42 protein-coding genes and 1 pseudogene are annotated in these 52,034 nt (G+C 72.7%); 15 read left to right on the top strand and 28 right to left on the bottom strand.

Annotated elements, in window-relative coordinates:
• Nucleotides 1–97: 97 nt before the first annotated feature.
• The gene (gene addA, locus ACFE86_RS03060; protein WP_375453860.1) at nt 98–3,532 is read right to left on the bottom strand and encodes a double-strand break repair helicase AddA; all 3,435 of its coding nucleotides are present in this window, start codon (nt 3,530–3,532) and stop codon (nt 98–100) included.
• 122 nt (nt 3,533–3,654) lie between these two features.
• On the opposite strand from addA, the gene dmeF reads away from it, so the two are divergent.
• Entirely contained in the window at nt 3,655–4,656 is a 1,002-nt protein-coding gene (gene dmeF / locus ACFE86_RS03055; RefSeq protein WP_375453859.1) for a CDF family Co(II)/Ni(II) efflux transporter DmeF, read from the top strand.
• Between the two features lie 17 nt (nt 4,657–4,673).
• On the opposite strand, the gene addB is transcribed toward dmeF, so the two are convergent.
• The 7 genes and pseudogenes from addB to ACFE86_RS03020 form a co-directional block, all read right to left on the bottom strand.
• Entirely contained in the window at nt 4,674–7,832 is a 3,159-nt protein-coding gene (addB, locus tag ACFE86_RS03050) for a double-strand break repair protein AddB (RefSeq protein ID WP_375453858.1), read from the bottom strand.
• 17 nt (nt 7,833–7,849) lie between these two features.
• Nucleotides 7,850–8,317, bottom strand: coding sequence for a hypothetical protein (locus tag ACFE86_RS03045; protein ID WP_375453857.1), 468 nt, complete (start codon nt 8,315–8,317; stop codon nt 7,850–7,852).
• Complete coding sequence (locus ACFE86_RS03040; RefSeq protein ID WP_375453856.1) at nt 8,314–8,592, bottom strand: hypothetical protein; 279 nt, start codon at nt 8,590–8,592, stop codon at nt 8,314–8,316. Before ACFE86_RS03040 ends, ACFE86_RS03045 begins: the two co-directional genes overlap by 4 nt.
• Nucleotides 8,593–8,661: 69 nt before the next feature.
• Nucleotides 8,662–9,411 carry a nucleotidyltransferase family protein gene (locus ACFE86_RS03035; protein ID WP_375453855.1) on the bottom strand — a complete coding sequence of 250 codons (750 nt, stop codon included), beginning with the start codon at nt 9,409–9,411 and terminating at the stop codon, nt 8,662–8,664.
• A 42-nt stretch (nt 9,412–9,453) separates the two neighbouring features.
• Entirely contained in the window at nt 9,454–11,064 is a 1,611-nt protein-coding gene (tsaE, locus tag ACFE86_RS03030; protein ID WP_375453854.1) for a tRNA (adenosine(37)-N6)-threonylcarbamoyltransferase complex ATPase subunit type 1 TsaE, read from the bottom strand.
• Between the two features lie 103 nt (nt 11,065–11,167).
• Nucleotides 11,168–11,830 carry a methyltransferase gene (locus ACFE86_RS03025; protein WP_375453853.1) on the bottom strand — a complete coding sequence of 221 codons (663 nt, stop codon included), beginning with the start codon at nt 11,828–11,830 and terminating at the stop codon, nt 11,168–11,170.
• A 50-nt stretch (nt 11,831–11,880) separates the two neighbouring features.
• Nucleotides 11,881–12,435, bottom strand: a pseudogene (locus ACFE86_RS03020) (glycosyltransferase); the annotation flags it as partial.
• A gap of 109 nt (nt 12,436–12,544) precedes the next feature.
• Between ACFE86_RS03020 and ACFE86_RS03015 the strand changes: the two are divergent.
• A complete protein-coding gene (locus tag ACFE86_RS03015) occupies nt 12,545–13,765 on the top strand; it encodes a DNA topoisomerase IB (RefSeq protein ID WP_375453852.1) in 1,221 nt (406 codons plus the stop codon).
• 41 nt (nt 13,766–13,806) lie between these two features.
• Here the strand turns inward: ACFE86_RS03015 and ACFE86_RS03010 are convergent, their stop codons facing one another.
• Together ACFE86_RS03010 and ACFE86_RS03005 are read right to left on the bottom strand one after the other, a co-directional pair.
• The gene (locus ACFE86_RS03010) at nt 13,807–14,505 is read right to left on the bottom strand and encodes a LuxR C-terminal-related transcriptional regulator (RefSeq protein ID WP_375453851.1); all 699 of its coding nucleotides are present in this window, start codon (nt 14,503–14,505) and stop codon (nt 13,807–13,809) included.
• 304 nt (nt 14,506–14,809) lie between these two features.
• On the bottom strand, nt 14,810–15,706 hold the full coding sequence (locus ACFE86_RS03005) for a diguanylate cyclase (RefSeq protein ID WP_375453850.1): 897 nt from the start codon (nt 15,704–15,706) through the stop codon (nt 14,810–14,812).
• 258 nt (nt 15,707–15,964) lie between these two features.
• On the opposite strand from ACFE86_RS03005, the gene ACFE86_RS03000 reads away from it, so the two are divergent.
• Nucleotides 15,965–16,408, top strand: a complete 444-nt coding sequence (locus ACFE86_RS03000; protein WP_375453849.1) for a hypothetical protein — start codon at nt 15,965–15,967, stop codon at nt 16,406–16,408.
• Here the strand turns inward: ACFE86_RS03000 and ACFE86_RS02995 are convergent.
• The 3 genes from ACFE86_RS02995 to ACFE86_RS02985 form a co-directional block, all read right to left on the bottom strand.
• Nucleotides 16,380–16,817, bottom strand: coding sequence for a hypothetical protein (locus ACFE86_RS02995; protein WP_375453848.1), 438 nt, complete (start codon nt 16,815–16,817; stop codon nt 16,380–16,382). The genes ACFE86_RS03000 and ACFE86_RS02995 overlap by 29 nt on opposite strands.
• Nucleotides 16,818–16,994: 177 nt before the next feature.
• On the bottom strand, nt 16,995–17,240 hold the full coding sequence (locus ACFE86_RS02990) for a hypothetical protein (RefSeq protein ID WP_375453847.1): 246 nt from the start codon (nt 17,238–17,240) through the stop codon (nt 16,995–16,997).
• A gap of 180 nt (nt 17,241–17,420) precedes the next feature.
• Nucleotides 17,421–19,991, bottom strand: a complete 2,571-nt coding sequence (locus ACFE86_RS02985; protein ID WP_375453846.1) for a heavy metal translocating P-type ATPase — start codon at nt 19,989–19,991, stop codon at nt 17,421–17,423.
• Between the two features lie 212 nt (nt 19,992–20,203).
• Between ACFE86_RS02985 and ACFE86_RS02980 the strand changes: the two genes are divergently transcribed.
• A complete protein-coding gene (locus tag ACFE86_RS02980; RefSeq protein ID WP_375453845.1) occupies nt 20,204–21,625 on the top strand; it encodes an FAD-binding oxidoreductase in 1,422 nt (473 codons plus the stop codon).
• A gap of 658 nt (nt 21,626–22,283) precedes the next feature.
• The gene (locus ACFE86_RS02975; protein ID WP_375453844.1) at nt 22,284–23,366 is read left to right on the top strand and encodes a diguanylate cyclase domain-containing protein; all 1,083 of its coding nucleotides are present in this window, start codon (nt 22,284–22,286) and stop codon (nt 23,364–23,366) included.
• 241 nt (nt 23,367–23,607) lie between these two features.
• On the opposite strand, the gene ACFE86_RS02970 is transcribed toward ACFE86_RS02975, so the two are convergent.
• Genes ACFE86_RS02970 through ACFE86_RS02925 form a run of 10 tightly spaced genes read right to left on the bottom strand, consistent with a single transcriptional unit; the run spans nt 23,608 to nt 33,855 of the window.
• A complete protein-coding gene (locus tag ACFE86_RS02970; protein ID WP_375453843.1) occupies nt 23,608–24,543 on the bottom strand; it encodes a phosphotransferase in 936 nt (311 codons plus the stop codon).
• Between the two features lie 28 nt (nt 24,544–24,571).
• On the bottom strand, nt 24,572–25,540 hold the full coding sequence (locus ACFE86_RS02965; RefSeq protein WP_375453842.1) for a phosphotransferase family protein: 969 nt from the start codon (nt 25,538–25,540) through the stop codon (nt 24,572–24,574).
• Complete coding sequence (locus tag ACFE86_RS02960) at nt 25,537–26,820, bottom strand: Zn-dependent hydrolase (RefSeq protein WP_375453841.1); 1,284 nt, start codon at nt 26,818–26,820, stop codon at nt 25,537–25,539. Before ACFE86_RS02960 ends, ACFE86_RS02965 begins: the two co-directional genes overlap by 4 nt.
• Nucleotides 26,795–27,547: a DeoR/GlpR family DNA-binding transcription regulator gene (locus ACFE86_RS02955; RefSeq protein ID WP_375453840.1), complete on the bottom strand. Its 753-nt coding sequence runs from the start codon at nt 27,545–27,547 to the stop codon at nt 26,795–26,797. Before ACFE86_RS02955 ends, ACFE86_RS02960 begins: the two co-directional genes overlap by 26 nt.
• 33 nt (nt 27,548–27,580) lie before the next feature.
• On the bottom strand, nt 27,581–29,128 hold the full coding sequence (locus tag ACFE86_RS02950; RefSeq protein WP_375453839.1) for an amidase: 1,548 nt from the start codon (nt 29,126–29,128) through the stop codon (nt 27,581–27,583).
• Nucleotides 29,129–29,167: 39 nt separating this feature from the next.
• Nucleotides 29,168–29,902 carry an ABC transporter ATP-binding protein gene (locus ACFE86_RS02945; RefSeq protein WP_375453838.1) on the bottom strand — a complete coding sequence of 245 codons (735 nt, stop codon included), beginning with the start codon at nt 29,900–29,902 and terminating at the stop codon, nt 29,168–29,170.
• Nucleotides 29,903–29,906: 4 nt separating this feature from the next.
• Nucleotides 29,907–30,647: an ATP-binding cassette domain-containing protein gene (locus ACFE86_RS02940; protein WP_375453837.1), complete on the bottom strand. Its 741-nt coding sequence runs from the start codon at nt 30,645–30,647 to the stop codon at nt 29,907–29,909.
• On the bottom strand, nt 30,644–31,720 hold the full coding sequence (locus ACFE86_RS02935; RefSeq protein ID WP_375453836.1) for a branched-chain amino acid ABC transporter permease: 1,077 nt from the start codon (nt 31,718–31,720) through the stop codon (nt 30,644–30,646). The genes ACFE86_RS02940 and ACFE86_RS02935 overlap by 4 nt, the downstream gene beginning before the upstream one ends.
• A complete protein-coding gene (locus ACFE86_RS02930; RefSeq protein WP_375453835.1) occupies nt 31,717–32,583 on the bottom strand; it encodes a branched-chain amino acid ABC transporter permease in 867 nt (288 codons plus the stop codon). The genes ACFE86_RS02935 and ACFE86_RS02930 overlap by 4 nt, the downstream gene beginning before the upstream one ends.
• 9 nt (nt 32,584–32,592) lie before the next feature.
• A complete protein-coding gene (locus ACFE86_RS02925) occupies nt 32,593–33,855 on the bottom strand; it encodes an ABC transporter substrate-binding protein (RefSeq protein WP_375453834.1) in 1,263 nt (420 codons plus the stop codon).
• Between the two features lie 280 nt (nt 33,856–34,135).
• Here ACFE86_RS02925 and ACFE86_RS02920 point away from each other — a divergent pair, with 280 nt between their 5' ends.
• The gene (locus ACFE86_RS02920; protein WP_375453833.1) at nt 34,136–34,318 is read left to right on the top strand and encodes a DUF3606 domain-containing protein; all 183 of its coding nucleotides are present in this window, start codon (nt 34,136–34,138) and stop codon (nt 34,316–34,318) included.
• 153 nt (nt 34,319–34,471) lie between these two features.
• Here ACFE86_RS02920 and ACFE86_RS02915 read toward each other — a convergent pair whose 3' ends face one another.
• A complete protein-coding gene (locus ACFE86_RS02915; RefSeq protein WP_375453832.1) occupies nt 34,472–35,686 on the bottom strand; it encodes an O-antigen ligase family protein in 1,215 nt (404 codons plus the stop codon).
• A gap of 527 nt (nt 35,687–36,213) precedes the next feature.
• Here ACFE86_RS02915 and ACFE86_RS02910 point away from each other — a divergent pair.
• Nucleotides 36,214–37,731, top strand: a complete 1,518-nt coding sequence (locus ACFE86_RS02910) for an ATPase domain-containing protein (RefSeq protein ID WP_375453831.1) — start codon at nt 36,214–36,216, stop codon at nt 37,729–37,731.
• A complete protein-coding gene (locus tag ACFE86_RS02905; protein WP_375453830.1) occupies nt 37,728–39,782 on the top strand; it encodes an ATP-binding protein in 2,055 nt (684 codons plus the stop codon). Before ACFE86_RS02910 ends, ACFE86_RS02905 begins: the two co-directional genes overlap by 4 nt.
• Before the next feature lie 73 nt (nt 39,783–39,855).
• On the opposite strand, the gene ACFE86_RS02900 is transcribed toward ACFE86_RS02905, so the two are convergent.
• Nucleotides 39,856–40,281 (bottom strand): nuclear transport factor 2 family protein, encoded by a 426-nt coding sequence (locus ACFE86_RS02900; protein ID WP_375453829.1) that lies wholly within the window; start codon nt 40,279–40,281, stop codon nt 39,856–39,858.
• Nucleotides 40,282–40,467: 186 nt separating this feature from the next.
• Between ACFE86_RS02900 and ACFE86_RS02895 the strand changes: the two genes are divergently transcribed.
• From ACFE86_RS02895 to ACFE86_RS02880, 4 genes are read left to right on the top strand one after another with little or no spacing between them, the layout of a single operon-like run.
• Complete coding sequence (locus tag ACFE86_RS02895) at nt 40,468–41,649, top strand: ABC transporter substrate-binding protein (RefSeq protein WP_375453828.1); 1,182 nt, start codon at nt 40,468–40,470, stop codon at nt 41,647–41,649.
• 10 nt (nt 41,650–41,659) lie between these two features.
• A complete protein-coding gene (locus ACFE86_RS02890) occupies nt 41,660–42,529 on the top strand; it encodes a branched-chain amino acid ABC transporter permease (protein WP_375453827.1) in 870 nt (289 codons plus the stop codon).
• 1 nt (nt 42,530) lies between these two features.
• Nucleotides 42,531–45,023 (top strand): ATP-binding cassette domain-containing protein, encoded by a 2,493-nt coding sequence (locus tag ACFE86_RS02885; RefSeq protein ID WP_375453826.1) that lies wholly within the window; start codon nt 42,531–42,533, stop codon nt 45,021–45,023.
• 30 nt (nt 45,024–45,053) lie between these two features.
• Nucleotides 45,054–45,935, top strand: coding sequence for a polysaccharide deacetylase family protein (locus ACFE86_RS02880; RefSeq protein WP_375453825.1), 882 nt, complete (start codon nt 45,054–45,056; stop codon nt 45,933–45,935).
• A 42-nt stretch (nt 45,936–45,977) separates the two neighbouring features.
• Here ACFE86_RS02880 and ACFE86_RS02875 read toward each other — a convergent pair whose 3' ends face one another.
• Both ACFE86_RS02875 and ACFE86_RS02870 read right to left on the bottom strand, forming a co-directional pair.
• Nucleotides 45,978–46,916, bottom strand: a complete 939-nt coding sequence (locus tag ACFE86_RS02875) for a dihydrodipicolinate synthase family protein (protein WP_375453824.1) — start codon at nt 46,914–46,916, stop codon at nt 45,978–45,980.
• Between the two features lie 100 nt (nt 46,917–47,016).
• A complete protein-coding gene (locus ACFE86_RS02870) occupies nt 47,017–48,057 on the bottom strand; it encodes a YeiH family protein (RefSeq protein ID WP_375453861.1) in 1,041 nt (346 codons plus the stop codon).
• A gap of 202 nt (nt 48,058–48,259) precedes the next feature.
• Here ACFE86_RS02870 and ACFE86_RS02865 point away from each other — a divergent pair, with 202 nt between their 5' ends.
• Complete coding sequence (locus tag ACFE86_RS02865) at nt 48,260–48,505, top strand: hypothetical protein (protein ID WP_375453823.1); 246 nt, start codon at nt 48,260–48,262, stop codon at nt 48,503–48,505.
• A 196-nt stretch (nt 48,506–48,701) separates the two neighbouring features.
• On the opposite strand, the gene ACFE86_RS02860 is transcribed toward ACFE86_RS02865, so the two are convergent.
• Nucleotides 48,702–49,211, bottom strand: a complete 510-nt coding sequence (locus ACFE86_RS02860) for a MarR family winged helix-turn-helix transcriptional regulator (RefSeq protein ID WP_375453822.1) — start codon at nt 49,209–49,211, stop codon at nt 48,702–48,704.
• 120 nt (nt 49,212–49,331) lie between these two features.
• Between ACFE86_RS02860 and ACFE86_RS02855 the strand changes: the two genes are divergently transcribed.
• Nucleotides 49,332–50,606: an amidohydrolase/deacetylase family metallohydrolase gene (locus tag ACFE86_RS02855; protein WP_375453821.1), complete on the top strand. Its 1,275-nt coding sequence runs from the start codon at nt 49,332–49,334 to the stop codon at nt 50,604–50,606.
• Nucleotides 50,603–52,034 (top strand): xanthine dehydrogenase family protein molybdopterin-binding subunit (locus tag ACFE86_RS02850; RefSeq protein ID WP_375453820.1); only part of this gene is annotated, 1,432 nt, incomplete at its 3' end. The genes ACFE86_RS02855 and ACFE86_RS02850, both read left to right, overlap by 4 nt.

Raw genomic sequence — 52,034 nt, 5'->3', positions numbered from 1 at the left:
CAAATCGGTTAGGACCTATCCTATTCCGATCGGAGAGGGTTCGCTCCCGGGTGCGATCCCTCCGTCGGCGTCCTGCGGGCGGACCCGCGAGCGCCCGTCACGACAGTCCGAGTCCTTCGAGCGCCTCGGCCGTATCCGCCTCGGTAAAGGTCCGGATCACCGGCCCGGAGGTCCAGACCAGCATCGGCCGGATGCGGTGGTGCGGATAGATCCGCGCGAGCAGGCGCGCGTAGAGGGCGACCTGCGCCGCGTCGGCGCGTGGTAGCGGGGCGCCGTCGGCCGGCGGGCGGCCAGTCTTGAAGTCGGCGAGCCAGACCATGTCGCCGGCGACCGCGAGGCGGTCGACGCGGCCGAAGACCGGCCGCTCGATGCCGGCCACCGTCACCCGTCCCGACAGGCTGACCTCGGCGCGCGCGTCGCGGGCAAAGAGCGGCGCCAGCTCCGGCGTTTCGATCAGGTGGAGCGCGCCCTGCACGATCGCCCGGCGCTTCGCCGCGGGGAAGGCCGGCGCCCGGGCGCGCACGAAGGCGGCCGCCGCCTGCGCGCGCGTCTCGGGATCGCGCTGCGGCAGGTGCTCCAGCAGGGCGTGGATCAGCTTCCCGCGCCGCCGCGCGTCGGCATCGGCCTGCCGCGGTGGGATCTGCCGTGGGCCGTCCGCCGCGCGCATCGCCCCGGACGGACTGAGCGGCGGGGCGGCCTCCGCCTCGGCGGGCACGGCCGCGCGCAGCCAGGCCGGAAGCGCGCCCAGCTCGGGATCGGGTGCCGGCGCGGCGGCTCCCGTCTCCGGTCCCGATCCGTCCCGCCACAGCGTCGCCGGCCCGTAGGCGGTCTCCACGGCCTCGCCCGCGCCGAAGGCTCGAAGCATCCCGGTGCGGATCATCTCGCACCACGCGGAGGGGGCCGCCTGCGTATGGCCGCGATAGGGCGCCACCACCAGGCGGTCGGCGGCGCGCGTCATCGCGACGTAGAGCAGCCGGTTGTGCTCCTCGCGGCCCCGGGCGTGAAGGGTCTCGCGGGCCTGCCCGATGACGGCGCAATCGTAGGGCTTGGCGCTCGACCAGACCGGCGGGAGCCCGCGCTCGGCCATCGCGAGCAGCGGCGGGTCGTTGCCGCCGAGCGGCTCGCAGCCGTCGATCACCACGACGACCGGGGCCTCCAGGCCCTTGGCGCCGTGCACGGTCATCACCCGCACCTCGTCGCGCCCCGATTCCATGTCGCGCTTGACCGTGTGGGCGCCCTCGCCGCGCCCGCCCCCGGCATAGCGGGCGAGGAAGCCGCCGAGCGAGGGCGCGTCCGCCCCCGCTTCGGCCTGGGCGGCGCCCTGCAGGAACACGTCGATGGCGTCGCCCGCCTCGCCGCCGAGGCGCGCGACGAGGCGCGCCCGCCCCTCCCCGGGCCCGAGCAGGGCCGCGTAGAACCCGAACGGCCCGTGCGCGCCCGCGAGCCCGATCCAACCGCGGAGCGCATCGCTGCCGCGGATCGCGGCGGCATCGCCCGCCGCCGCGTGCCGGACGAGCGCGTCCTCCAGGGTCTCGGCGCGATCGCGGCGGCTCGCGATGCGCACGAGGTCGTCGTCGGTGAGCCCGACCAGCGGAGTCTTCAGGGCGCAGGCCAGCGTCAGGTCGTCGGCGGGCAGCAGGCCCGCCCGGCCGATCGCGACGAGGTCGGCGACCGCGATGTGGGCGGCGACGTCGAGCCGGTCCTGGCCGGCGACGGGGACGCCCGCCCCTTTGAGCGCCCGGATCACCTCCTCGAAGGCGGGCCCGCGCTTGCGCACCAGCACCAGCACCTCGCCCGGCCGCCACACCCGGCCGCTCGAATCCCCCGTCGTGACCCAGGCCCGCACCGCGCGTGCGATCCGCCGGGCGGTGACGATGGCCGGCGCGTTCGCCTCCGGCGCATCGACCGGCGCGGTCCAGGCGTCGGGCTCGGCCTCCTCGGCGGGCTCGGCGATCGGCCACAGCTCGACGGCGCCGGGCGCGCCCGCCCGCGCCGGGGTGTGGACGGTGCCGACGGCCGCGTCGTCGAAGGACAGGCCCTCGTAATGCTCGGGAACCCCGAAGGTGGCGTCGACCGCCCGCAGGACGCCGTGCGTCGAGCGGAAGGACAGCTTGAGCTCGACGTCCTCGAACGCGAGGCCGGCCGCAGCGGCCTCGCCCCGCCAGCGCCGGTGCATCGCCGCGAACTCCCGCGGCTCGGCGCCCTGGAAGCTGTAGATCGACTGCTTGGGGTCGCCGACCGCAAAGCGCGTGCGCAGGCCCTCGCGGGCGCCGGCGCCGGCCGCGAACTCGGCGGTGATCCGGTCGAGGATCTGCCATTGCTGCGGGTTGGTGTCCTGCGCCTCGTCGATCAGCACGTGGTCGACGCCGCGGTCGAGCTTGTACAGCACCCAGGCGGCGCCGACCCGCGAGAGCAGGTCGAGGGTCTTGTGGATCAGGTCGTCGAAATCGAGCGCGCCGAGCCGCGCCTTCTGGGCCTCGACGCGGCGGTGGATCTCGGCGGCCAGGGTGAACAGCGCCTCGGTGCGGGCCAGGGCGCGCGCGCCGCGCAGGCCGTCGAACAGCGGCGCCAGGCGGTCGCGCTCGGTGATCAGCGCGGCGCGCACGTCCTCCGGCACGGCCTTGGTGCCGAGGCTCCGGTCGGATTTCGGCTCGTCCTTGGCGGTGAAGAACACGCCGCGATAGTGGTCGAGGGCCTCGTCGGCCTCCGCGGCGTCGGCCGCGAGCAGGCCGTCGGCGAGGGTCTCGTCGGTCGCCTTGCCCGTGCGCAGGCGCGCGGCCAGGGCCTGCCGGTCGCCCGGCCCGTCCTCCAGGATCGCGCGCACGAGAGTCTCGCGGCTCTCCCCCGGGCCGAGCCCGAGGGCGGCCCCGAGCCTGCGGAACTGAGGCGCCAGCCCGGCGCGGTCGGCGAGCACGGGCCGGGCGGCCATCGCCTGCCGGATCGCCTTGCGCAGGGCGTCGCCCGTCGCCTCGGGCGCGACCAGCGCCAGGGCCGCGCTCAACGCCGCATCGCCGCCGGCCGCGTCGGCGAGGACGTTGTCGGTCTCGAGCGCGAACATGTCGCGCGACTGGTTCTCGTCGAGCACGGCGAAGCGGGCCGGCACGTTGGCCTCGAACGGGAACATGTGCAGTAGCCGCTCGCACAGCGCGTGCAGCGTCTCGATCTTCAGGCCGCCCGGCGTCTCCACCGAGCGGGCGAACAGGCGCCGCGCCGCATCGAGATCCCGTCGCGATGCCGGCGTGCCGGTCAGGCGCGCGAGTTCGCCCGACAGCGCGGCATCGTCCAGCGTCACCCAGCGTCCCAGCGTCCGGAAGACCCGGATCGACATGTTGGCGGCCGCCGCCTTCGTGAAGGTGAGGCAGAGGATGCGCCCGGGCGCCGCGCCGTCGAGGAGCAGGCGCACCACCCGGTCGGTGAGCACCTTGGTCTTGCCCGCCCCCGCATTTGCCGAGACCCAGGCCGAGGCGCGCGGGTCGGCTGCGCGGCGCTGGTCGGCCTGGGTCTGCGGATCGACGACGAAGGCTTCGCTCATGGTCGGCTCCGGGCTTCGTTCGTCCGCGCATCGACGCGTCGCCGCGCACGGCCGCCGCTGGCCGACACGGATCGAAGCGGCGTATGCTCGACCCCCGAACCGCGACATCCAGGAGGTCTGCGATGCACAGCCATACGATCGAAGCCTGGGAGCACCGGCACGATTTCCTCGGGGCCGATCATGCCCGCAACGAGGGGCGCACGTGGCTCGTCGTCGGCGTCACCCTGGCGACGATGGTGGCCGAGATCGTCGGCGGGACGGTGTTCGGCTCGATGGCGCTGACCGCCGATGGCTGGCACATGTCGACCCACGCGGCGGCGCTCGGCATCGCGGCCCTGGCCTACCGCTTCGCGCGCCGGCACGCGGACGACGCGCGCTTCGCCTTCGGCACCGCCAAGCTCGGGGACCTCGCCGGCTTCGCCAGCGCGCTGATCCTCGCCGTGGTGGCGCTGGCGATCGGCGCCGAGAGCGTTCGCAGGCTGGCCGACCCGCAGGCGGTCGCTTTCGGCGAGGCGCTGCCGATCGCCGTGCTCGGCCTGCTCGTCAACCTCGCCAGCGCGTGGCTGCTCGGCGGCCACGACCACCACGGCCACGACCACCACGGCCACGACCACCACGGCCATGACGACCGCGACCACGGGCATCACGGGCACGACCATCGCCGGCATGCCCGCGGCCACGACACCAACCTGCGCGCCGCCTACGTCCACGTGCTGGCCGACGCGCTGACCTCGGTGCTCGCCATCGCCGCCCTGCTCGCCGGCCGCGTCTACGGGATCGCGTGGCTCGACCCGGCGATGGGGCTCGTCGGGGCCGTGGTGATCGTGTCGTGGTCCTGGACCCTGGTGCGCACGGCCGGCGCCGCCCTGCTCGACGTGGTGCCGGATCGCGGGCTGTCCGCGGCGGTCCGCGCGCGGCTGGAGACCGACGGGGACCGCGTCGCCGACCTGCACCTGTGGCGCCTCGGACCCGGGCATTCCGGCCTGATCGTCTCGCTGGTCACCGACCGGCCGCAGCCGCCCGCCGCCTACAAGGCGCGGATCGGCGGGCTGCCGGGCCTGTCGCACGTCACGGTCGAGGTGAACCCCTGCCCCGGACCTGCGCCCGGACGCGCCGCGGCCTGAGCGGGCTCCGCGCGGGCTCACGAATCCCCCTCTCCGGCGAGCGACCATTCGCGCACGCGGGCGAGGTGGTCGTAGGCGCCGTAGGCGCTGGCGAACTTCGGATAGGGCCGCGCGGTGTAGGCCGCCTCGCCCGCCAGGAAGCGGGCGATCAGCCCCTTCAGACGCGCCGCGTGGTCAGACACGATCGCCTCGACGGTGCGGGGGTCGCCCCGGGGCGGCCTGACCGGCAGCGGCACGAACGGCTTCCGGCCGCCGGACGCGTGGACGTAGAGCAGGTCCGGCATCGCGTCCGTGGCGGGGAAGCCCTCGAACGCGCCGGCCATCAGCATCGCCGCCTCCAGGGTGAGCTGCGGCGAGAACCCGGCGAAGACCTCCCTGGCCGAGGGCGGCGCGCCGGTCTTGAAGTCGACGATGCAGGCGCCGTCGATGCCGCGCTCGATCCGGTCGGCGCGGGCCCGCAGGGTGAAGCTCTCGCCGCCGATCGGGATCACCCAGCGCCCGGAGATCTCCGGATGGACGCGGGCGAGACCCGCGCGGCGCTCCATCTCCCAGGGCAGGTAGGCGGCGGCCATGCGCTCGTAGCGCGGCCACCACTCGGCGTGAAGCTCGGGATAGGTGTCCTGGATCGGGCCGAACGCGTCCAGCGCGTGCGCGTAGAGGCGCTGCCGCGCCAGCCCGAGGTCGGGCAGGTGCTCGGGATGGTCGGTGGCGAACGCCCCGAAGATCCGGTGGACGAGGGAACCGCGGTCGCCGGCGCCCGGCCGCGCCGCCACCGGCTCGAGCGGGTCGAGGCCGAGCACGTGGCGGGCGAAGATCGCGTAGGGGTCGCGCACCAGCGTCTCGATCTCGGTGACGCTCAAGCTGCGCGGGAACAGCGCCGGATCGGGCTTCGGCTTCGGCTGGGTCAGGCGGGGCTGCGGCGGGGCGGTGTCGAGGGCGCGGGCATAGCCGGCCAAGCGCCGGCCGGCATCGAGCACCGCGCGCCAGGCGGGCTCGCCGGCGAAGGCGCGGATGCGCTGGAGGAAGCGCGAGGGCACGGTGGGCGCGCCCTCGCGCTTGGCCGCCCGGGTGATCACCGCGTCGCGGCAGCCCAGCGCCTGCACGAAGTCGTGCGCCGCCTGGCCGAGGCGGCGCTCGGGCGGGTTGAGGCCGACGCGCTCGCGCATCGGCCGGTTGAGGAAGGCGTCGGTGGTGGCCTTGCCCGGCCACACGCCCTCGTCGAGCCCCGCGAGCACGATCCGGTCGGCGTCCGTGAGCCGGGCTTCGAGCAGGCCGAGGATGCGCAGGCGCGGATGCGGCGCGCCGCCGGCGCAGGGCACGACGCGCTCGGCGGCGAGCGTCGTGAAGAAGGCGGGATAGTCGGCAAACGCGCCGGGCAGCAGGCCGGGCTCGGCCATCTCCAGGTCGTCGAACAGCAGGTCGAGGCACGGCAGGGACGCCTCCGCGACCGGCTCGACCGCCTCCGCGGTTTGCAGCAGCGCCTCGCAGACCGCGCGATGGTGGGCGGCCGCCGCCACGAGGTCGCAGGCCGGCAGGCCGGGCCCGGCCGGGCCGGCGAAGGCGGCGAGCGGTGCGAAGGCCGCCTCCAGGCGATCGAGGAGCGTGGCCGCGAGGTCCCAGTCGATCGCGCCGAGGCGCTGCCTGGCGCGGGGCCGGTGCCGGATGTCGGTCGCGCGCTCGATGGCGAGCGCATCCCTCAGCCCCGGGAATCCGGCCTGTGGCGCGGGCCCGCGCAGGCTCCCGATCTCCAGGGCGGCGGCACCGCGCACGACGTCGGCGCGCGCCAGGCCGAGGGTGACCATCGGATGGGCGAGCAGCGCGATGAGCCGGCCCGGGATCGCCTCGGCCTGGGCCCGGTGGAGGTCGACCGCGAGTTCGGCCGTGAGCCGCGCCATGCGGCCCGCCGGGCTGCGGCCGAGAGCGATGCCGGCGCCGTCCTCGGCCAGGATGCCCCAGCGGGCGAGTTCGGCCGCGACCCGGCCCGCGAGCGCCCGGTCGGGGGTGACGAGCACCGCCTCGGCACCGGGCGTCTCCAGGGTCTCGCGCAGGGCGACGGCGGCGACCAGCGCCTCCTCGCGCTCGTCGGCGGCCTCGATCACGGCAAGCCCCGCGAGCCCGTGGCGCGCGAGGTCGTCGCGCGCTTTCGGCTCCAGCCGCGCCCACGCGTCGGTGGTCTCGGCCGGGCGCAGCGCCTGCGACAGCAGGACGGCGCGCGCGGCGGCGTCCGCATCGGGACGGCCGAGATCGACGACGGCGTCGCGCGACAGCGCGAGGCAGCCCGGGCCGAGGAGCCGGTGCAGAACCGCCTGCGGGTGGCCGTGGGCGATCTCGCGGCCGAAGCCCGCGCCGGTGTCGATCGCGTCCCAGCCCAGCGCGTCGAGGTCGCGGTCGAGGCCCGGCAGCACCACGGCGCCGCGCGGCAGGGCCGCCACCGCGGCGATGAGCCTAGCGGTGGCCGGCACCGAGCCCGTCGAGCCCGCGACGACCACCGGAGCGGTCGGCCGCTCGCGGGCAAGCCGCGCGCCCTCCGCGAGCACGAGGTTGCGCGCGCGCGAGACCGGGTCGCTCATCCCGCGCTCGGCGAGGATGCGCGGCCAGTTCTCGGCGGCGATCCGGACGAAGTCGATGGTGAGGCCGAAATAGCGCGAATACTCCGCCTCGACCGCGCCCGCGATCTCCGACCAGGGCAGGCCCTCGACGGTGAGCGCGTCCATCAGGCGTTCGAGGTCGGCGGCGAGCGCCACCGCGTCGGCGGGCGAGGACGGCACGAGGAAGGGCACCTCGGCGTCGATCGGTAACAGGGTGCGGTCGACGGCCTCGGCCCAGGACCGCACGAGGCGCGCGAGGATCAGGCGCCGCTCCAGGGGCGGCATCGGCGGGCCGAGGCCGTCCGGCCCGTTCTCCAAGAGCGGCAGGGCGGCGAGGTCGAGTTCCGCCTCGTCGGCCTCGCCGAGCGGGATCATCCGCGGCAGCAGCGCCGCCGCCCCGAGGCGCTCGGCCAGCAGCGCCGCGAGCGCCTTGGCCGCGCGCGGCGTCGGCAGGTAGATCGTCACCGAAGCCAGCGCCAGCGGATCGTCCCCGAGGCCGCCGACGAGGCGCCCGTCGATCAGCGCGTCGGCCAGCGTCGGCAGGAACCGCGCACCGCCGGTGATGGTGAAGACGTGGGATGCGGGCATCGTCGCACCAACCGGCTTCAACCGCGCACCCGCTCGCGTTCGTGGGTGAAATTGAGCACCTTCCTGCCCGCCGTGGCGCTGGTCAGGTACAGGTTGAGGTCATCGGTGATCAGGGTCACGTCCGGCTCCTGCGCCTCCAGGATCGTCACGTCGTTCAGGCCAAGCCGCTCGAAATCCGCCGCCCCGACGCCTTGTGCGCTTCGCACATACGTCTCCGACGCGGCCGCTGCGAAGCTGCGGAAGACATCGAGGATCGGCGTGAGACGCGGCCGGTCGAACTGCCGGATCAGGTTCGATGTTTCGGCAAGAACGTTCGGTGTCGTGACGAAAACCGCCGCATCGGCGATCAGGAGCTTCAGGAGCACGAAGTCGTCGACGGTGTAAGCACGCGTCCGCCTGTGGGCCGCGATATACGCTTCCGAGGCGGTGCCGACGAAGAGAAGCAGGAGCAGGTTCGTATCGATGAAGACGCGTCTCGCGCTCACGGCTCGATCTTCCGATCGGTGACGGAAACGACCCGGCCGTCGTCGTCCTTGATGTGCACGACCTTGTAGGTTCGTTTCAGGTCGAGATCGCGCCCGAGCGCGGTCACGAGCGCCTTGGGGGAATCCCAGGGCCTGGAGAAGCCGACCGTGATGAGCCAAATATCGCGGAGATCGTCGAAACGAATCTCTTCAAGACCGATATTCCTGGGGCTCTCGGCGTCGAACACCTCGGCGACGTACGTCTTCGCCTTGGTGATCGCGTCCTTCACGTCCATCGAAGCCTCCGCCGACGTCACTGGATCGGAGTGTAAACGTTCCGCTTCCGTTCCTCAAACGGATTCGCCTCACCCCTCCCGCGCGTGTCGGCGCACGCGCTCCTCGGCCGCGCGGATCGCGTCCGGCGTGCCGACGTGGAGCCATTGGCCGTCCAGGCGCAGGCCCGAGAGGCGCCCGCGCGCGATCGCGCGGTCGAACAGCAGGTTGAGGGAGAAGGCGCCCTCGGGCGTGTCGGCGAACAGCTCGGGCTTCAGGATGGCGACGCCGGCATAGATCAGGGGCGCTGCCGGGCGATCGCCGCGGCGCTCCAGGCGTCCGTCCGGGTCAATCGTGAAATCGCCGGCGCCGTCGTAGCCGAGGCTCGTTTCGGTGGGCGCCACGAGGAGCAGGATGTCCATGGCGTCCCGGTCCCAGGCGGCGATCAGGCGGGCGAGGTTCGGGGCCGGCCCCTCCAGCCAGAACGAATCCGCGTTGAACACCACGAACGGCGCGTCGCCGACGAGGGCGAGCGCCTTCCTCACGCCGCCGCCGGTCTCCAGCAGCGCCGCGCGCTCGTCCGAGACCAGGATCTTCGGCAAGCCCTCGCGCCTGGCGAGGTGGGCCTCGATCAGGTCCGGCAGGTGGTGGACGTTGACCACCGCGGTCTCGATCCCGACCTCGGCCGCGCGGTCGAGGGCGTGGTCGATCAGCGCCTTGCCGGCGACCGCGACCAGGGGCTTCGGCACCGTCGCGGTGACCGGGCGCATGCGCGTGCCGAGCCCGGCGGCGAGCACGAAGGCGCGGGTGACGGCGGGCGGGACGGCGGCTTCGTCGCTCATGCGCGGGGCTCGCGGAGATCGGGGTGGACGGGAACCGGCGCGTCAGCCCTCAGTGGCGGCGGCCGGGTCGGCGGGTCCGAACGGGCCCGGCAGGTGCCGTGCGTGCCAGGCGCGCAACGGGGCGAGCGCCGGGTGGGCGAGGTTGCGCGCGAGGTAGCCTTCGATGCGCGGGATGTGGGCGAGATAACCTGGTTTTCCGTCCCGTCTGTCCAGGCGTGCGAAGATGCCCAGGATCTTGGTGGCGCGCTGCGCGGCCAGCAGCGCGTAGGCGGTGGCGAAGGCGCCGACGTCGAAGGCCGGGTCCCGGGCGCGGCGCTCGCGGGCGTAGAGGCCGAGCAGCCTCAGCTCGAACTCGGCGGTGGCGTCGACGCGGGCGTCCTGGAGCAGGGAGGCGACGTCGTAGGCCGGATGGCCGAGCACCGCGTCCTGGAAGTCGATCAGGCCGATGCGCTCCAGCCCCTCGCGCTCGGGCAGCCAGATCAGGTTGGGCGAGTGGTAGTCGCGCAGCGTCCAGGTCGGGCGGGCGGGCACCGCGCCCTCCAGCGCCTCGGCCCAGAGCGCACCGAACGCGGCCCGCGCTTCCGGGGAGAGCGTGACGCCGCGGATCGCGGGCGCGTACCAGTCCGGCAGCAACTCGGTCTCGAACAGCAGCGCCTCGGCGTCGTAGGGCGGCAGCACGTGGTCGATGCCGTCGGCCACCGGCAGGATACCCGGCAGTTCGGTGGCGTGGAGCTTGGCGAGCAGGCGCGTGGCCTCGGCGTAGCGTTCGGGCCGGGGTCCGGCGGCATCGACCACCGGCTCGGTGCCGAGGTCTTCCAGGATCAGCAGGCCCGCGTCGAGGTCCTCGCCGTAGATCCGTGGCGCCGAGAAGCCGAGTGCCCGCAAGGCCCGGTCGACGGCGACGAAGGCGTGCACGCTCTCGGCGAGCTTGACGATGGCGCTGTAGGGCCTGCCGTCGCGCACCGGCGGCCCGTCGGGACGCGGCGGCGCGATCATCAGCACGGCCGAGCGCCCGTCCGGCTCGGTCAGGCGCTCGTAGGCGCGGGACGACGCGTCGCCCTGCATCAGGGTGCGCGCCGCCGCGTCCCAGCCGCTGCGGGCGAGCAGCGCGCGGACCGCGCGCGCCCGGTCGAGGCGCAGGCGCATGCCCGCGGTGCCGGAGATCCGCGCAAAGCGCGAGCCCGCGCCGAATTCGGGGCTCAGCGACAGGTCGATCGACAGCACGGGCCCCTCGCGGGGCGGCAGGCTCTCGGGCCACTCGACCAGGGTGATCGCCCCCTCGGTCATCTCGTCGAAGCCGAGCTCGATCAGTTCGTCGGCCCCGCGCAGGCGGTAGAGGTCGGCATGGACGATAGGGCCGAGCCGGCCCGCGTAGGGCTGGATCAGGGTGAAGGTCGGGCTCGGGACCTCCAGCGCGGGGTCGCCCGCCAGCTCCCGGATCAGCGCGCGCGCGAGGGTGGTCTTGCCGCCGCCGAGCCCGCCCGAGAGCGCCACGAGGTCGCCCGGCATCAGGAACTCGGAGAGGAACAGCCCGAGATCCTCCGTCGCGCCTTCCTCGGGCAGGACGATCTCCCACGGCGCCGGCTCCGCATCGCGGGACGGCGGGGCCGGCGCGGCGTCCTGCCGGTCGAGATCCGGATCGTCCTCCCCCAAAACCGTCAGCCTCCGTGCGCCGGCCAAGGGCGCGATGCCGCCGCACCGCCGCGGGCGCACGCCTGTCTAGCGGAGGAGTCTTAACCGAACTTCGCGGGATGTCTCAGCCCGCGCGGAACCGCCAGACATGGCTGTGCTTGACCTCCGCGTCCTCCAGCGCCCGCGACACCGGCACGGCGTAGCACGCCAAGCTCTCCAGCCGGTCGCGCGGCAGGTAGGCGCGGCCGGGATCGCCGAGCAGCACCGTGACGCCGGCGGCGTGCAGCCGCCCGAGCCAGTCGCTTACGGCGCCGGCGAGGTCGCGCTCGTAGAAGATGTCGGCGGCGAGCACCACGTCCGCCTCCGGCGGCAAACCGATGAGGTCGCGTCGCGACGGCGTGATCCGATCTTCGACGCCGTTCGCCGCGGCGTTGAGGGCGATCGCCGCGACGGCGAAGGGGTCGAGGTCGCTGGCCAGGACCGAGGCCGCCCCGGCCTTCGCGGCCGCGATCGCCACGAGGCCGGAGCCGGAGGCGAAGTCGAGCACCCGGCGCCCGGCGACCATCCCCGGATCGTCGAGGAGATGGCGGGCCAGCGCCTGGCCCCCGGCCCAGGCGAAGGCCCAGAACGGCGGCGGCAGGCCGATCTCCGCGCGTTCGTCCTCGGTCCTCTGCCAGAGCGCCGTCGCCTCGTCGGCGACGTGCAGCACGATCTCGGGTGCGCAGGGCACCGGCAGCAGGCGGGTGTTGTCGCGGATGAAGCGCGTCGCGTCCTCGAGACCGATCATGGCGCGAGCAGGTCGCGGTAGAGGCCGCAGACCGCCTCGGCCGCCGCGACGTCCGAGAACCCGCCTGCGACGACTGTCGCCGCCGTGTCGGCCGGGTCGAGGCCCAGCGCCGCCGCGTCCTCCGGGTTCTCGAACAGGAAGCGGGTGCGCGTCGAGGCGAGCGGCCCGCGGACGAGGCGGCGCAGGGCCGTGCGCCCGAGCCGGCCGGCGGTGCCGCCGCGCGCGCCGAGCCCGGTCGGCGCGTAGACGCGGGCCGGAATGCCGGCCATCGCGGCGGCGGTGCCGCCGAGGAGGATGCCGCGCGGCGCGATGCCGTGGACGATGTCGGCTTTCAGGGCCTTCAGGATCGCCGCGAGCCGCCCCGCCGCGTAACCCGCCGCCATCGGGTTGAGGCTGGAGCGCGCCGCCTCCAGCGCCACGACCCGCGCGCCCGTCGCCGCGATGGCCGCGCGGTGGTCGCGCACCCGGGTCACCACCGCGACCGACAGGCCCATCGCCACCGCGGCCCGCGCCAGGGGCAGGTGGCGCTCGGCGAAGAGCCCGTCCTCGGCGATCACGAAGGCGAGGCACTGCGTCGGCGCGGCGGGCGGTCGGGCGGCGTCCATCGCAGTCGATCTTAGCACGGCGGGACGGCGCTTGTGCGGCCGATGCGCGGGGGGCGGAACACGGCCGTGCCGCCCCGGTTGACGGCAGACCCGAGGCGGAGGAGCAGGCATGGCGTCGGACGAGACAGCGGGCACCGTCGTCGATCCCCGCGACGCGGCGGCGGAAGCCGGGCTCTCCTACGTCGACGATGCGATGCCGGGCCTGACCCGGACGCGGAGCGGCCGCGGCTTCCGCTACCTCGACGCGAAGGGCGCGGTCCTGCGCGACGCGGCGCAGATCGCCCGCATCCGGTCGCTCGCGATCCCGCCGGCCTATACCGACGTCTGGATCTGCCCGCGCGGGAACGGCCACATCCAGGCGACCGGGCGCGACGCCAAGGGGCGCAAGCAGTACCGCTACCACCCCGATTTCCGGGCGGCGCGGGACGCGACCAAGTTCAGCCACATCATGGCCTTCGCCGACGCGCTGCCGGGCATCCGCACGCGCATCGACGCGGACATGCGGCGCAAGGGCCTTCCGCGCGAGAAGGTGCTGGCCACCGTCGTCCACCTCCTGGAGACCACGCTGATCCGGGTCGGCAACGACGACTACGCCAAGGCCAACAGGAGCTACGGCCTGACGACGCTGCGCGATCCGCACGTGAGGGTCGACGGGGCCGAGCTCACGTTCCGCTTCAGGGGCAAGAGCGGCAAGGCGTGGAACCTGTCGCTGAAGGACCGGCGGGTGGCCAAGATCGTCAAGGCTTGCCAGGACCTGCCGGGGCAGGAGCTGTTCCAGTACCTCGACGCGGACGGCACGCGCCGCGACGTCACCTCCTCGGACGTCAACGACTACCTGCGCGCGATCTCGGGCCAGGACATCACCGCCAAGGACTTTCGCACGTGGGCCGGCACCGTGCTCGCCGCGCTGGCGCTGCGGGCGTTCGAGGCCTTCGACGGCGAGGCCGGGGCCAGGAAGAACGTCCGCACGGCGATCGAGAGCGTGGCGGCCCGGCTCGGCAACACGCCGACCATCTGCCGCAAGTGCTACATCCATCCGCAGATCATCGACTGCTACCTGGAGGGCGCGCTGCTGCTCCAGGTCAAGGACGCGGTCGAGACGGAACTGGTGGAGGACCTGAGCCGCCTGCGGCCGGAGGAGGCGGCGGTGCTGAGCCTACTCCAACGGCGGCTGGATTCCGCCCCGGCGCCGAAACCGGGCCGGCGCAAGGTCCCATCCCGGACGGCGTCCGGCGGAACGGGTGCCGGAACGACGAAGGGAAGGACGAAGCGCACGGCACCCGAGCCGGCGCCCCGCGCGGATGCGGGCGACCGGACCGCACGGGCCTGATCCGCCCTGCGCCTCCGCCGGACGGTGCGTCCGCCCGGCCTTCAGTGGCGCGCCGGGCCCTGGCCCGTGGCGGCGCGGGCGGTCTCGACGCCGCGCCGGGCCGGCTCGGTCTCGACCACGGGCGCGAGGCCGAGCTGGCGGGCCAGCGACACGAGGTCCTTCAGCCGTCCGGTCTGGGTCTTGCGCCGGAGGTTGAGGCGGTGGGTCTCGACCGTGCGGACGGAGAGCGTCAGGCGGCGCGCCACCTCCTTGTTGCTGAAGCCGGCGCTGAGGAAGCGCAGCACCTCCGCCTCCCGCGGCGTCAGGCCGAGGCCGAGGCCGTCGGCCGGCTCCGGCGCCTGGACGGGAATCTCCGTCTCATGGCGGGCCACGAGGCGCGCCGCCCCCTCCGCCAGCGCCAGGACCGCGGTGCAGAGCTCGCGCGGCGAGGCCGAGCGCGCCACGAAGGCGTCGGCGCCCGCCCGGAGCAGGGCGTTGAGGTCTGCGCCGGTCAGGGCCCGGAACGCCACCAGCGTCCGCAGCGCCGGCAGGCGCTGCTTGAGCGCGGCGAGCCGGGTGAGCCCGTCCTGCAGCCGCGCCTCGTCGAGGAAGACCAGCGCGACGGCGTTGGTCGGGTCGATACGGTCGAGATCGGCCTCGCCCACGGTGTGGAGGGCCGGCATATGCTCCAGCGTCGCGCGGAACGCCGGGTTCAGTTCCTGGGGCTCGTCGAAGACCAGCACGTCTACGGCCGTACTCATACCGCACACCCCTCCATTCCCGGCATGGCACAGGTCGGCCGGGCTCAGGCGAAGGGTTTCAAGACTCGTTCCAATCGAGATCCGGCCGAGACGCCGGCTTTTCCGTATCGAAATCTGATTACGGCAGGAGTTTATACTTAACGGACGTCTCGCAACGGCACAGCGCGATCAGCCGCGACGCGGGGGTTCGATGCGCCGACGCCCGGCATCGTGCCGATGGCCCGGCGTCTGGCCGGTTCCCGCGTCCGGTCGGGGCCCGGCGCGAACGCCGGCGCCGCTCGTGCGGCGGATCGCCCGCGCGGCGTCAGCCGGCCTGTGCCAGCACCATCTCGCTCGCAGCGGAGACGACGCGGTCGCGTCCCGTGGTCTTGGCCTCGTAGAGGGCGATGTCGGCCCGCTTGACCAGGGCGGTGACGCTGTCGCCCTCGCACCACGTGCTGACGCCGAAGCTGCAGGTGAGCCGCACGGGGCCGCGGCTGCCGCGAATGCGCAGGTCCTTCGCCTGGAGGCGCAGGCGCCCGGCGACGGCCGCCGCCGCATCGAGCCCGAGATCCGGCAGCACCACGGCGAACTCCTCTCCGCCGAGGCGCCCGACGATCCCCTGAGCGCCGAGGAGGTCGGCGACCGCCCGGATCGCGGCATCGCCGACGTCGTGGCCGTGCGTGTCGTTGATGCGCTTGAAGTGATCGATGTCGGCCAGCACCGCCGACATCGCCCCGTGGTTGCCCGCGCGCTCGGCGGCGGCCCCGACGCGGGCGAAGAAGGCGCGGCGGTTGAGGAGGCCCGTGAGCGGATCGGTCTCGGCGAGGCGGATCAGCTCGTTCTGCATGGTGGTGAGGCGCTCCGCCGCGCGCAGGCGCGCGTGCAGTTCCTCGGCGCCGGGCGGCTTCTCGATGAAGTCGTCGGCGCCGCTGTCCAGCGCCTCGGCGAGGTTGCGGGCGTTGCGCGCCGACGACATTGTCACGACGTAGAGGGGCCGGCGCGCCTCGGCGAGCAGCCGCGCCGACCAGCACAGCTCGAGCCCGCTCACCGGCCGCACCTCCAGGCTGGTGATCAGCACCCGGACGCTCGGCGTCCCGGTGAGGAAGTCGAGCGCGGCGGCCGAATCCGTGAAGGCGCTGACCGTGTGCCCGCGCGGCTCCAGGAACGCTGTGATGATCTTCAGGACGACGCGGCTCGAATCGACGATGACGATGTGCATGACGCGTTGTCCGGCTCTTGTCGGGCTAGGGCCGGAGCGTGACGGCGAAGCCTTAACATCGGGTCTCGGCGGTGCGGCCGTCAGGTTTCCGGGTGGCGTATCCCTCTCCCTCCTCGGGTCGTGGATGAGCGCGCGTGAAGGACCCCGGTCAGGAGCCGCTGCCGCACGGTGACGGATTTGATCGGCGACGCCGTCCGTGGGACCCCGTTCGGGGCGGACCTCGCGGGTGCCGTCCGGTTCGGGGTGGAGGTAAGCGCGTTGGCCGGTCCGGAGATACCGAAGGACGCTACGGCGCCTGCCTATCCGCGCACGCCGGACGGACGCTATTTCGTCGTCGGCGGACGCCTGTGGCGCTGCACCGATCCGCGCCTGCCCGAGGCGGCCAGACAACGCCATGTCGCCGACCTCATGGATGCGCGGCGTGCGGTCGCCGCGGCCAAGCGCGCGGAGCGGGCGGGCGACCCGCAAGCAGGTTCAAGCCTGGCTCGGGCGCGCGGTGCGGTGCAGGCCGCCAAGGAAGCGTTGGGCGAGCGTGGCCCGGTCTGGTGGACCGACGGGACGCCGGACCAGGGCGGCAGGCACCCGCGCAACACGCCCTACGCCGACTGGTACGCGGCGATCGCGGCGCAGAACCCGCCTCCCGCCGACCGGTGCCCCCCGGAGGACGACGGCGTCAGCGGCGCGGCACCGTCACCGCGATGATGCGGGCGCCGCGAGCAGCCTGCGCGTCCGGTTCGAGCCGCTCCCAGTCCCCGCCAGCGTCCCGCGACAGAATGCGCGCCCCCGCGGAGCGGCGGGACGGGACCCGCGCGCCGGGGTTGATCACCGTGAGGCTCGGGGCCGCCGCCGGCGCCTGCGCGATGCCCGACACCGTCGGGACCCCGTAGGTGCCGTAGCTCCAGGGGGCCGGCACGATCCGGGTGGGCGCGGGAAACGCGCCGAACGGCGCGCCGACATAGGCACCGCGCACCGCCTCGTCCGCGAAGCCGTAGCCGCCGCCGTATCCCCCGATCCCCTGCGCGCCCGCAGCCCCGCCTCCGAGCGAAACGGTGGCCGCGAGGGCGAGCAGCGAGACGGCCGATCGATGGAGACGGCGGCAAGGCAGGGCCATGGGTTCGGAGCTCCGATGCGGCATGCGATGGTCCGGGCAAAACCCGGCGCGGCCGATCTCGTTCCGGGCGCGGCCGGTGCGCCACGCGCGGAGACTGCTTAACCCGTGCCGAGACCTTCGTTACGCACAGGAATGCGCGCGGCGGCGCGCGGTAGGCGTCGGGCCGGCGCGGGCCGCTCAGCGGCAGGTGGTGACGCGGCGGACGATCCAGCCCTCGCCCTCGACCCAGAGCCGGCGGCGGATGCGGCTGCACGTGCCGGACTCGTCCTCGCCCTCCGTCGCGGCGACCGGACGGACCGGGGCGGCCGCCTCGGCGACCTCGGTGACGCCCCGGGTGGCGGGTGCCGCGGATGCATCGGTCGTGAAGCCCAGCGCGAGGACGGCCGCGAGTCCGAGCGCGGGGAAGGCGGATGTCGTCGACATGGATGGGTCTCGCCTGCGCTGCCTTGCCGGCGCGTGCACACCGGTCGGGACGGCGTCCTCGTGCCCGTCCGAACCATCAATCCCCGAGCGCCCGGTTCGGTTGCAGGGTGTCCGGCGAAACCGGCCGGTCCGTGCCGTTCGCGCGGCCGGGACGCCGGAAGTGCGCCGCGTCGCCGCCGTTCACGGCCGGTGTTCCAAGGCCCGGGCGGCGCCGTTCCCGGTGCCCGTGCGAAAGGCCGCGCCGCCGCTGGCGGCCCGGCCCGCCGCGCCGGGCCGCCAGCGGCGCAGCAGCAGCGCGTTGGTCACCACGCTGAGGCTGGAGAACGCCATCGCCGCGCCCGCGACGACCGGGCTGAGCAGGCCGAACGCCGCGAGCGGGATGCCGACGACGTTGTAGGCGAACGCCCAGAACAGGTTCTGCCGGATCTTGGCGTAGGTCCGCCGCGAGAGGTCGAGGGCGTCGGCCACGAGGCCCGGGTCGCCGCGCATCAGCGTGATGCCGGCCGCTTGCATGGCGACGTCCGTGCCCGTGCTCATGGCGATGCCGACGTCGGCGGCGGCCAGCGCCGGCGCGTCGTTGACCCCGTCGCCGACCATCGCGACCTTGTGCCCGCCCTGCTTCAGCCGGACGACCGCCGCGGCCTTGTCCTGCGGCAAGACCTCGGCCAGGACCGCGTCGATGCCGAGTGTCCGGGCGGCGGCCTCGGCGCTGCCGCTGTTGTCGCCGGTCAGCATCACGGTGCGGATGCCGATGCGGTGGAGCGCCGCCACGGCCGCGGCGGAGGACGGCTTCAGCGCGTCGCCGAAGGCGATCAACCCGATGAGCCGCGGCCGCGCCCCCACCTCGGCGATCCACGAGACGGTGCGGCCTTCGCCGGCCAGGACCTCGGCCCGATCGGAGAGGGCCCGGAGGTCGATCCCGAGCTCGTCCATCAGCCGGCGGCTGCCGAGCCGGAGCGGCCGGCCCTCGACCGTGGCGGCGACGCCGCGCCCGGGAAGCGCCGTCACGTCGGCGGCCGGCGGCGGCGACACCGCCTCGGCGCCCGCGCGGGCCGCCACCGCGCGGGCGAGTGGGTGCTCGCTGCCGGCCTGGACCGCGGCGGCGAGGCGCAGCATTTCGGCCCGGTCGAACCCGGCAGCCGGTTCGAGCGCCGTCACCGCGGGCCGGCCCTCGGTCAGGGTGCCGGTCTTGTCGAAGGCGACCGTGTCGACGGCGTGGGCGACCTCCAGGGCCTCGGCGTCCTTGATCAGGATGCCGTGCCGGGCGGCGACGCCGGTGCCGACCATGATCGCGGCCGGCGTGGCGAGGCCGAGGGCGCAGGGGCAGGCGATGACCAGCACGGCGACCGCGGCGATGATCGCGGCCTCCACCGTGTCGCCGGCGATGAGCCAGCCGAGGACCGTGAGCACGGACACGCCGAGCACCACGGGCACGAAGACGGCGCTGACCCGGTCGACGAGGTGCTGGATCGGCGCCTTGGCGGCCTGGGCGCCCTCGACCATCCCGATGATGCGCGCGAGCGTGGATTGCGCGCCGACGGCTGTGGTCTCGACCACGAGCAGGCCGTCGCCGTTGATCGCGCCGCCGACGACCGGATCGCCCGCGCGCTTGGCCACTGGCAGGCTCTCGCCGGTGATGAGCGATTCGTCGACCGCGCTCGCGCCGTCGCGGACGATCCCGTCCACGGGCAGCCGCTCGCCGGGGCGGACCACGACCCGGTCGCCGACCCGCAGGGCGGCGACGGCGACCTCCGCCTCGCCGCCGTCCGGGCAGCGCAGGCGCGCGCGTTCCGGGCGCAGCCGCGTCAGCGCCCGGATGGCCGAGGCGGTCCGGCGCTTGGCCCGGGTTTCGAGGAGCTTGCCGAGCAGGACCAGGGTGACGACGACGGCCGACGCCTCGAAATAGAGGTGCGGCATCGCCATGCCCACGCCCATGCCCTCCGGCCCTTGCTCCGCGTAGGCGCGCCCGAGCTGGTACAGGCTCAGGCCGTAGGCCGCCGAGGTGCCGAGCGCGACCAGCAGGTCCATGTTCCCGGTCCCGGCGCGGAGCGCCCGCCAACCGGTGCGGTAGAAGCGCCCGCCGAGCCAGAACTGGATCGGGGTCGCCAGCGCCCCTTGCAGCCAGCCGGGCGGTATCCACGCGATCCCGAACGGCATCAGCAGCATCGGCGCGACAAGGGGCGCGGCGAGCGCCGCCGCGATCACGACGCGGGCGCGGTCGCGGCGCGCGGCCGCATCCTTCTCCGCCTCGCCGGCTTCCGCGGACGCGCCCTCCCCGGCGACCGGTGCCGCGTCGTAGCCGGCTGCCGCGACGGCGGCGACGAGGTCGGCGGCGGAGACGGTGCCGGCCGGCATCGTGACGCGCGCCCGCTCGGTCGCGAGGTTGACCTCCGCGCCCGAGACGCCCGGAACGCCGCGCAGGGCACGCTCGACGCGCCCGGCGCAGGAGGCGCAGGTCATGCCCGCGACCGCGAGGTCGAGGGTCTCGGTGCCGACCGCGTAGCCGGCTCGGTCGACCGCCTCGGCCAGCGCCGAGATCCGCGCCTGCGGCGCGAGGGTGACGCTGGCGCGCTCGGTGGCGAGGTTCACCGACGCCGCGGACACGCCCGGCACGGCGCGGAGCGCCTTCTCGACCCGTCCGGCGCAGGCCGCGCAGGTCAGCCCCGCGACGGGCAGGGTGACGACGCGGGTCTCGCCGCCCGGCCCGCTCGGGTGGGTGGGCCGCGTCAGGGCCCTGGCTCTGCCTTCCATCACGGGTCTGCCTTCATCGTGCGAGCGCGGCATGCCGGGCGGGTTCGGCTTTCAAGAATGGGAAGGCCGGGGGTCGAAGAAAAGCGAGCGCGGGAGGATAGGCACCTGCGGGCCGTCGGCCGTCCGACGATGCGAACGACCGGCTTCCCATCGGCCGCGTCCCGCGACATGGTCCGGTTCGCGCCGAGACCGAACCGCACGAGCCTCGAACGATGCCGATCCCGGACTCCCTCGCGCCGTTCCACGCCCTCCTCGGCGACGGCGGCGTGCTCACCGCCCCCGACGCGACCGCGCGCTACACCCTCGACCACCGCGCGCTGATGCAGGGCGAGACGCAGGCCGTCCTGCGCCCGCGGACGGTCGAGGAGGTGCAGGCGGTGGTCCGCCTTGCCGCGGCGGAGGGCTTCGGCCTCGTGCCGCAGGGCGGCAACACCGGCTATGTCGGCGGGGCCACCCCGGAGGCGGGCCGGCGGCAACTGGTGGTCAGCCTGGAGCGGATGACCCGCATCCGCGCCGTCGACCCGCTCAACTTCTCGCTCGCCTGCGATGCGGGCACGATCCTCGCCGAGGCTCAGGCGGCCGCGGCCGCGCACGACCTGCTCCTGCCCCTTAGCCTCGGCTCGGAAGGAAGCTGCCGCCTCGGCGGCAATCTCGGCACCAACGCCGGGGGCCTGCAGGTCCTGCGCTACGGCATGACCCGCGATCTCGTGCTCGGGCTCGAAGCGGTGCTGCCGGACGGGTCGCTGTTCTCCGACATGGGGCACCTGCGCAAGAACAACATCGGCTACGACCTCAAGCAGATGTTCGTCGGGGCCGAGGGGACGCTGGGCATCGTCACCGGCGTGGTCCTGAAGCTGTGGCCGGCGCAAGGCTACCGCGCGACCGCGTGGCTGCACCTGACCGCGCACGCGCCGATTCCGGAGATCGCCGCCTTCCTGCGCCGGGAGACCTCGGACCTGATCTCGACCTTCGAGCTGATCTCGGGCGCGTCGCTCGCCCTCGTCGCCGAAATGCGCGGGGCCGCGACCGGCCTCGCGGCGGGCCCCGGCGGCGCCGTGCTGATCGAGCTCTCCGCCTCGTCCCGGCACATCCCCCTCGACGACGTGCTCATGGCGGCGCTCGAAGCCCTGATGGCGCGGGGCTGGCTCGCGGACGCGGTGCTGGCGCAATCGGAGGCGCAGCGGCGGGCGATGTGGACGGTGCGCGAGACCATCCCCGAGGGCGAGAAGCGCGCCGGCGGCTCGGTGAAGCACGACATCTCCGTGCCGGTCTCCGCGCTCGGCGCGTTCCTGGCGCGGGGCGGCGCCATCGTCGCGCGGGCGATGCCCGGCGTGCGCCTGTCCTTCTACGGTCATGTCGGCGACGGCAACATCCACTACAACCTCGTGGTGCCGGAAGGCCGCGACCGCCTCGCCTTCACCCGCGAGGTCGAGGCCGGCATCGCCCACGAGCTTTACGCCGCAGCGATCGAACTCGGCGGCAGCTTCAGCGCCGAATACGGCATCGGCCGCTTCAAGCGCGACCTGCTGCGCCGCTACGCCGACCCCGCGCGGCTCGCCCTGATCGACACCGTGAAGCGCAGCCTCGACCCGGACGGGCTGATGAACGCCGGCGCGATGACGGCGAGCCGGTAGGGGCCGGCTCCGCGGATCGATCCCCGGACTACCCGAATGCGGGCATATGCGCCGGCCGAACCCGTCCGTCGGCACGCGGGAGCCACGCTGCGAACGGCATCCGTTCGGCCGGATCGAACCTGATCGCTCCCGATCACGATACGGTTTCCGGCTGACCGGTCCGGGGGCGGCGCACCCCGTCACCTACGCGTCCTTCCCTCTCCCCTCTGCGGGCTACTGGATTCAGACATCCCGGCGCTCGGCGCTTCGGTGGCTGCGCATCCCCTCGCCCCGCAAGCGGGGAGATGGGACCCGCGCGTCATCCGATCGCATCGGGAGATGCGTGCATCTGTTGGCCTCTGCGGGACAGGGTGGCCCGCGGAGCGGGTCGGGAGAGGGGAGCGCCGCATCCGGAAAGGTCGCTCCCCTCGGCCGACTCGCGCGCGCGACCGAACCGATTGACCGGAGACCGTATGATACCAGGGGCGACTATCATCTACCCTTCCGCCCCCTGCGTAGGGCCGCGATAAAACGGTGAGAGATAACTGCCGTTGGTATCACACCCAGCCTCCATCACCCAAACCCTGCATAGCTCGGGACTCTGGCGGTTTGGCTTCGATGCAGATCGTAATCAAAGTCTTATTAGGGAATCCCCTGTAAGCTCTTAAGCGACTGAATTATGCTGTCATGGCAGCGCCGATCCGTCGCGGAAAAGCCGATGATCTCAAGAGACTCGAACGAGATCGAGCGTAGCACTGCACTGGATGACCTGACGATCGCCGATGCGCCCGAGGAGCAATTCGAAGCGCGTCTGCGCGAGACAAGCGAACTGCTGCGCGCCACCCTGGAGCATATGGACCAAGGGCTGATCTACTACGGGCCGGACCAGCGCGTGCGCGTGCACAACCGGCGCGCCTGCGAGATCATCGACCTGCCGCCGAGCGTCCTGCACGATGGCGCGCGCATGGCCGACGTGCACCGCTTCCTCATCGGACGCGGTGAATTCGCGGGCGACGTGGATCACCTCGGCCGGATGGTCGAGAGTGGCGCGCAGTCGTCCTCCCCCGGCGTGTTCGAACGGGTTCGCCCGAACGGCGTGACGATGGAGGTGCGCGGCACCCGGCTGGGGGACGGCGGCGTTGTCTGGACCTTCACTGACATCTCCGCGCGCAAGGAGGCTGAGCGGCGGATTACCCACATCGCCTTGCACGACGGGCTCACGGGCTTGGCCAACCGTACCCTGTTCAACGAGCGGCTCCGGCAGGGGCTCGCCGACGCACGACGGACCGGCGAGGCGTTCGCAGTGTTGGCGTGCGACCTCGACCGCTTCAAGCGGGTGAACGACACCCACGGCCACCCCGCAGGCGACCGCCTGCTGTGCATCGTCGCCGACCGGCTGCGCGCGGTCGTACCGGACGGAGCGACCATCGCCCGGCTCGGCGGCGACGAGTTCGCGGTCGTCCTCGGACGCCCGCACGGCACCGAGGCCGCGGACAAGCTCGCGCGCCGGATAATCGGGACCATCGCCGAACCGATCGACCTCGGCGGACTCATCGTCGGCGTTGGGGCGAGCGTCGGCATCGCCCTCGCCACCGCAACGTGCGAAGACGCCGACGACCTGTTCCGGTCCGCCGATATCGCGCTCTATCGCGCCAAGGCGGCCGGGCGGAACACGCATAGCTTCTACGATCCCGGACTGACCGACGCGCAGAACTTTCCGTTCGGCAGGTCGCTTCCTTCGGCGGAGGTCGTCATCCCGTAGGTGTAGCGACGCGCAATAGATGCGTTTCCGGACGCAGATTACGGTGAGACGCTCAAGGCGTTCTGGCGCAGGCTATCTGAGATCGAGCGCACGATGCGTGGGACGGACGGAGTCTCGTAAAAGTCCGACGCAGATTATGTGATACCGGTGGCGGCTGTCATCTACCCATCCGTCCCCTGCGCAGGGCCGAGATAAAACGGTTAGGGATAGCCGCCGTTGGTAGGAGGCGTGCGGTTCCGCCTCACAACCGCTTGAGCCAGCGCGGCCAGTCGGGGTGGTGGAACAGGGTGCGGGCGCGCCTGTGCTTCCAGGTGCCGTACTTGTAGAAATCGAAGTCGAGCAGCGAGACCGCGTCCTGGATCATCGCCCAGGTCGCCCATTTCAGGTCGGCCAGCGCCTTCAGGACCTGGATGCGGGCCTCGATCGCCGGGTCCCAGCGCCCGAAATAGGTCTCGATCATCGCGCGCTCGACGGAATCGGAGAACGCCATCTCGTCGAACCACAGGGCGAGTTCGTAGGCGCGCTCGTTGTTCGAGGCGTACTCGAAGTCGACGAGCATCACCCGGTCGTCGGCATCGATCAGGAAGTTGCCGGCGAGCGTGTCGTTCATGCACGGCACGAGGTCGAGGCCGGAGGCGAGCAGCGCCGCCTTGGCCTCGGCGCAGCGCCGCATCAGGAACGGGGCGTCTTCGGGCACGCGCCCGCCGACCGCGGCGACCTGGTCGACGTGCTCCTCGATCATGTCGAACACGGTCTTGGTCAGGCGCAAGGGGCCGGAATCGTTGAACGCCCTCAGCGCGCGAACCGCGTTCCCGCGGACACTGGGCCGCAGGAAGTCGAGGTTCGAGGTCGCGCGAAACCCCTCGACGAAGGCGAAGACCTCGACGCCGTCCTCGGGCAGGAAGTCGATCACCTCGGCGCCGAAGCCGCAGGCCTGGGCCTTCCGGCTCGCCTCGTTGGCCGCCGCGCGGGTGATGAACATCTCGGTGCCGCGCCCCGGCACCTTCACGAACCAGTCCTGCGCGGCGCCGGCCGACACCTGCCAGTTGGCGTTGCTGATCCCGCCCGAGACCGGCCGGTAGCGAAGCGGCACGCCCTGCCAGCGCGGAACGCGGGCGAGGATCGCCTCGATGTCGCGCTCGGCCGCGCTCGTGCCCTCGCCCACGTTCGTCCACATCGTCGCCGTCCTCCCTCGCGGCCTGCCGTCACAGCCCGCGCAGCCACGCCTCGAAATCCCAGGCGCCGGTCGTCGTGCGGGCGTGCAGGAGCCGCCACTGGCCGTACTTGAAGAACTCGATGCCGCCGCGCCGGGACGTCACCGCGCGGACGATGCCCCAGAGGCCCCACATCACGTCGTCTACCGCCCCGTAGAGCCGGCAGCGGTTGAGCCGGCGCGGGTCGCAGGCGCCGGCATAGGCCTCGACCGCCGCCCGGCGGCCGTCCTCGAAACGGCAGACCTCGTTGACCAGCGCGCCGACCTCGAACCAGGGATCGGCATCGCCCGCGAGGTCGAAATCCACGAGGCGGACGCCGCCGCCTTGGCCGTCACTTTGGCCGCCGAGCATCACGTTCGAGGCGATGCCGTCGTTGCGGCAGGGGCGCAGGTCGATGCCCGACGCCCGCACGGCTTCGCCGATCAGGGCGGTGGCCGCGATCAGTCCCTCGGCCCCGTCCGGCAGGGGCGCGCCGACGGACGCCGCCTCGCGGGCGAGCGCCTCCACCTGGGCGAAGGGACAGAAGCGATGGCCGAGCGCGCCCTCGCCCTGGAGCCGGCGCAGGGCCCCGAGCACGTCGGCGAGCCTCCCGGCATCCTGCAGGTCGCCGACCCTGGCGTAGCGCCACGGCTCCGGCAGAAAATCGAGGCCGAGGAGGCCGTCGCCGACGATCCGCACCGCCGGCCCGAGGCCGAGGCGGCCGGCACGCTCGGCCGCCTGCGCCGCGACGGGGGTGACGTCGTCGGCCATGTCGGCGTGGCGCACCTTGAGGAAGACGTCCGCCTCCCCGTCGGCAGCTATGCGCAGGCAGTCCGACGCCACGGCGCGGTGGGTCGGCGAGGCGACCGGGGCGGCGGCAAGCGCGTAGCGGAGCCGACGGCCCCGCCATTCGGGGATGCGGGCGAGGGCTGCTTCCACGCGATGCTCGAACGCCGTCTCGGGACGGCCCACCGCCCTCATCGCGCATCCCCCCGGATCGCGCGCGCGGGCTCCCCGCCCGCCCGGCACAGGCGGTCGGCGGCGCGCAGCAGCACCGCGAGGCCGGCCTGCATGTCGGCCGGCGACGTGGTCTCGGCCTCGTTGTGGGCGATGCCGCCGACGCTCGGCACGAAGACGAGACCGGTCGGGCAGGCGCCGAGCAGGCTGAGGGCGTCGTGGCCGGCCACCGTGTCCATACGGATCGCCCGATGCCCGGTTTCCTCGGCGGCGAGCGCCACGAGATCGCACACGTCCTCCGGAAGCGGGCGGATCGGCCGCTCGACGCGGTCGCGGATCGAGAGGCCGGTGCGGGCGCGCTCGGCCGCCGCGCGCAGCGCCGCGTCGGCGAGCGCGCCGGCTTCCCCGAGGACGGAATCGTCGGCCGAGCGGATCTCGACCGAGAGTGCGACGCGGGCCGGGACGACGTTGGCGGAGTTCGGATCGACCCGGATGCGGCCGACCGAGGTGTGGACGCGGCCCGGCCAGCGATCGGCGATCGCCCGGATTTCGGCGATGGCGTAGGCGGCGGCGAGCAGGGCGTCGCGGCGCAGGTCCATCGGGCACGGCCCGGTATGGGCCTGCGCGCCGATGAACGCCGCCTCGATCTTGGTCGCCCCCCAGTTGCGCGCGACGATGCCGATCGTGGCGCCCGCCGCTTCCAGCACGGTGCCCTGCTCGACGTGGAGTTCGAGGTAGCAGGCCGGCAGCGCAGGCGCCGGATCGGTGCCGCGCTGGCCGATCGCGGCCAGCGCCTCGGCCAGCGTGACGCCGTCGTCGTCGCGGATCGCCAGCGCCGCCTCGGCACGGTGATGGCCGGCATAGGTGCCGCTGCCGAGAAGGCTCGGCCGGAAGCGGGCGCCCTCCTCGTTGGTCCAGTTCACGACGCAGAGATCGGCCGCGTAAGCGGTGCCGGCCGCCTTCGCCCGCACGAGCGCGGCGCCGACGCGGAGCGCGGACGCGACGCCGAGCGTGCCGTCGAAGCGGCCGCCCTGGGGCTGGCTGTCGAGGTGCGAGCCGAGCATCACCAGCGGCGCATCGGATCGTCCGGCAAGGGCCAGCAGTCCGAACTGGTTGCCGACCGCATCGGTGCGCACGGTGCCGTCGAGGTCCCGCACGACCTGCGCGAACAGGTCGCGCGCCTGCCCGTCGGCCGCGCTGCCGCAGAGCCGGTGAACGCCGCCGCCCGCGGTGGCGCCGAATTCCGAAAAGCTGTCGAACAGCGCGTGCAGGCCGGGATCAGGCGGTGATGAGGTCGATGTCATGCCGGATGAAGCGGTCCAGGAAGGGCGGCGGGGGCGGCCGGTCGGTGACGACGCTGAGCGGGTCCGACAGGTCGAAGGTGCACAGGTTCGCCTGCAGGCCGAATTTTCGCGAATCGGCGAGGATCACGCAGCGCCGGGCCTGGCCCTTCAGCGTCCGCCGCAGCACCGATTCGTGCTCCTCGTAATCCATCCAGCCGCGGTCGAGGTCGCAGGCCGAGATGCCCATGAAGACGATGTCGAAGAAGTAGCGCCGGGCGTAGGCCACGGTCTCGTAGCCGACGAGCGCGTTGTCCTTGGCCCGCAGGGTGCCGGGCGTCAGGTTGACCCGCGACGGGCCGGCGCCGATGAGCAGCGCCACGTCGATCGAGTTCGTGGTGAGCGTGAGGTTGCGTTGCGTCAGCCGGCGCGCCAGGGCCAGGGTGGTGGTGCCGGTGTCGATGAAGATCGACATGCCGTCGCGCACCAGCCCCTCGGCGATCGCGGCCACGCGGGCCTTCTCGCGCGGGTTGGTCTTGCCGCGCTCCTGCAACGGGCGGTCCTGGTCGAGGCGCGGCGGCACCGCGCCGCCGTGGATGCGCCGCAGCAGGCCACGCACCTCCATCAGCTTGAGGTCGCGCCGGATCGTCTCCTCGGAGACCTTGAGGAAGGCCGCCGCATCCGAGACCCCGACGCGGCCGGCGCCGTGCAGGCGGGCGAGGATCTCCTGATGGCGGTGGTCCGTCAGCATCGGCCCGCATCGTGCTCCGATCCGCGTCCACGTTCAGCCGGCCAGGGCGGGCGCACGGCGGTGGTGGGTGGCGGATTCGTAGGCGTAGGCGAACCCGAGAAGCTCCGCCTCGCTCCACATCGGCCCGACGAAGATCAGGTTGAACGGCGCCCCCGAGGCGTAGAAGCCCGCCGGCACCGTGACGCCGGGCAGGCCCGCGATGTTGATCTCGCACACCGTGGTCTCGTTGATCGCGCGGCCCCCGTGCAGCGGCGGGAGTTCGTCGCGCATCTGCGGGAAGACGAGGCCGTCGAGGCCGTGCTCGGCCATCACCCGGTCGAAGATGTCGAGATAGGCCTCGCGCAGGGCGAGGAAATCGGACAGGTCCGGCGGCGTGTCCGGGTCGGCGAGGATCGGGGCGAAGGCGGGGATCGCGTGCAGGTAGTGCAGCACGCCGCCGGGCGCGAAGGCGTCCTCGGCCTTCGTCGCCGCGGCGAAGGCCTCGACCGTGCGCAAAGCGGCGCTCGGGCCCAGGCGCCGGAGGTAGAGCTGCAGGTCGTAGGCGACCGATTCCATGCCGCGGGCATCGAAGTGGTTCAGCCCCGGCGTCGGCTCGCCGAGGTCGGCGAAGCCCGAGCCGGCGAAGGGGTCGGCGACCAGCGTCGCCCCGCAGGCGGTGAGCTCGCCCTGCGCCCGCGCGTAGAGGGCGGTCGCCTCGGCCGAGAGGGCCAGGTCGCGCCAGCCCGGCCCGTAGAGGCCGAGGCGCTTACCCTTGAGGGCGTCGGGCGCGAGCTTGGCCGCGTAGCCGCCCTTCGGCCGGCGGCCGATGCCGGCCACCGTCTTCGGGTCGGCCGCGGTGTAGCCGGCGAGCACGTCCAGCGTCAGCGCCGCGTCGCGCACGCACCGGGCGATCGGGCCGACGACGTCGCGGGTGGAGCCGGCGAGCGGCACGACGCCGGCGTTCGGCACCAGCGCGAAGGTCGGCTTGATGCCGACCAGCCCCTGCGCCGAGGCCGGGTTCTGGATCGAGCCGCCGGTCTCCTCGGCGAGCCCCAGCACCGCGAGGCTCAGGCCGACGGCGGTCGCCGTGCCGGCGCTGCTGCCGCCGGGCAGGCTCCCGGGGGCGGCCGCGTTCAGGGTCGGGCCGGCCCAACTGTCGTTGGCGTGGCTGCCGGTGGCGCTGAGCACGGGCACGTTGGTCTTGCCGAGCATGACGCAACCGGCCGCCCGCATCCGCGCGACGACGGGCGAATCGGTCTCCGGGATCAGGTCGACGCCGCCGGCCTTCGCGCTGAGGAAGCGCCAGCCCGCGGTGGTGGGGAGGCCCGCCATGTCCATCGGGTCCTTGATCACCACCGGCACGCCGTCGAGCGGCCCGAGGCTCGCGCCGGCCGCACGCCGCGCGTCGCTGGCCCGCGCGTCGGCCAGCGCCTCCGGGTTCATGATGATGAGTGCGTTGTAGCGCGGGTTGTAGGCCTCGACCCGCGCCAGGAAGGCCCGCGTCAGGGCCTCCGCGGTCACGCCGCTGGCGAACGCGTCGGCGGCGTCGGCCAGCGTCATCTCGACGATCTCGATCTCCGGAATCATCTGCGCTGCATCCATCGCTCGTGTCCCTTTCGCCGGATTCAGACGGTTCTCAGATCAGCTCATGCCGACGAATTCGTCGATCATCGTGCGGTCGCGGGCGACCTCGGGCGGGACCTCGCGGGTGATCATCCCCTTCTGGAGGATCAGCACCCGGTCGGAGAGGCCGGAGATGAAGGACAGGTTCTGCTCCACCAGCAGCATCGTGAGCCCGCGGGCGCGGGTGATGCCCCGCAGCGTCTCGACGATCTCCTCGATGATCGAGGGCTGGATGCCCTCGGTCGGCTCGTCGAGGAGCACGAGGCGCGGGCCGGCGCAGAGGCACCGGGCGAGCGCGAGCAACTGCTGCTCGCCCCCCGAGAGCGCGCCGCCGGGCCGGTCGAGGTAGGCTTTGAGCCGGGGGAAGACGGTGAGGATGTCGGCGATCGTCTCGGCCTCGGGCGTGCGCGCGAGCATGCAGCCCATGCGCAGGTTCTCGTGCACGCTGAGCGCGGGGAAGATCTCGCGCCCCTGCGGCACGTAGCCGATCCCGGCACGCGCGCGGGCCGTCGGCGCGGCCCGGGTGAGGTCGCGGCCGTCGAACCGCACGGTGCCGGTCGTCGCGGGCAGGTAGCCCATCAGGGTGCGCAGCAGGGTGGTCTTGCCCATGCCGTTGTGGCCGAGGATGCCCACGACCTCGCTCGGCGCCACGTCGAGCGAGATGCCACTGAGGATCGGGATGCGGCCGTAGCCGGCGTGCAGGCCCTCGACGGACAGGAGCGGCGCAGCCTTCGGAGCGGGATGCGGGCTCATGGCCTCACGCCGCCTGCTTGCCGAGGTAGACGTCGCGCACGCGCTGGTCGGCGAGCACCGTCCCGACCGCGTCCTCCATCAGGATGCGGCCCTGGTTGAACACCGTCACGGTCTTGGCGATCATCCGGATGAACGGCATGTCGTGCTCGACCACGATCACGGCGTGCGTCCGGTTGATCTCGCGGATCAGGTCGGCGGTGCGGTGGACCTCGTCGTGGGTCATGCCGGCGGCCGGCTCGTCCAGCAGGATCAGCGTCGGCTCCTGCGCGAGCACGGTGGCGATCTCGACCCACTGCCGCTGGCCGTGGGCGAGCTGGCCGACCATGCGCTCCGCGATGTCCGTGAGCCGCAGCCGCGTCAGCGTCTCGTCGACGATGCGCTTGGTGTGGGCCATCGACTTGCGGCGGCAGGCGGCGATGAACACGTTCTCGCGCACCGACAGGCCGTTGAAGACGTTGGGCACCTGCGTCTTGATGCCGACGCCGAGGCGGGCGATGTCGTGCGGGTTGGCGCCGGTGATGTCGGTGTGACGGAAGCGGATGCGGCCGGCGCTTGGGGTGAGCTGGCCGGTCAGCATCTTGAAGAAGGTGCTCTTGCCGGCCCCGTTCGGGCCGATCAGGCAGCGCAATTCCACTTCGCCGAGGACGAAGTCGACGGCGTCCACCGCCGTGACGCCGCCGAAGCGCATGGTGGCGCCGCGCGCCTCCAGCAGCGGCTGCACGGCCGGAGCCGCGGCGGGGCTCATCGGCCCGTTCCCTCGGCCAGCGCCGGGGTCGGCACGGGGGCGGCGGGCGCTTTGCGCGCGGTGAACCGGCCAACCGCGCGCAGGACGAGGCGGCGGGCCACGGGCACGAGACCCTCGGGGACCAGCAGCACGAAGCCGACCAGCACGATCCCGAGGCCGAGGTTGGAATCGACGACGTTCTGCGTGCCGGCGGCGATGATCAGCGCCTGGATCAGCACCGCGCCGAGCATCGGCCCGATCAGGGTGCCCAAGCCCCCGACCAGCACGAAGATGATCACCTGCGCCGACATCGACAGGCCGAACACCGTCGGGCTGATGAAGCCGCCCCAGTTGGCGTAGAGGCAGCCGGCGAGCCCCGCGATGCCGGCCGCGATCGTGAAGGCCAGCAGCTTGTAGAGCCGCGGGTCGTAGCCGATGAGCTGCGCCCGGGTCTCGTTCTCGCGGATCGCCACGACGACGCGGCCGAAGCGGCTCGCCAGGATGCCGCGCAGGAGCGCGTAGACGAGGATCAGGGCCGCCATCGCCGCGTACCAGAGCCCGTCGATGTCGAGCGAGTTGCCGGCGTCGCCGATCTTGTTGATCACGGGGATCGCCGGGATGCCGTTGAAGCCGCCGAGCTCGGCCTGCCCGATCCGGTACTGGCTCCCCGAGGTGGTGTTGAAGAGCTGGAACAGGATCACCGAGACGGTCAGCGTGATGACGCCGACGTAGGCGTCGCTGATCCGGCCGTAGAACATGAAGTAGCCCAGCGCCGCCGCAAACAGCATCGGCACAGCGATGGCGATCAAGATCGGCAGGGTGCTGTCGCCGAGGTTGATCACCGCGACGGCGTAAGCGTAGCCGCCGAGCCCCAGGAACGCCGCCTGCCCGAACGACATGATGCCGCCGTAGCCCCAGACGAAGCCCTGGCTGAGCGCGAACATCGCGAGTGCGGCAAAGCCCGTCATCTGCACGAGGCCGAACGGGTCGACGACGAGAGGCGCGCCGACGAGCAGGGCGAACCCGCAGGCGAGCACCGCGGCAAAGCCCGCGCGGCTCGCGATCGTCCCGGAGCGGGAGGTCGTGGGCGTCATAGGCTGCGCCTCAGGTAGCGGCCGGTGATGCCTTGCGGCAGCACGCGGATCAGCAGCACGGCGGCCACCAGCAGCACCACGTCGCCGATGACGGGCGTCGTCTTGAAGGCCACGAGTTCGTTGATCGACCCGAACAGGCTGGAGGCGAGCCCCGTGCCGGTGATGATCGCCGCCCCGCCGCCGAGCACGGTGATGAAGGCTCGCGCGATGTAGGCCGCGCCCATCGCCGGCGAGACGCCCGAGATCGGCGCGAGCACGCCGCCGGCCAACCCCGCGAGCCCGGCGCCCAGCGCGAAGGTCGCCATGTAGATCCGGTCCGGCGAGACGCCGAGCGCGGCGGCCATGCGCGGGTTCTGCATGGTGGCGCGCAGGACCAGCCCGAAGCGGGTGAACCGCAGCAGCGCCAGCATCCCGCCGAGCGCAGCCAACGCGGCCGCGACGATGACGAGGCTGTAGAGGCTCGCGCCGTAGCGCCCGATCTCGAAGCTGCCCACCGGCGTCGAGACCCCGCGCACGACGTTGCCGTAGAGCGTGGTGATCAGCCCGATCAGCCCGAGGCTGATGCCCCAGGTGGCGAGCATCGTGTCCATCATCCGCCCGTAGAGGAAGCGGATCACGGTGCGCTCGATGACGAGGCCGATCAGCCCGACGACCAGCGGCGGCAGCACCAGCATCGCCACCCAGATGTTGACGCCGGCATCGGCCGCGACGACCGCGGTGTAGGCGCCGAGCATCATGAACTCGCCGTGCGCCAGGTTGATGATGCGCATCATCCCGTAGATCACCCCGAGCCCCAGCGTGATCAGCGCGAGCGTCGCGATGCCGGTGAGCACGTTGAAGCCGAGGAGGCCGGCCAGATCCATGGTGCGGCCTCAGCCCTTGAGGTCGGGGGTGAACTGCTTGTTCGTCCGCGGGTTCTTCAGGAGGTCGCAGGCGCCGCCCGTGTCGGCCGGGAACTGGTCGGGGAAGGTCGCCAGGATCTCCCACTTCCGATCCTTGGGCCGGGCGAGGTAGGTGCTGCGGATGGTGTGGTGGGTCGCCCCGTCCATCGTCACCTTGCCGGCTGGGCTGTCGATCGAGATGCCCGCCTCCAGCGCCTCGACGACCTTGTCGCGCTCGACGGAGCCGGCCTTCTTCACGGCCTCGGCCCAGAGCATGATGCCGTCGTAGGTCGCGGTGTCGAGCTCGCTCAGGTCGGTCAGGCCGGCGCCGAACTTGTCCTGCATGCCCTTGACGAAGGCTTGGCTCGCGGGCGCCGGCAGGTCGTTGTACCAGCCGTAGCAGGTGACGAGGCCGTTGGTGGTCGAGGTGTCCATGGTGGTCAGCTCGTCGCCGAGCCCGAACACGCTGGAGCCGACCGGGATCTTGCCCTTCATGCCGGCCGCGTCCCACTGGCGGTAGAAGCCGGAATGGTTGGCGCCCACCAGCGCCGAGAGCACCAGCTCCGGCTGCGCCTGCTGGATGCGGCTGATCGCGGAGGAGAAGTTGGTCACGTCGAGGGGAAAGAAGTCGGTGCCGGCGACCGAGCCGCCGCCGTCCTTCATGAACTTCGTCATCCAGCTCGCGGTGATGTGGCCGTAATTATAGTCGGCAGCAATGACGTAGGCCTTCTTGCCCCAGGTCTTGAGGGCGTAGTCGACGAGGTGGTTCACGGTCTGGGCCGGCGTGGTACCGGTGCAGAACACGTTGCGGTCGCAGACGCCGCCCTCGTACTGGGTGTTGTAGAAGTACAGGGTCTTGGAGCGGCCGAAGATCGGCCGGATCGCCTCGCGCGAGGCCGAGGTGATGCCGCCCTGGATGACGTCGACCTTCTCCTTCAGCGCGAGCTGCTGCGCGAACTGGGTGTAGAGCTGCATGTTGGACTGCGTGTCGTAGGCGATCAACTTGACCTCGCGCCCGAGCAGGCCGCCGGCCTTGTTGATCAGCTCGACCGCGTACTCCGTGGTCTCGATCATCCGCCGGCCCTCGAGGCCGAGCGCCCCGGTGCCGTCGAGCAGGCTGCCGAGCTTGATCGGCTCGGCGGCCAAGCCGTTGCGCGCGAAGAACGGGCTTGCCACGGCCCCGGCCGCCATGAGGCCGGCCGCCCTGGCGCCGAGCCCGAGCGCGCCGCGCCGACTGATCCCCTGGTCGCCCATGCCTGCCGCTCCGTGTCTGCAACGGCCGCGATCGCGTGCCGTGACCGGAACCACCGTGGCAAATCCGATGCCAACAAATCCAACAAATCACACACGCACGGCTTCGGGCGCGCTGGGGGGGCATGCTCGGGTTGCAGGAAGGCCGGTCCCCACGGGGTGGTGCGGCCTCCCGATCGTCCCGGCCTGGCCGTCCCGCGGGTCCTGCGGCCGCGCCCGCGTCGCGGGTGCTTGACCCGCCCGACGCGGGCGCCGACATCACCGCATCGGGCAAGGAGCGACCATGGCGGGGCTGAAGGACAAGCGCGGCTTCATCGACAAGGACCGGCTCGACCTGTCCGAGCGGAAAGCCGTCGAATACTGGATGAAGCGGTGGGGCGTGACGCAGGACCAGCTCACCACCGCCCACCGCAAGGCCGGCCGCATGGTCAAGGACATCGCGACCGAGCTGGGCAAGCGGCGCTGAGCGGCCCGCCGCCCGGGAGCGGGAGCGCATGCCGGGCCGCACGGCTCGCAGCGGAAGGCCCGGCGATGCCGCCGGACCGGCGGGGCCGAGGCGGGCAGGGCACGGGCGACCGGTCCTCCCGGCGGGTTTGGACCGCCCCTGCCGGTTCCGCGCTCAGGACCGGGCGATCACCGGGTCGTCCGGGCGCGACAGGGCCGAGGCGGCCAGCACGAAGGCGATGCCGAACAGGAAGACCTGGTTGATCGAGAGCTCCTCGAACATCAGCGACGGCACCATGAACAGGACCGTGTAGTGCGCGAACGGCCCGAACCGTCCGGGCGTCAGGACGATCCGGCAGGCACCGACGAGGAAGGCGAGCGCGACGAAGACCCCGCTCTGGACGGCGAGCGATACGATGCCGTTGTGCGGCGTGCCGAGGCCCGTCATGGCCCGCAACTGGTTCTGCGTCGCGACCGCGCCCAGTCCGAAGGGATGCGTCAAGGCGAGCCTCAGCCCGCCGAGGGTCGAATCCAGCCGTTCGCCGACGTTCGCCTCGGTGTTGCCGTCCGACACGAACCGCTTCTCGATCGCGGACTGGAACTTCTCGGGCAGGGGCGTGTAGCCCGTCGCGGCGAAGACCATGACGAGGGCGCAGACCGCCGCCGCCGCCGCAAGGAGGTGATAGGCGCCGAAGCTCCTGCGGAGGATCAGCACGAGGAAGATCGCCGGGACGACGAGCCCGGCGCGGTTGTTGGTCATCGGGAAGCTGACGAGCAGCCCGAGGACGTAGAGCAGGTAGATCGCGGTGCGGCCCGTGCGGAACCAGAGATACATGGCTGCCGCGCCGGCAAGGGCGAAGACGTGGCCGGTTTCGTTGCCGCCGGCCCAGAGGCCGCCGAGCTTGTCCTGCATGAACAGGAGAAGCTCCGCATCGACGCCGTCGGTCGGGACCGCCAGCCCGTAGGCCGTCAGGTCGATTCCGGCCGAGGCCGCGGCCAGCGCGCCGAGAGACCCGACGAGACCGAGGAGGATTCCCGCCGCGAGGCAGTCCGGGCCGGACGGGTCCTTGAACAGGATCACGAGCTGGATCGCCTGCACGACGTACAGCAGCAGCACCAGCGTGAGATAGACGTCGCCCTGCTCCTTGTCGGCCTTGAAGACCAGCGATGCCGTCAGAATCACGACCAATAGCCCGATCGGCAGCATCCGGCCGAGCATCGCGGTCAGCACGTCGTGGCGGAACAGGAAGTACGGGATCGTCAGGAACGGCAGGAGATCGGACAGGCGCTGGAACGGCAGCCCGAAGGTCGAGGTCAGGATGTCGAACTGAAGCGCGACGCCGAGCCCGAAGATCACGAGCTTGTCGGTCGGCGTCAGGGACCCGGCCATGGGCGCCGCATCCGTCTCCGTTCCCCCGCTCCGGGCGACCCGTCGGTCCGCGACCTGCATGACCCGCTCCCTCACCCTGCGGTCGCCGAAGGACGATCCGGTTCGAAGCCTGCCGTGCCCGGCCGCGGATGGGACCGTGGCGACGTCGCCGACCTGCCGGGCGCCGCCGCAGGACCAAGCAGGCATTCGTGGCTTCGCTCACGAATGCCTGCTTCGATCTCTTTGGTGCCGCATCGTTTCTTTGGCGCGAACCGGCGGCCACTTCGCGCAATGATGCTTAGACGACGGCCCGCTAAGAAAGCGGAAACCCGGCACGACACGCGAAGGAAATCCGGCTTTTGCCGAATGCCCGCAGCCCTGGACCGCGCGGGATTGCGTGATCCGGACACGCCGACAATCGCCGGGATCGCTTGGACCCTTGTCCGGCCGTCCTACGTTGAGCCGTGACGATTTCCCTCGGTACCCCCTTTTGGGCCGACCCCAGGGCGCCCGGCCGCCCGGATGCCCGCCTTCGAATCCTGGTGCCCATGCCTCCTGACGCACGACCGAGCGCCGTTTCCTTCCGTCGGACCTCCGTATCGACGGGCATCGCCGGCCTGGACGATATCCTGGCCGGCGGCCTCACGCGGGAAAGACTTTATCTGCTGGAAGGGACGCCCGGCACCGGCAAGACCACGCTGGCGCTGCAATTCCTGCTCGACGGGGTCGCCCGGGGTGAGACGGGCCTCTACGTCACGCTCTCGGAAAGCTCGGACGAACTCCGGGCGGCGGCGGCCTCCCACGGCTGGTCCCTGGACGACATCGAGATCTACGAACTCGTCAACGAGCTCGGCCTCGACCCGGACAGCGAGCAGTCGGTGCTGCATCCCTCCGAGGTCGAGCTCGGCGAGACGGTCAGGGAGGTGATGGAGCGGGTCGACGCGCTGAATCCCGTGCGCGTCGTGTTCGACAGCCTCTCCGAACTCCGGCTCCTCGCCCAGAACCCGCTGCGCTACCGGCGCCAGATCCTGGCGCTGAAGCAGTTCTTCTCGGCCCGCCGCTGCACGGTGCTGCTGCTCGACGACGGCACGTCCGACGTCCAACTCCACAGCATCGCTCACGGCGTCGTTCTGCTGGAGCAGACCCAGCGTGCGTTCGGCGCCGAGCGCCGCCGGCTGCGCATCCTGAAGATGCGCGGCGTCAAGGTCCGGGGCGGCTACCACGACTTCATCCTCGACACCGGCGGCCTCACCGTCTTCCCGCGCCTCGTCGCGGCCGAGCACGGCACCGACTTCGACCCCACCGCCGCGTCGACCGGCTCGGCCGAGCTCGACCTCCTGCTCGGCGGCGGCTTGGTGCGCGGAACCAACACCCTGCTCATGGGGCCGTCCGGCGTCGGCAAGACCACGACCGCGATCCGCTGCATGCTCGCGGCCCTGGAGCGGGGCGAGAAGGCGACCTACTTCCTGTTCGACGAGGGCAGCGCGACGATGCTCGCCCGGGCGGCGATGCTCGGCATGAACCTGCATCCGCACCTGGAGAACGGCAGCCTCACCCTCCTCCAGGTCGATCCGGCCGAACTCGCGCCGGGCGAATTCTCCTCCAGGGTCCGCGCGGCGGTCGAGGAGCACGGCTCGACCTTCCTCATCCTGGACAGCCTGAACGCCTACATCCACGCGATGCCGGGGGAGCAGTACCTCGTACTGCAGATGCACGAGTTGCTGAGCTACCTGAACCAGAAGGGCGCCACGACGCTCCTCGTCCTCGGCCAGCACGGAGTGATCGGCGACGTGAGGTCCGACATCGATCTCAGCTACCTCAGCGACGGCATCCTGCTGTTCCGGTACTTCGAGGCGAAAGGCGAGGTCCGCACCGCGCTCTCGGTGGTGAAGAGCCGGATCAACGCCCACGAGCGCACCATCCGCGAACTCAAGCTCTTCGCCGGCGGCCTCCAGGTCGGCGAGGCACTGGCCGGCTTCCAGGGCGTGCTCAGCGGCCTGCCCAGCTACGACGGGAAGGTCGCGATGCTGAACGACGCGCCCGCCGCCGACGGGACGCCGGAATGATCGCATCCGCGGCGGACGAGAGCCGCGTCCTGATCCTCGCGCCGCGCGGGCGCGACGCCGGCGTCATCGAGCACCTGCTCGCCAGGTCCGGCACCGCCGTCGCCGTCTGCGCCGATCCTGCGACTTGGCTGACGCGCCTGCGCGAGGCGGCGGGCGCAGCGATCGTGACGGAGGAGGCACTCCTCGACGTGGAAGCGGCGGCGCTGGATGCGTGGCTCGACCGCCAGCCGCCGTGGTCGGACTTCCCCTTCATCCTGCTCGCGACGCGTCAGGCCGGACGGCGCCCGGCGCGGGCCGCCGCGACGATCGCGCGCCTCGGCAACGTCGTCCTCCTGGAGCGCCCCATCAACGCCGAGACCCTGGCCAGTGCCGTCGCCTCGGCCCTCCGGGTGCGGCGGCGGCAATACCAGGCGCGCGAACACATCCTCGAACGCGAGCAGGCCCAGGCCCGCCTCCGTATCGCCAACGAGACCCTCGAGCGGCGGGTCGAGGAACGCACTCGTGAGGTCGAGTCGGCCCGCGAGACCCTCGCCTTCGCCCTCGATTGCGCCGGGATGGGCTCCTGGGACCTCGATCTCGTCCACGACACCGCGCGCCGCTCCCGCCGTCACGACGCCATCTTCGGTTACGACGCGCCGGTCCCGGCATGGGGACGGCATGACTTCCTGACGCACACCGTCCCGGAGGATCGGCCGGCGGTCGCGGCGGCCTTCGCCAAGGCGCTGGAGGTCGGCACGCTCGACCTGGAGTGCCGCATCGCGCGGCCGGACGGGGCAATCCGCTGGATCGCGGCCAAGGGCCGGGCGGAGTATCGCGGCGACGGCGAGCCCGTCCGCATGGCGGGCATCGTCCTCGACCGGACCGACCAGCGCAACACCGAGGAGGCGCTGCGGCAGGCCCAGAAGATGGAGGCCATCGGCCAGCTCACCGGCGGCGTCGCGCACGACTTCAACAACCTGCTCACCGTCATCGTCGGCGGTCTCGACATGATGATCCGCAAGCCGGACAACGTCGAGCGGGTCAAGCGTCTCGCGGAGGCCGCGATGACCGCGGCGCGGCGCGGCGAGCAGCTCACCCAGCAGTTGCTCGCCTTCTCGCGGCGGCAGATGCTGCGGCCCCAGACGCTCAACCCAAACCGCCTGCTCATCGACTTCAAGCCGCTCGCCGAGCGCGCGGCCGGCGGCGCCGTCGAACTGGCCTTCGACCTCGACCCGACGCTGGACCCGATCCGGATCGACCCGGCCCAGTTCGAGGCCGCGGTCCTGAACCTGATCGTCAACGCGCGCGACGCGATGGAGGCCGGCGCACGCGGCGCGCGCATTGAGGTCCGCAGCCGCAACGTCCGCCTCGACACGGCAGCCGTCGCCGACCGAGGCGTCGCGCCGGGCGCCTATGTCGAGATCTCGGTGTCCGACACCGGCAAAGGCATCGCGCCGGAGTTGCTGTCGCGGGTGTTCGAGCCGTTCTTCACCACCAAGGAGGTCGGCAAGGGCACCGGCCTCGGCCTCAGCCAGGTCTACGGCTTCACCCGGAGCGCCGGCGGCTTCGTCGCCATCGAATCGGAGGTCGATGCCGGCACCACGTTCCGCCTTCGCCTCCCCCGCTCGGCCGATCCTGCCGGCGAGGAGACCGGCACGGGACCGAGCGCCGTGCTCCCCTTGCGCCGGGCGAGCGAGGGCGAGACCGTCCTACTGGTCGAGGACGACGAGCAGGTGCTCGGCATGGCGGTGGAGAGCCTGGAGGAGCTTCGCTACAAGGTCGTCGTCGCGCGCAACGCCGCCGAGGCGCTGGCCCAGCTCAAGGACGTCGCGCGCATCGACATCCTGTTCTCCGACGTGATGATGCCGGGCGGCATGAACGGCTCGCAACTCGCGGTCGAGGCGCAGCGCCTGCGCCCCGGCCTGAAGGTGCTGCTCACCTCGGGCTACGTCGCCAACCTCGACGAGGGTCAGGTCATCGGCCGCGGCGAGCTTCCCGTCCTGAGCAAGCCCTACCGCCGGGACGAACTCGCGCGCTCGCTGCGGCTGGTGCTCGGCGGGACCGAAGGCTGATGGACCGCGCCGCGCGTTTCTCTCGCCCCCTGCGCGACAGGGTCGCCTGCCGCTCCCGTGTCCCGGCCGGCGATCAGGCCGTGATCCCGTGCCGGGCGAGCAGCCGCTCGGCGCTGTCGTTCCAGACCTCCATGGTCACGATCAGCCCGTCGCGGACGGTGAAGCGGTCGACGTAGCGGTTGTCCGCGAACGGCGTGCCGTCGGGCCACGCGCCGTACAGCGTCCCGAGGCTGTAGACCGTGGTGAGCCCGTCGCCCGGCACCACGTCGAGGCGCTCCATGCGCTTCTTCACCCAGGCGTAGCGCCCGGCATTGAAGGCCGTGACCTCGCGTGGGTGGTGGAAGCTGCGCGCGCCGGTGAACATGATCATGATCCCCGGCGCCATGTAGCCGGCCGCCCGCTCGGGATCGGGCACCATCGAGGCTTCGAGATAGGCGGTGACGGTCGCCGCGTCGCGCGCCGCCGTGGCGTCGATCGCTCGGGGGGTCGGGTCGGTCATCGCGGCATCGCCTCCTCAAGCCGACCCTAACGGCGGCAGGGCCGTGGTGGCGTGCAAGAAGTGTACGCGGCCTGGCGGAAATCGAGGCAGCGCACCCGCGTCATCCGCACGGGACCGGTGCGTTTCTGACGCGGCCGTCGTGGCACATGGGTTGCTGGCCCTGGCGCATCCCGCCGGAGACCGTCCATGCGCATGCGCCCCACGCCCGCCCTGACCCGCCGCCTGGCGCTGGCTGCGGCCCTGCTCGTCTCGACGCTGCCCGGTGCGCAGGCGGTGGAGCCCGTGAGGATCGGCCTCGTCACCGCGCTGAGCGGCCAGTCGGCGAAATCCGGCGAGGCGATCTCCCGCGGCATCGGGCTGGCGATCGACGAGATCAACGCGGCCGGCGGCGTGCTCGGGCGCCCGCTGGAGCTGGTGGCGCGGGACGACGAGGCCAACCCGTCGAAGGGCGTGCTCGCGGCGCGCGAGCTGATCCAGCGCGTCGGCGTCGTCGCGGTGATCGGCGGCCTCGACACGCCGGTCTCGATGGCCATCGTGCCGATCGCCAACCAGATGAAGGTGCCGTTCCTCGGGCCGTGGGCGGCCGGCACCGGCATCACCCGCAACGGCGCCGCCGACAACTACGCCTTCCGCGTCTCGGCCGTGGACGCGCTGGTGGACGAGGCGCTCGTCGCCTACGCGACCCGGACCTACGCGGCCAAGAAGCCGGGGATGATCCTGGTCAACAACGCCTGGGGCGAATCCAACCAGCAGGGCCTGACCGCGGCGCTGAAGGCCGCCGACCTGCCCAGCGCCGGCATCGAGAAGTACGAGGCCGCCGACGTGGACATGGTGCCCCAGCTCACCCGCCTGAAGGAGGCCGGCGCCGACACCCTGTTCCTCGTCGGCAATGTCGGCCCCTCGGCGCAGGTGGTGAAGTCGCTCGACCGCATGGGCTGGGCGGTGCCGGTGGTCTCGCATTGGGGCCCGGCGGGCGGGCGCTTCGACGAGCTCGCCGGCCCGAGCGCGGGCAAGGTCCACTTCATCCAGACCTTCACGTTCGCCGGCAACGCCGCGCCGAAGGCGCTCGCGGTGCTCGACGCGCTGAAGCGGAAGTACCCGGCGATCCGCTCGATGGCGGACGTGACGCCCGCGGTCGGCATCGCCAACGCCTACGACGCCACGCACCTGCTGGCGCTGGCGATCAAGGCCGCCAACGCGACCACGGGCCCGGAGGTGCGCGACGGCTTCTACAAGGTCGCCACCTATCCCGGCCTGATCAAGACCTACGACAAGCCGTTCGCCCCCGGCCGGCACGACGCGCTCGGCCCGCAGGACTACGTGTTCACCCGCTTCAAGGACGGCGAGATCGTCGCGGTGACGAACTGATCCTCCTCGCGTGCTGACCGGAACCCTCGTCACCGGCCTCGGGCTGGGCAGCATGTACGGGCTGATCGCGCTGGGCTTCCACGTCACCTACGCGGTGTCGGGCACGGTGAACTTCGCGCAGGGCTCGGCCGTGACGCTCGGCGCCGTGCTCGGCTACTGGCTCGGCGTGAGCCTGGGCTGGCCGATGCCGCTGGCGATCCTCGCCGCGCTCACGGGCTGCGCGCTGCTCGGGCTCGTCGTCGAGCGGCTGCTGGTGCGGCCCTTCGTCGAGCGCGGCTCGGATGCGTGGCTGCTCGCCACGGTCGCCGGCGGCATCGTCCTCGACAACGCGGTGCTGTTCACCTTCGGCAAGGAGCCGCGCAGCCTGCCCTCGCCGCTCGCCGTGGCGCCGGTGCAGATCCTCGGCGCCGGGGTCTACCCGCTCCAGCTCGTCATCCCCGTGGTCGGGCTCGCCGTCGCCGTCGCGATCCGCACGGTGTTCCGGAGGACCGATCTCGGGCGGGTGCTGCTGGCGGTGGCGCAGAACGCGGACGCGGCGCGCCTGATGGGCATCGACGTGCGGCGTGTGGTGGCCTGCGCCTTCGCGCTCTCGGCTCTGCTCGCGGGCATCGCCGGCCTGCTCATCGCGCCGCTGTTCTCGGTCTCGGCCGAGATGGGCGCGCTGTTCGGCCTCAAGGCCTTCGCCGTGGCGATCCTCGGCGGCATCGGCTCGGCCACCGGCGTCGTCGTGGCGGGGCTCGTCTACGGCCTCGTCGAGGCCACCGTCACCGCGACGCTCGGCTCGTCCTACACGCAGCTCGCGGTGTTCTCGGGCATCATCCTGGCGCTGGCGCTGCGGCCGGACGGCCTGTTCGGGCGGCGCGCCGTCGACAAGGTCTGAGATGGGGCGCCTGCACCATCCGGCGGCGATGCCGCTCGCCGTCGCCGCGCTCACCGCGTCGGGCCTCGGGCTGATCGCGGCGAGTTCCGGCTACGCCCACTTCGTCATCGCGCTGGTGGCGCTCACCACGATCGGCGGCGTCGGCCTCAACGTGCTGCTGGGGCTGACCGGGCTGATCTCCTTCGGCCATGCCGGCTTCACCGCGATCGGCGCCTACGCGAGCGCGATCCTCACCGGCGCCGGCCTGAGCTTCTGGCTGGCGCTGCCGGCGGCCGGGCTGCTCTCGGCGCTGGTCGGCGTGCTCCTGGCGGTGCCGGCGATGCGGGTGAAGGGGCCGTATCTCGCCATGGTGACGATCGCCTTCGGCTTCGTCGTCGAGCACGCGCTGATCGAGGGCGGCGCGCTGACCGGCGGCCAGAACGGCCTCGTCGTCACCGCGGGTCCGAGCCTGTTCGGGCGTCCCTTCGCAGAGCGCGAGCTGGCGATCCTGGCGGTGCTGGGCGCCGGGGTAAGCCTCTACGGCTTCCACCGCCTTGCGCAGAGCCGCCTCGGCCGGGCGATGCGGGCGGTGCGCGACGCCGACATCGCCGCCGCCTCCCTCGGCTTCGACCCGGTGCAGGTGAAGACCCTGGCATTTGCGATCTCGGCAGCCCTCACGGGGCTCGCCGGTGCCGTGCTGCCGCCGCTGATGCTGTTCATCGCGCCGAGTTCGTTCCCGTTCTCGCAGTCGATCCTGTTCGTGCTCGCCGTCGTGGTCGGCGGCGCCGGCACGGTGCTCGGGCCGCTGTTCGGGGCGCTGGTCACGGTGCTGCTGCCCGAGACCCTGTCGGGGCTTGCCGAGTACCGGCTGCTGTTCTTCGGCCTCGCGACGCTGGTCGTGCTCCGGCTCGTGCCCGCGGGCCTCGTCGGCAGCCTGTCGCGGCTGATGCCGGGCCGGCCTGACGTGCGTCCCGCCGGAGACGCGGACCCCGCCGCGTTCCTTGCCGCCTTCCTTGCAGCCTTCCCCGGCGAGGGCCGGCGCGAGGCCCTCGTGGTCGAGGGCCTCGGCATCGCCTTCGGCGGCATCCGCGCGGCGGAAGGCGTGTCGTTCACGGCGGCCTGCGGCGCGGTCACCAGCGTGATCGGCCCGAACGGCGCCGGCAAGACCACGGTGCTCAACATGATCTCGGGCTTCTACGGCCCGCAGGCGGGCACGGTCCGCCTCGGCACCCGCGACCTCGCCGGCGCACCGGCCGAGCGGATCGCGCGGGCGGGCATCGCGCGCACCTACCAGACCACGCGGCTGTTCGGCTCGCTCAGTGTCGCCGACAACGTGGCGCTCGCCTTCGCCCCCGGCCGCCTGCTGCGCCGGGCCGGACGGGACGACCGCGCGACGGCCGCCGCCCTGCTGGCGTTCACCGGATATGCCGGCGCCCTCGACCGGCCGGCGGGCGAACTGCCCCATGTCGACCGGCGCCTCGTCGAGATCGCGCGGGCGCTGGCCGGCCGACCGCGCGTGCTGCTCCTCGACGAGCCGGCCGCCGGCCTCACCCGCGCCGACACCGACCGCCTCGGGGGCCTCCTGCGCAGGATCGCGGCCTGCGGCGTCGCGGTGGTGCTGGTCGAGCACGACATGCCGCTGGTGATGGCGGTGTCCGACCACGTCCTGGTGATGGATGCCGGCCGGCCGATCGCCGCCGGCCCGCCGGCCGCGATCCGGCACGACCCGGCGGTGCTGCGCGCCTATCTCGGCGGCGCCGACACGCCGGCGCGGCCCCGCGCGCACCCGTGGAGCGGGCCCGCGGACGCCGTGCTCTCGGCGCGCGCGCTCACCGCCGGCTACGGCGCCGCGCCGGTGCTCGACCGCGTCTCCCTCGACGTGCGGCCGGGCGAGACCGTGGCGCTGCTCGGCGCCAACGGGGCGGGCAAGTCCACCGCGATGCGGGCGCTCGCGGGGCTGCTCCGCCCGGTCGCGGGCTCGATCGCGCTGGAGGGCCGCGCGGTCGCGAGCCTTCCCGCGCACGCGATCGCGCGGCGCGGCCTCGCCCTGGTGCCGGAGGGGCGGCAGGTGTTTCCCGAACTCAGCGTCGTCGAGAACCTGCGGCTCGGCGCCCACGGCCGCGCGGAAACGATCGATCCGGCCGAGATCGAGGCGCTGCTCGACCGCTTTCCGCGCTTGCGCGAGCGCGCGGCGAGCCGGGCCGGGCTGCTGTCGGGCGGCGAGCAGCAGATGCTCGCCATCGCCCGCGGGCTGATGGCGCGGCCCCGCATCCTGCTCCTCGACGAGCCCTCGCTCGGCCTCGCGCCCGCGATGATCAACGCGCTCTACGCGGTGGCGGCGGAGCTGCGCGACCGCGGCGTGACGATCCTCATCGTCGACCAGATGGCCGCGCTCGCCCTCACGGTGGCCGACCGCGGCTACGTGCTGGAACAGGGCCGCGTCGCCGCCGCCGGGCCGGCAGCGGAGCTTGCGGCGAACGCCAGCCTGGAGGCGGCCTATCTCGGGGCGGCATGACCCGTCCGCCACACGAGGAAGTCACGACGCATGGACACACGCACAGGCCACGGCCGCTACGGCTACAGCGCATTGCCCGACCGGGCGCCCTACGACTGGCCGGAGGGAAAGCGCCTCGCGGTCTACGTCGCGCTCAACCTCGAGACCTTCGATTTCGGCTCCGGGCTCGGCGCCGAGCTGGCGCCGGGCGGCCCGCAGCCGGACGTGCTGAACTACGCGTGGCGCGACTGGGGCAACCGCGTCGGCGCGTGGCGGATCAAGGCGATGCTGGACGACCTCGCGCTCCCGGCGAGCGTGCTCGTCAACAGCCGCCTCTACGCCGACTGCCCCGGCCTGATCGAGGCGTTCCGCGCCCGCGGCGACGAGATCGTCGGCCACGGCCGCACCAATGCCGAGCGCCAGGGCGGCCTCGACGAGGCGGCCGAGCGGGCACTGATCGCCGAGGCGACCGCCCTGCTCACCGAGCACGAGGGCAGGCCGCCCGCCGGCTGGCTCGGGCCCTGGATCTCGCAGTCGCGGGTCACGCCCGACCTGCTCGCCGAGGCCGGCTACCGCTACCTGCTCGACTGGGCGCACGACGACCAGCCGGTGTGGTTCGCCACCCGCGGCGGCGGGCGCATCCTCTCGCTGCCCTATCCGCAGGAGCTGAACGACATCCCCGCGATCGTCGCCCGCAAGGAGACCGGCCGCCAGTTCGCCGAGGCGATCGGCGACGCCTTCGACGAGATGCTGGAGCAGTCGCGCGCCGCGCCCCTGGTGATGGGGATCGCGCTGCACCCCTACATCGTCGGCCAGCCGCACCGGCTGAGGCCGCTGCGCGCGGTGCTCACCCGCATCGCCGCCCGCCGGGACGCGGTCTGGCTCACGACGGCCGGGGCGATCGCCGAGCACGCGGCCGGGGTGACGGGCTGAGGCGCGCCCCCGGCGCCGAGGCGGCGGGCCGCCGCGCGGGCCTCAGAGCGGCCGCACCGCCGCGCGGGGATCGTGCCTGGCCAGCCGCGCGAGCAGGTACTCGACCTCCGCCACGGCCCTGGCGCTCATCGCCGCCCCGGGCCGGCGCTGGGCGTCGGAGGCGATCAGGCCGCGGCGCGCCATGACGTACTTGCGCACGGCCAAGCCGATGCCGGGCTGCTGCTCGTAGCGCAGCAGCGGCAGGTGCGCGTCGAACAGGTCGTGGGCGGCCTCGCGCGCGCCCGAACCCGACAGCCGGACCACGTCGGCGAGCATGTCCGGGAAGGCGTAGCCGGTCATCGCGCCGTCGGCGCCGCGCTCGCACTCGAAGTCGAGGAACAGGCCGCCGTTGCCGCACAGGATCGATATGCGCCGCATCGACCCCTCGGCCTCGAAGCCGCGCAGGCTCGAGATCTTCTCCAGGCCCGGCCAGTCCTCGTGCTTGAGCATCGCGCAGGACGGGTTGTCGGAGACGATCCGGGCGATCACGCCCGGCGTCATCACCACGGAGAAGTTCAGCGGGTAGTCCTGGATCACGAACGGCACGTCGGCGCCGATCGCCTCGGAGGCTTGAGCATAATAGGCGACGATCTGATCGTCGGTGCGCAGCGTGTTCGGCGGCGCGATCATCACCCCGGCCGCCCCCGCATCCATGGCGCTGCGAGCGAGCGCGGCCATCGCGGCAAATCCCGGCGCCGAGACGCCGACGATCACCGGCAGCCGCCCCGCCCGCGCGATGAAGCGCCCAGCGACGGCGAGCGCCTCATCAGGAGCGAGCTTGGGCGCCTCGCCCATCACACCGAGCACGGTGAGGCCGGTGGCGCCGCTGTCGGCATAGAAGTCGGTCAGCCGGTCGATCGAGGCGAGATCGATTGCGCCGCCCGCGTCGAACGGCGTCGGGGCGATCGGGAAGACCCCGCGTTCGGAAGCATTCAGGCGCATGGTCGTTGTCCTTGGCGATCGGGGGATGGTGCCGGCAAGCGATAGGCCCTCCCGCCCTATACCCGCCCGCCGCGCTTCGTCGAAGGGGCCGTGCCCCCGCTCAGCCGATGCCGAGCCCTCGGATGAGCAGCAGGCTGATGGCGACGAGGACGACGAGCGAACCGGTGACGGCGGCGGTGACGCGGCCCCCGACGCGGGCGAGGACGCGCACGTCGACGCCCAGGCCCAGCGCCGCCATCGAGACGATGGTGAGGAGGCCGGCGAGCCGCGTCATCGCGCCGGCCGCAACGTCCGGGATCAGGCCGAGCGAGCGCAGGGTCGCGAGCACCAGGAACCCGACGATGAACCACGGCACCAGCGTCGTCGGGCTCAACCGTCCGGGCCTCGGCGCGGCGCCGCCCTCGGGGGGCAGCCTCCGGGCGACGAGCGAGAAGGCCAGCACCACCGGTCCGAGCATCAGCACGCGCACGAGCTTGACCAAAGTGCCGACCTGCGTGCTCACGAGCCCGACCGGCACGGTGGCCGCGAGCACCTGCGGCACGGCGTAGACCGTCAGCCCGGCGAGCACCCCGTACTGGTGCTCCGAGAGGCCGGCGAGCGGCACGAACAGCGGCAGCCCGAGCACCATCAGCACGCCGAGCACCGCGGTGAAGGCGATCGCGGCGGCGACGTCCCCGGCCGCGGCACCGATGACGGGGGCGACGGCGGCGATGGCCGAGTTGCCGCAGATCGCGTTGCCGCAGGCGACCAGGATCGCCATCCGGGCGGGAAGCGCCAGCAGGCGGCAGAGGCCGTAGCTCGCTACGAGCGTCAGCGCCACGGTGGCGACGATGCCGGCGAGCAGCGCCGGGCCGGAGGCGACGATCGCGCCCAGGCTGAGCGAGGCCCCGAGCAGGGTGACGGCGAGTTCCAGCACCTGCTTGGCGCCGAAGGCGATGCCGCCGCGGAACCGTTCGCCCGGCGTCCAGGCGCTGCGGATCGCGACGCCGAGGAGGATCGCCACGACCAGCGCCTCGACGTAGGGATGCTCCAGCGCCTGCTCCTCGATCGCCTGTAGTCCCATCGCGAGCGCGGTGACCGCCCCGCAGACGAGGAGGCCGGGCCAGAGCTGGACGCTGCCCCTCGCGGACGGACCTTGCATCGGCGCCCTGGGCGGCGCCTCGACCGAAGCCGGCTCTGCGGGCACGTGACCTCTCGTCCGTGGGATGCCGGACCCCGGCACGGGGCGGTCGGAACAAACTTCCGCGCGGGGAAGCCGGCGGAGAAGAAGTCTCTCCTTGCCGCGGAATCTTCGGAAGACGCAACCCTTGCTCCGGATGGGTCCGAACCCGACGTTCCATAGTATGACAACCCCGTTCGAGCGACGCGTGCCGGCCTACGATCCCTTCGGCGAGCCGATGAATTGCGCGCGCGCGTCCGCCGGAGCCAAGGCCTTCGGCGAGACCCGCGGTTATCGCGAGACGCGCCGCGCCGCCCTCGTGTTCTGGGCCCTGGCGCTCCTGTTCCTCGGGGGCCGGATCTACCTGTCGGACCAGCCGGCGCCGCACGGCGCCGTCGCGGAGGCCGGCCAAGCGACCGTCCTGCGCTGAGGGCCGTCCCAGTTGCGATCGGCCGGTCAGGCAGGCCGCGCCGCCTAAGGCGTAGCGACGCGCCGGGCCGCACCGGATCAGTGCGTCGGCGATGTGCCGTTCCACCGCCGCGAGGTTCAGGTTCGGCATCGGGCTCCAAGCCCCCGTCGGGCAGCGCACCGCGGCGGAGCCGTGGGGTGCGAACGCGGTTCCGGGTTCAGACCTGTGGGTCGGCCACGTCCCGGCACCCGGCATGGGCCGTGGTTAGCTTCTTCATCAAGCGCACCAAGGTCTCCCGCTCGTCCGGCGCGAGGGCGGCCACGGTCGCGGCGTGCGCGTCGCGGGCGGCCACGGCCATCGTCGCGTGCAGGTCGCGGCCCGCCTGCGTCGGCCGGCACGCCTGGGCGCGCCGGTCGGCGGTCGAGGTCGTCCGGCTGACGAGGGCGCGCGCCTCCAGGCGCTTCAGGGCGCCGGTGGTGGTGGTCCGGTCGAGGGCCACGGCGTGTGCCAGCGTCGTCTGGTCGGCCTCGCCGCGCTCCACCAACTCCGAGAGCAGGCTGTACTGCAACGGCGTGATGCGAAAGGCGGCACAACGCTCGGAAAACAGGCCGACATGGATCTGGTGAACGCGCCGGGCCAGGAAGCCCGGCCGGTCGGCGAGCGGCCAGGACGGCGCCGTGTCCGCATCCGCCGGCTCCGGATTTCCGCCTGCACGCCCGCATTCCATCGCCGTCCGCTCCCATGGCTGCGTGTGGCACGCAGCCTGCTTCAGGATAATTACGAAGCATACTTCGCTTTTCGACGCAGCCGATCGCCGGCCCGGCCGGCACCACGACGAGGAAGCCCGATGGACGAGTCCCGGTTCGACCTGCTCCTGCGCGGCGGGCGCGTGATCTGCCCGGCCTCCGGCATCGACGGCATCCGCGACGTGGCGATCCGCGACGGGCGCATCGCATCGGTGGCGGAGGCGATCATCCCCTCCGCGGCGACCGAGGTCGTCGACGTATCGGGCAAGCTGGTGCTGCCGGGGATGATCGACACCCATGCCCACGTCTACCAGTACGTGACCGGCCGCTTCGGCCTGCCGCCGGACATGGTCGGCGTGCGCTCGGGCGTCACCACGGTGATCGACCAGGGCGGTCCCTCGTGCATGACGCTGCCGGGCTTCCGCAGCTTCATCGCGGAGAAGGCCGAAACCCGCGTCTACGCCTTCCTCTCCGCCTACCTTGTCGGCGGCCTGGAGGGGCATTTCTACCCCAACCTCTACAGCCCGGACGGCGTCGACATCGAGGCCACGGTGAAGGCGGCGACCGAGAACCGCGACCTCGTGCGCGGCATCAAGGGGCACGCCGAGATCGGGGGCTTTGCCCGCTGGGGCATCAAGGTGATGGAACTGGCCGCCGAGATCAGCCGCCGCGCCGACCTGCCGCTCTACGTGCATTTCGGCCAGCTCTGGGGCCTGCCCGAGAGCGGCGCCAACGGCGAGGACGCTAACACCATAATGGAGCGGGTGATCCCGCTGCTGCGCCCCGGCGACTTCCTCGCCCACCCGTTCACCCGGCACCCGGGCGGCTTCATCAACGAGGACGGCGTCGTCCACCCGATCATCCGCGCGGCGATGGATGCGGGCCTGCGCGTCGACGTCGGCCACGGCAGCCACTTCTCCTACCGGGTCGCACGCGCCTCGCTGCCGGCGGGCGTGATGCCCTACACGCTCGGCGCCGACATGCACGGCTACAACACCGAGGTGCCGAAGCCCGCCGGCACGCCGGACGAGCACCACGACGACGAGAACCACCCCTTCCTCGGCCAAGCGCGCTTCAGCCTCACCCAGGCGATGAGTTCGATGATGGCGCTGGGCCTCTCCCTGGAGCAGGTCGTGCCGATGGTGACCTCGCACCCGGCCGAGATGCTCCGGCTCTCCGACCGGATCGGCGCGCTGACGCCCGGTTTTTCCGCCGACGTCTCGGTGCTGCACGACCATCGCGGCCGCTTCCTGCTGCGCGACAACGAGGACACGCGGGTCGTCGCCGAGCGCCTGCTCCAGCCGGCCTTCTGCCTGCGCGCGGGCAAGCGCTTCGATGCCGACTCGCCGATCCTGCCGCAGGCGATCGCGGCATGACGGGTCTCCCGATCCTCGGCGAGGGGGTCGGCGCCCGCCTGCCGCGCAAGGAGGACGACCGCCTGATGCGCGGGCGCGGCCAGTATGTCGGCGACATCCGCATGCCGGGGATGCAGGACGTGGCCTTCGTGCGCAGCCCGGTGGCGCATGCCCGCATCCGGGCGATCCACGTGCCGGAGGCGTTCCGCGGCCGGGTGTTCACCGCCGCCCACCTCGACGGCGTGCTGCCGATCCGCGCCGTCTCGGGCCTGCCGGGCTTCAAGGTCTCGGAGCAGCCGGTGCTCGCCACGGGCAAGGTCCGGCAGGTCGGCGAGCTCCTGGCCTTCTGCGTCGCGCCGACGCGGGCTGAGGCCGAGGACATCGCGGCCTCGATCGTCCTCGACCTCGAAGAGCTTCCGGCCGTCCACGACATGCTCGCCGCCCGCGAAGCCGGATCGGCGCTGGTGCACGAGCATTGGGGCGACAACGTCTTCCTGGAGACGCAGGTCGACGTGAACTTTTCCGCCGCGCTCGATGCGCCGATCCGGGTCTCGCGCACGATCTCCACCGCGCGGCAATGCATGGCGCCGATCGAGGGCCGCGGCGCGGTGGTGCATCTCGACCACCGCGCCGACCAGCTCGTCGTCCATTCCGCGAGCCAGATGCCGCACATCGTGCGCAACGGGCTCTCCGAGTGCCTCGGGATTGAGCAGGGCCGCATCCGCATCATCGCGCCCGACGTCGGCGGCGGCTTCGGCTACAAGGGCATCCTGCTCGCCGAGGAGATCTGCCTCGCGTGGCTGGGCTTGCGCTGCGGCCATCCGGTGCGCTGGCTGGAGGATCGGCGCGAGCACCTCACCGCCAACGCCAATTGCCGCGAGCACCATTACCGCATCACCGCCTACGCCGAGCGCGACGGGCGCTTACGCGGCATCGACTGCGAGGCCACCGTCGATTCCGGCGCGTATTCCGCCTACCCGTTCTCGGCCTGCCTGGAGGCGGCGCAGGTCGCGAGCATCCTGCCCGGCCCCTACGACTTCCCGAGCTACCGCTGCCGCACGTGGTCGGTGGCGACGAACAAGTGCCCGATCCTGCCCTATCGCGGGGTCGCCCGCACCGGCGTCTGCTTCGCGCTGGAACTCGTGCTCGACGCGGTGGCGCGGGAGGCCGGCATCGAGCCTTGGGTGGTGCGCGAGAGGAACCTCGTGCGGCCGGAGCAGATGCCGTTCGACAACATCACCAACAAGCACTTCGACAGCGGCGACTACCCGCAGGCGCTGGCGCGCGCGCTCGAAGCCATCGACCTGCCGGCGCTGCGCGCACGCCAAGCCGCGGGCGAGCCGGACGGGCGCCGGATCGGCCTCGGCCTGGCGATCTACTGCGAGCAGGCGGCGCACGGCACCTCGGTCTATTCCGGCTGGGGCATCCCGATGGTGCCGGGCCACGAGC

Source organism: uncultured Methylobacterium sp., from assembly GCF_964244095.1.
Lineage (GTDB): Bacteria > Pseudomonadota > Alphaproteobacteria > Rhizobiales > Beijerinckiaceae > Methylobacterium.
Note: the sequence above shows the minus strand (reverse complement) of the source record. Positions and strands in the feature narration are given on the sequence as shown.

Bases quoted from the DNA above. Each gene is read 5' to 3' on its own strand.
- ACFE86_RS02940 (WP_375453837.1), bottom strand. From the start codon at position 30,647: ATGAGCCCCGCCGCGGCTCCGGCCGTGCAGCCGCTGCTGGAGGCGCGC.
- ACFE86_RS02885 (WP_375453826.1), top strand. From the start codon at position 42,531: ATGGGGCGCCTGCACCATCCGGCGGCGATGCCGCTCGCCGTCGCCGCG.
- ACFE86_RS02910 (WP_375453831.1), top strand. From the start codon at position 36,214: ATGCCTCCTGACGCACGACCGAGCGCCGTTTCCTTCCGTCGGACCTCC.
- ACFE86_RS02860 (WP_375453822.1), bottom strand. From the start codon at position 49,211: ATGGAATGCGGGCGTGCAGGCGGAAATCCGGAGCCGGCGGATGCGGAC.
- ACFE86_RS02865 (WP_375453823.1), top strand. From the start codon at position 48,260: ATGACAACCCCGTTCGAGCGACGCGTGCCGGCCTACGATCCCTTCGGC.
- ACFE86_RS02970 (WP_375453843.1), bottom strand. From the start codon at position 24,543: ATGTGGACGAACGTGGGCGAGGGCACGAGCGCGGCCGAGCGCGACATC.
- ACFE86_RS02870 (WP_375453861.1), bottom strand. From the start codon at position 48,057: ATGCAAGGTCCGTCCGCGAGGGGCAGCGTCCAGCTCTGGCCCGGCCTC.
- ACFE86_RS03025 (WP_375453853.1), bottom strand. From the start codon at position 11,830: ATGATCGGTCTCGAGGACGCGACGCGCTTCATCCGCGACAACACCCGC.
- ACFE86_RS02950 (WP_375453839.1), bottom strand. From the start codon at position 29,128: ATGGATGCAGCGCAGATGATTCCGGAGATCGAGATCGTCGAGATGACG.
- ACFE86_RS02855 (WP_375453821.1), top strand. From the start codon at position 49,332: ATGGACGAGTCCCGGTTCGACCTGCTCCTGCGCGGCGGGCGCGTGATC.
- ACFE86_RS02985 (WP_375453846.1), bottom strand. From the start codon at position 19,991: ATGGAAGGCAGAGCCAGGGCCCTGACGCGGCCCACCCACCCGAGCGGG.
- ACFE86_RS02900 (WP_375453829.1), bottom strand. From the start codon at position 40,281: ATGACCGACCCGACCCCCCGAGCGATCGACGCCACGGCGGCGCGCGAC.
- ACFE86_RS02945 (WP_375453838.1), bottom strand. From the start codon at position 29,902: ATGAGCCCGCATCCCGCTCCGAAGGCTGCGCCGCTCCTGTCCGTCGAG.
- ACFE86_RS02955 (WP_375453840.1), bottom strand. From the start codon at position 27,547: ATGCTGACGGACCACCGCCATCAGGAGATCCTCGCCCGCCTGCACGGC.
- addB (WP_375453858.1), bottom strand. From the start codon at position 7,832: ATGCCCGCATCCCACGTCTTCACCATCACCGGCGGTGCGCGGTTCCTG.
- ACFE86_RS03010 (WP_375453851.1), bottom strand. From the start codon at position 14,505: ATGAGTACGGCCGTAGACGTGCTGGTCTTCGACGAGCCCCAGGAACTG.
- ACFE86_RS02915 (WP_375453832.1), bottom strand. From the start codon at position 35,686: ATGGCCGGGTCCCTGACGCCGACCGACAAGCTCGTGATCTTCGGGCTC.
- ACFE86_RS02930 (WP_375453835.1), bottom strand. From the start codon at position 32,583: ATGGATCTGGCCGGCCTCCTCGGCTTCAACGTGCTCACCGGCATCGCG.
- ACFE86_RS02980 (WP_375453845.1), top strand. From the start codon at position 20,204: ATGCCGATCCCGGACTCCCTCGCGCCGTTCCACGCCCTCCTCGGCGAC.
- dmeF (WP_375453859.1), top strand. From the start codon at position 3,655: ATGCACAGCCATACGATCGAAGCCTGGGAGCACCGGCACGATTTCCTC.
- ACFE86_RS02875 (WP_375453824.1), bottom strand. From the start codon at position 46,916: ATGCGCCTGAATGCTTCCGAACGCGGGGTCTTCCCGATCGCCCCGACG.
- ACFE86_RS02920 (WP_375453833.1), top strand. From the start codon at position 34,136: ATGGCGGGGCTGAAGGACAAGCGCGGCTTCATCGACAAGGACCGGCTC.
- ACFE86_RS02990 (WP_375453847.1), bottom strand. From the start codon at position 17,240: ATGTCGACGACATCCGCCTTCCCCGCGCTCGGACTCGCGGCCGTCCTC.
- ACFE86_RS02880 (WP_375453825.1), top strand. From the start codon at position 45,054: ATGGACACACGCACAGGCCACGGCCGCTACGGCTACAGCGCATTGCCC.
- ACFE86_RS03040 (WP_375453856.1), bottom strand. From the start codon at position 8,592: ATGGACGTGAAGGACGCGATCACCAAGGCGAAGACGTACGTCGCCGAG.
- ACFE86_RS03005 (WP_375453850.1), bottom strand. From the start codon at position 15,706: ATGCACATCGTCATCGTCGATTCGAGCCGCGTCGTCCTGAAGATCATC.
- ACFE86_RS02925 (WP_375453834.1), bottom strand. From the start codon at position 33,855: ATGGGCGACCAGGGGATCAGTCGGCGCGGCGCGCTCGGGCTCGGCGCC.
- ACFE86_RS03015 (WP_375453852.1), top strand. From the start codon at position 12,545: ATGGCGTCGGACGAGACAGCGGGCACCGTCGTCGATCCCCGCGACGCG.
- ACFE86_RS02960 (WP_375453841.1), bottom strand. From the start codon at position 26,820: ATGACATCGACCTCATCACCGCCTGATCCCGGCCTGCACGCGCTGTTC.
- addA (WP_375453860.1), bottom strand. From the start codon at position 3,532: ATGAGCGAAGCCTTCGTCGTCGATCCGCAGACCCAGGCCGACCAGCGC.
- ACFE86_RS02975 (WP_375453844.1), top strand. From the start codon at position 22,284: ATGCTGTCATGGCAGCGCCGATCCGTCGCGGAAAAGCCGATGATCTCA.
- ACFE86_RS02905 (WP_375453830.1), top strand. From the start codon at position 37,728: ATGATCGCATCCGCGGCGGACGAGAGCCGCGTCCTGATCCTCGCGCCG.
- ACFE86_RS02995 (WP_375453848.1), bottom strand. From the start codon at position 16,817: ATGGCCCTGCCTTGCCGCCGTCTCCATCGATCGGCCGTCTCGCTGCTC.
- ACFE86_RS03035 (WP_375453855.1), bottom strand. From the start codon at position 9,411: ATGAGCGACGAAGCCGCCGTCCCGCCCGCCGTCACCCGCGCCTTCGTG.
- ACFE86_RS02895 (WP_375453828.1), top strand. From the start codon at position 40,468: ATGCGCATGCGCCCCACGCCCGCCCTGACCCGCCGCCTGGCGCTGGCT.
- ACFE86_RS02935 (WP_375453836.1), bottom strand. From the start codon at position 31,720: ATGACGCCCACGACCTCCCGCTCCGGGACGATCGCGAGCCGCGCGGGC.
- ACFE86_RS02965 (WP_375453842.1), bottom strand. From the start codon at position 25,540: ATGAGGGCGGTGGGCCGTCCCGAGACGGCGTTCGAGCATCGCGTGGAA.